The organism is Vibrio sp. A1-1 (assembly GCF_021728175.1).
GTDB classification, from domain to species: domain Bacteria; phylum Pseudomonadota; class Gammaproteobacteria; order Enterobacterales; family Vibrionaceae; genus Vibrio; species Vibrio diabolicus.
This window is the reverse complement of the sequence record NZ_JAKKCL010000014.1, coordinates 1-57,671: the sequence shown is the minus strand read 5'-3', so window position 1 is coordinate 57,671 and position 57,671 is coordinate 1. Positions and strand designations below refer to the sequence as shown.

The 57,671-nt window shown below is 45.1% G+C and carries 46 protein-coding genes, 1 tRNA gene and 3 pseudogenes (1 of these 50 running past the window's edge); 28 read left to right on the top strand and 22 right to left on the bottom strand.

Annotated elements, in window-relative coordinates; genetic code table 11:
- Window positions 1-90 carry the end of a PhzF family phenazine biosynthesis protein gene (locus L3V30_RS18300; protein WP_164665521.1) on the top strand. It extends 666 nt beyond the left edge of the window, so the window shows 90 of its 756 coding nt (coding positions 667-756); the start codon falls outside the window, past its left edge; its stop codon occupies window positions 88-90.
- Between the two features lie 70 nt (window positions 91-160).
- On the opposite strand, the gene L3V30_RS18295 is transcribed toward L3V30_RS18300, so the two are convergent.
- The 3 genes from L3V30_RS18295 to L3V30_RS18285 are packed head-to-tail and all read right to left on the bottom strand — an operon-like array spanning window position 161 to window position 2,710.
- Window positions 161-289, bottom strand: a complete 129-nt coding sequence (locus tag L3V30_RS18295) for a DUF2474 domain-containing protein (RefSeq protein WP_015313385.1) — start codon at window positions 287-289, stop codon at window positions 161-163.
- A gap of 20 nt (window positions 290-309) precedes the next feature.
- On the bottom strand, window positions 310-1,317 hold the full coding sequence (cydB, locus tag L3V30_RS18290; protein WP_237309472.1) for a cytochrome d ubiquinol oxidase subunit II: 1,008 nt from the start codon (window positions 1,315-1,317) through the stop codon (window positions 310-312).
- A 28-nt stretch (window positions 1,318-1,345) separates the two neighbouring features.
- Entirely contained in the window at window positions 1,346-2,710 is a 1,365-nt protein-coding gene (locus tag L3V30_RS18285; protein WP_053315074.1) for a cytochrome ubiquinol oxidase subunit I, read from the bottom strand.
- 136 nt (window positions 2,711-2,846) lie between these two features.
- Between L3V30_RS18285 and L3V30_RS18280 the strand changes: the two genes are divergently transcribed.
- Window positions 2,847-4,280: a PLP-dependent aminotransferase family protein gene (locus L3V30_RS18280; protein WP_267136956.1), complete on the top strand. Its 1,434-nt coding sequence runs from the start codon at window positions 2,847-2,849 to the stop codon at window positions 4,278-4,280.
- A gap of 9 nt (window positions 4,281-4,289) precedes the next feature.
- On the opposite strand, the gene L3V30_RS18275 is transcribed toward L3V30_RS18280, so the two are convergent.
- Together L3V30_RS18275 and L3V30_RS18270 are read right to left on the bottom strand one after the other, a co-directional pair.
- A complete protein-coding gene (locus L3V30_RS18275) occupies window positions 4,290-4,838 on the bottom strand; it encodes a sugar O-acetyltransferase (RefSeq protein WP_237309468.1) in 549 nt (182 codons plus the stop codon).
- A 248-nt stretch (window positions 4,839-5,086) separates the two neighbouring features.
- A complete protein-coding gene (locus L3V30_RS18270) occupies window positions 5,087-5,407 on the bottom strand; it encodes a DUF1840 domain-containing protein (protein WP_237309466.1) in 321 nt (106 codons plus the stop codon).
- A gap of 132 nt (window positions 5,408-5,539) precedes the next feature.
- Between L3V30_RS18270 and L3V30_RS18265 the strand changes: the two genes are divergently transcribed.
- A complete protein-coding gene (locus L3V30_RS18265) occupies window positions 5,540-6,376 on the top strand; it encodes a phosphate/phosphite/phosphonate ABC transporter substrate-binding protein (protein WP_167713190.1) in 837 nt (278 codons plus the stop codon).
- An 11-nt stretch (window positions 6,377-6,387) separates the two neighbouring features.
- Window positions 6,388-9,009 (top strand): ATP-binding protein, encoded by a 2,622-nt coding sequence (locus L3V30_RS18260; protein ID WP_237309464.1) that lies wholly within the window; start codon window positions 6,388-6,390, stop codon window positions 9,007-9,009.
- Window positions 9,010-9,095: 86 nt separating this feature from the next.
- Here L3V30_RS18260 and L3V30_RS18255 read toward each other — a convergent pair whose 3' ends face one another.
- The 6 genes from L3V30_RS18255 to L3V30_RS18230 all read right to left on the bottom strand — a co-directional run bounded on the left by L3V30_RS18255 (window position 9,096) and on the right by L3V30_RS18230 (window position 16,230).
- Complete coding sequence (locus tag L3V30_RS18255; RefSeq protein WP_237309463.1) at window positions 9,096-9,998, bottom strand: hydroxymethylglutaryl-CoA lyase; 903 nt, start codon at window positions 9,996-9,998, stop codon at window positions 9,096-9,098.
- Window positions 9,979-12,039, bottom strand: a complete 2,061-nt coding sequence (locus L3V30_RS18250) for an acetyl/propionyl/methylcrotonyl-CoA carboxylase subunit alpha (protein ID WP_237309462.1) — start codon at window positions 12,037-12,039, stop codon at window positions 9,979-9,981. Before L3V30_RS18250 ends, L3V30_RS18255 begins: the two co-directional genes overlap by 20 nt.
- Complete coding sequence (locus L3V30_RS18245) at window positions 12,032-12,814, bottom strand: enoyl-CoA hydratase-related protein (protein WP_237309461.1); 783 nt, start codon at window positions 12,812-12,814, stop codon at window positions 12,032-12,034. Before L3V30_RS18245 ends, L3V30_RS18250 begins: the two co-directional genes overlap by 8 nt.
- A gap of 108 nt (window positions 12,815-12,922) precedes the next feature.
- Window positions 12,923-14,530 (bottom strand): carboxyl transferase domain-containing protein, encoded by a 1,608-nt coding sequence (locus L3V30_RS18240; RefSeq protein WP_237309460.1) that lies wholly within the window; start codon window positions 14,528-14,530, stop codon window positions 12,923-12,925.
- Between the two features lie 98 nt (window positions 14,531-14,628).
- Window positions 14,629-15,798: an isovaleryl-CoA dehydrogenase gene (locus L3V30_RS18235; RefSeq protein ID WP_170901794.1), complete on the bottom strand. Its 1,170-nt coding sequence runs from the start codon at window positions 15,796-15,798 to the stop codon at window positions 14,629-14,631.
- Window positions 15,799-15,843: 45 nt separating this feature from the next.
- The gene (locus L3V30_RS18230) at window positions 15,844-16,230 is read right to left on the bottom strand and encodes a MerR family DNA-binding transcriptional regulator (protein ID WP_005373242.1); all 387 of its coding nucleotides are present in this window, start codon (window positions 16,228-16,230) and stop codon (window positions 15,844-15,846) included.
- A 209-nt stretch (window positions 16,231-16,439) separates the two neighbouring features.
- Between L3V30_RS18230 and L3V30_RS18225 the strand changes: the two genes are divergently transcribed.
- From L3V30_RS18225 to choV, 14 genes are all read left to right on the top strand, one after another.
- Entirely contained in the window at window positions 16,440-17,618 is a 1,179-nt protein-coding gene (locus L3V30_RS18225; RefSeq protein ID WP_005392566.1) for a thiolase family protein, read from the top strand.
- 70 nt (window positions 17,619-17,688) lie between these two features.
- The gene (locus L3V30_RS18220) at window positions 17,689-19,182 is read left to right on the top strand and encodes a CoA-acylating methylmalonate-semialdehyde dehydrogenase (protein WP_237309459.1); all 1,494 of its coding nucleotides are present in this window, start codon (window positions 17,689-17,691) and stop codon (window positions 19,180-19,182) included.
- A 95-nt stretch (window positions 19,183-19,277) separates the two neighbouring features.
- Window positions 19,278-20,432, top strand: coding sequence for an acyl-CoA dehydrogenase family protein (locus L3V30_RS18215; RefSeq protein ID WP_226420528.1), 1,155 nt, complete (start codon window positions 19,278-19,280; stop codon window positions 20,430-20,432).
- A 46-nt stretch (window positions 20,433-20,478) separates the two neighbouring features.
- On the top strand, window positions 20,479-21,255 hold the full coding sequence (locus L3V30_RS18210) for an enoyl-CoA hydratase (RefSeq protein WP_045545436.1): 777 nt from the start codon (window positions 20,479-20,481) through the stop codon (window positions 21,253-21,255).
- Between the two features lie 10 nt (window positions 21,256-21,265).
- Window positions 21,266-22,396: an enoyl-CoA hydratase/isomerase family protein gene (locus L3V30_RS18205; protein WP_237309457.1), complete on the top strand. Its 1,131-nt coding sequence runs from the start codon at window positions 21,266-21,268 to the stop codon at window positions 22,394-22,396.
- 18 nt (window positions 22,397-22,414) lie between these two features.
- Window positions 22,415-23,311 carry a 3-hydroxyisobutyrate dehydrogenase gene (gene mmsB / locus L3V30_RS18200; RefSeq protein WP_237309456.1) on the top strand — a complete coding sequence of 299 codons (897 nt, stop codon included), beginning with the start codon at window positions 22,415-22,417 and terminating at the stop codon, window positions 23,309-23,311.
- Window positions 23,312-23,320: 9 nt separating this feature from the next.
- Window positions 23,321-24,079, top strand: coding sequence for an SDR family oxidoreductase (locus tag L3V30_RS18195; protein ID WP_085344422.1), 759 nt, complete (start codon window positions 23,321-23,323; stop codon window positions 24,077-24,079).
- A 429-nt stretch (window positions 24,080-24,508) separates the two neighbouring features.
- On the top strand, window positions 24,509-26,557 hold the full coding sequence (locus tag L3V30_RS18190) for a tetratricopeptide repeat-containing diguanylate cyclase (protein ID WP_237309455.1): 2,049 nt from the start codon (window positions 24,509-24,511) through the stop codon (window positions 26,555-26,557).
- Between the two features lie 530 nt (window positions 26,558-27,087).
- Window positions 27,088-27,687 (top strand): transcriptional regulator BetI, encoded by a 600-nt coding sequence (betI, locus tag L3V30_RS18185; protein ID WP_005392557.1) that lies wholly within the window; start codon window positions 27,088-27,090, stop codon window positions 27,685-27,687.
- Window positions 27,688-27,705: 18 nt separating this feature from the next.
- Complete coding sequence (gene betB / locus L3V30_RS18180; protein WP_182036103.1) at window positions 27,706-29,166, top strand: betaine-aldehyde dehydrogenase; 1,461 nt, start codon at window positions 27,706-27,708, stop codon at window positions 29,164-29,166.
- A 180-nt stretch (window positions 29,167-29,346) separates the two neighbouring features.
- Window positions 29,347-31,062: a choline dehydrogenase gene (gene betA / locus L3V30_RS18175; RefSeq protein WP_237309454.1), complete on the top strand. Its 1,716-nt coding sequence runs from the start codon at window positions 29,347-29,349 to the stop codon at window positions 31,060-31,062.
- A 38-nt stretch (window positions 31,063-31,100) separates the two neighbouring features.
- On the top strand, window positions 31,101-32,039 hold the full coding sequence (locus tag L3V30_RS18170) for a choline ABC transporter substrate-binding protein (RefSeq protein ID WP_005392553.1): 939 nt from the start codon (window positions 31,101-31,103) through the stop codon (window positions 32,037-32,039).
- 78 nt (window positions 32,040-32,117) lie between these two features.
- A complete protein-coding gene (gene choW, locus L3V30_RS18165) occupies window positions 32,118-32,960 on the top strand; it encodes a choline ABC transporter permease subunit (RefSeq protein ID WP_005392552.1) in 843 nt (280 codons plus the stop codon).
- Between the two features lie 2 nt (window positions 32,961-32,962).
- Window positions 32,963-34,141, top strand: a complete 1,179-nt coding sequence (choV, locus tag L3V30_RS18160) for a choline ABC transporter ATP-binding protein (RefSeq protein ID WP_237309453.1) — start codon at window positions 32,963-32,965, stop codon at window positions 34,139-34,141.
- Window positions 34,142-34,244: 103 nt separating this feature from the next.
- Here choV and L3V30_RS18155 read toward each other — a convergent pair whose 3' ends face one another.
- Window positions 34,245-34,901: an NAD(P)H-dependent oxidoreductase gene (locus L3V30_RS18155; protein WP_031780265.1), complete on the bottom strand. Its 657-nt coding sequence runs from the start codon at window positions 34,899-34,901 to the stop codon at window positions 34,245-34,247.
- Window positions 34,902-35,139: 238 nt separating this feature from the next.
- On the opposite strand from L3V30_RS18155, the gene L3V30_RS18150 reads away from it, so the two are divergent.
- Window positions 35,140-35,544, top strand: a complete 405-nt coding sequence (locus tag L3V30_RS18150; protein WP_237309452.1) for a globin — start codon at window positions 35,140-35,142, stop codon at window positions 35,542-35,544.
- An 84-nt stretch (window positions 35,545-35,628) separates the two neighbouring features.
- Here L3V30_RS18150 and L3V30_RS18145 read toward each other — a convergent pair whose 3' ends face one another.
- From L3V30_RS18145 to L3V30_RS18135, 3 genes and pseudogenes are all read right to left on the bottom strand, one after another.
- On the bottom strand, window positions 35,629-36,411 hold the full coding sequence (locus tag L3V30_RS18145; protein ID WP_005373196.1) for a slipin family protein: 783 nt from the start codon (window positions 36,409-36,411) through the stop codon (window positions 35,629-35,631).
- A gap of 10 nt (window positions 36,412-36,421) precedes the next feature.
- Complete coding sequence (locus L3V30_RS18140) at window positions 36,422-37,798, bottom strand: nodulation protein NfeD (protein WP_074190562.1); 1,377 nt, start codon at window positions 37,796-37,798, stop codon at window positions 36,422-36,424.
- A 255-nt stretch (window positions 37,799-38,053) separates the two neighbouring features.
- A pseudogene (locus L3V30_RS18135) lies at window positions 38,054-40,702 on the bottom strand (EAL domain-containing protein).
- 709 nt (window positions 40,703-41,411) lie between these two features.
- Here L3V30_RS18135 and L3V30_RS18130 point away from each other — a divergent pair.
- The 3 genes from L3V30_RS18130 to L3V30_RS18120 all read left to right on the top strand — a co-directional run bounded on the left by L3V30_RS18130 (window position 41,412) and on the right by L3V30_RS18120 (window position 45,296).
- On the top strand, window positions 41,412-42,380 hold the full coding sequence (locus L3V30_RS18130) for a cytochrome c peroxidase (protein WP_167394253.1): 969 nt from the start codon (window positions 41,412-41,414) through the stop codon (window positions 42,378-42,380).
- The gene (locus tag L3V30_RS18125; protein WP_237309451.1) at window positions 42,373-44,730 is read left to right on the top strand and encodes an ATP-binding protein; all 2,358 of its coding nucleotides are present in this window, start codon (window positions 42,373-42,375) and stop codon (window positions 44,728-44,730) included. Before L3V30_RS18130 ends, L3V30_RS18125 begins: the two co-directional genes overlap by 8 nt.
- Before the next feature lie 98 nt (window positions 44,731-44,828).
- Window positions 44,829-45,296 (top strand): OsmC family protein, encoded by a 468-nt coding sequence (locus L3V30_RS18120; RefSeq protein WP_047008245.1) that lies wholly within the window; start codon window positions 44,829-44,831, stop codon window positions 45,294-45,296.
- Window positions 45,297-45,371: 75 nt separating this feature from the next.
- Here the strand turns inward: L3V30_RS18120 and gdhA are convergent, their stop codons facing one another.
- Window positions 45,372-46,724, bottom strand: a complete 1,353-nt coding sequence (gene gdhA / locus L3V30_RS18115; protein WP_237309450.1) for an NADP-specific glutamate dehydrogenase — start codon at window positions 46,722-46,724, stop codon at window positions 45,372-45,374.
- A 303-nt stretch (window positions 46,725-47,027) separates the two neighbouring features.
- On the opposite strand from gdhA, the gene L3V30_RS18110 reads away from it, so the two are divergent.
- On the top strand, window positions 47,028-48,038 hold the full coding sequence (locus tag L3V30_RS18110; RefSeq protein ID WP_237309448.1) for a DUF2804 domain-containing protein: 1,011 nt from the start codon (window positions 47,028-47,030) through the stop codon (window positions 48,036-48,038).
- Between the two features lie 7 nt (window positions 48,039-48,045).
- The gene (locus L3V30_RS18105) at window positions 48,046-48,903 is read left to right on the top strand and encodes a sterol desaturase family protein (protein WP_085344412.1); all 858 of its coding nucleotides are present in this window, start codon (window positions 48,046-48,048) and stop codon (window positions 48,901-48,903) included.
- A 17-nt stretch (window positions 48,904-48,920) separates the two neighbouring features.
- Here the strand turns inward: L3V30_RS18105 and L3V30_RS18100 are convergent.
- Window positions 48,921-48,995, bottom strand: a tRNA-Gly gene (locus L3V30_RS18100).
- A 371-nt stretch (window positions 48,996-49,366) separates the two neighbouring features.
- Between L3V30_RS18100 and L3V30_RS18095 the strand changes: the two genes are divergently transcribed.
- Window positions 49,367-49,885: a DUF4136 domain-containing protein gene (locus tag L3V30_RS18095; protein ID WP_237309447.1), complete on the top strand. Its 519-nt coding sequence runs from the start codon at window positions 49,367-49,369 to the stop codon at window positions 49,883-49,885.
- A 575-nt stretch (window positions 49,886-50,460) separates the two neighbouring features.
- A complete protein-coding gene (locus L3V30_RS18090) occupies window positions 50,461-51,141 on the top strand; it encodes a DedA family protein (protein WP_150916786.1) in 681 nt (226 codons plus the stop codon).
- Window positions 51,142-51,266: 125 nt separating this feature from the next.
- Here the strand turns inward: L3V30_RS18090 and L3V30_RS18085 are convergent, their stop codons facing one another.
- The 4 genes from L3V30_RS18085 to L3V30_RS18070 form a co-directional block, all read right to left on the bottom strand.
- Entirely contained in the window at window positions 51,267-51,590 is a 324-nt protein-coding gene (locus L3V30_RS18085; RefSeq protein WP_006741016.1) for a hypothetical protein, read from the bottom strand.
- Window positions 51,591-51,676: 86 nt separating this feature from the next.
- On the bottom strand, window positions 51,677-52,135 hold the full coding sequence (locus tag L3V30_RS18080; protein WP_237309446.1) for a hypothetical protein: 459 nt from the start codon (window positions 52,133-52,135) through the stop codon (window positions 51,677-51,679).
- Between the two features lie 335 nt (window positions 52,136-52,470).
- A complete protein-coding gene (locus L3V30_RS18075; protein WP_006741014.1) occupies window positions 52,471-53,112 on the bottom strand; it encodes a murein L,D-transpeptidase catalytic domain family protein in 642 nt (213 codons plus the stop codon).
- 843 nt (window positions 53,113-53,955) lie between these two features.
- Window positions 53,956-56,322: an EAL domain-containing protein gene (locus L3V30_RS18070; RefSeq protein WP_237309445.1), complete on the bottom strand. Its 2,367-nt coding sequence runs from the start codon at window positions 56,320-56,322 to the stop codon at window positions 53,956-53,958.
- 472 nt (window positions 56,323-56,794) lie between these two features.
- On the opposite strand from L3V30_RS18070, the gene rbsD reads away from it, so the two are divergent.
- Entirely contained in the window at window positions 56,795-57,214 is a 420-nt protein-coding gene (gene rbsD, locus L3V30_RS18065; protein WP_005397153.1) for a D-ribose pyranase, read from the top strand.
- A gap of 23 nt (window positions 57,215-57,237) precedes the next feature.
- Window positions 57,238-57,546: pseudogene (locus L3V30_RS18060) on the top strand (ATP-binding cassette domain-containing protein); the annotation flags it as partial.
- Between the two features lie 7 nt (window positions 57,547-57,553).
- Here L3V30_RS18060 and L3V30_RS18055 read toward each other — a convergent pair.
- A pseudogene (locus L3V30_RS18055) lies at window positions 57,554-57,671 on the bottom strand (IS630 family transposase); the annotation flags it as partial.

The following is a 57,671-nucleotide window of genomic DNA, read 5'->3' as shown; positions in this document are numbered from 1 at the left end:
CAGCTATCTCGTGCTGGTGGTTATTTTGAAGTGGCTCGTGGTTCAGAATCTACTATCGTATTGTCTGCACACGTAAAAAGTCGCACTTAACTTTAAACGCCTCTAGCTCTGACCAAGAACCGGAGGCGGTCGATTTTTTGATTGTCCTATAAGTGCAGAGCTAAGATTTTAACCCTGCAGCGGTCATCATGACGCGAAACAGCATTGATACGAACCCCAGAGCTAGCACACTGGCCGCCCAGATCCCAACCATCCACGCCCATTGGCGGCACCAATTTTTGATTTTCATACTCACTCCTTATCAACTCGTTAATGGTACGCTTCGTCTTCTTTCACTTTTCCAGAGAAGACGTAGTAACTCCAAAAGGTGTAAGCCAGAATTATCGGGATGATGATCACCGCTCCAACGAGCATAAAGCGCTGACTGCTTGCAGGAGCCGCTGCTTCCCATATTGATATGCTAGGAGGAATGATATTTGGCCAGATACTGATGCCAAGCCCTGCGAACCCGAGAATCACGATCACTAGCGCCATCACGAAAGGGCTGCGCTCTTTTCGCTTTTTAACGGAGTCGGCAATCTTCAAACATACCAGCCCAGTAATGACAGGTACGGGCAATAAGTAGAACAAATTAGGCAGAGAAAACCATCTTTCCGCAATGGCAGGGTAAGCAAGTGGGGTCCAAGCGCTCACAATGACTAATGCGGAGATCATCGCCAGTAGTGTTTTGTTAGTGAAGCGGTACATCGTGTTTTGCAGTGCACCTTCCGTTTTCATGATGAGCCATGTGCTACCAAGCAGTGCGTACGTTGCGACTAAACCCAAACCACAAAAGATGGGAAAAGGGGTGAGCCAGTCTAGTTGGCTACCTACGAAGACGCGGTTTTCCACCGCAAAGCCCTGAATTACCGCGCCAACAACGATGCCTTGGAAAAATGTGGTTAAAATCGAGCCGACCATAAAAGAGCGGTCCCAGAACTTTAAGTGGCTTTCCAATGCTTTAAAGCGAAACTCAAACGCTACGCCACGAAAGATCAAAGCAATCAACATCAACGTTAAAGGGATGGTTAGTGCTTCAATAATCACCGCGTAAGCCATGGGAAAAGCGCCAAATAGAGATGCGCCTCCAAGCACAATCCAAGTTTCGTTGCCGTCCCAAACTGGCGCGACACTGTTGACCATGACGTCTTTTTGTTTTTCATCCTTGATGAAGGGCATCAGTATTCCAATACCCAAATCGAAGCCGTCCATGATGATGTACATCAAAGTGGCAAAAACGATGATCGCGAACCAAATCACGGATAAATCAAAATGCATATCTTCTACCTTCACTTTGTGACAAATTCTAGATGCGGCCTGAAACGGTCGTCATGTCGTGCTCATCGTGCTCGATTGCATCGGGGCCTTTCTTGATTTGGTGGATCATGTAGTAATACCCAAAACCAAATACCAAGCTGTATACAACAAGGAAACACAGCAGGCTGATGCTCATTTGTAGGTCTCCATGTGCAGAAACCGCATCACGCGTTTTTTGTACGCCATACACGACCCAAGGTTGCCGACCAACCTCTGTCGTAAACCAGCCAGCGAGTATTGCGATAAGACCAGATGGCCCCATAAATAATGAAAACTTGAGGAACCAACGCGAGGTATAAAGCGTGTTCTTTTTTCGTAACCATATGCTGTAGAAGCTCTGAAAAATCATCAGAAGTCCTAGCCCGACCATGATTCGAAATGACCAAAAGACGATAGGTGAGTTCGGTCGTTCCTCTTTCGGGAAGTCTTTCAGCGCCGGGATTGGCTCAGTTAAACTGTGGCGTAGGATCAAACTTCCTAAAACAGGAATTTCTAAGGCATAGTCTGTGCGTTCTTGTTCCATGTTTGGCATGCCGAACAAAATCAATGGGGTTGGTTTGCCATCACTGTTATCCCAATGCCCTTCGATGGCAGCGATTTTGGCGGGCTGGTACTCTAAGGTGTTTAGCCCGTGCACATCGCCAATCACGGCCTGGAGTGGCGCAAGGAACACTAAGATCCCAAGCGACATCGAAAACATCGTTTTTACCGCAGTCGATTGATTGCCTCTCAATAAATGCCAAGCGGCTGACGCGCCTACAAAGAGTGCTGAACTGACGAAAGCCGCGACGCTCATGTGCGCCAAACGATAAGGAAATGAAGGATTGAAAACGATAGCAAACCAGTCGGTTGGCACCACGCGTCCGTCAACAATTTCATAACCTTGTGGCGTTTGCATCCAACTGTTGGAGGCGAGAATCCAGAAGGTCGAAATTATCGTGCCTAACGCCACCATCGAGGTTGCAAAAAAGTGCAGCTTTTCGCCGACGCGACGCCAACCAAACAGCATCACGCCAAGAAATCCGGCTTCGAGAAAGAAAGCCGTTAACACTTCATAAGTCAGTAATGGGCCAGTGATAGAACCAGCGAAGTCGGAGAAACCACTCCAGTTGGTGCCGAATTGATAGGCCATGACAAGGCCAGATACAACGCCCATCCCAAAGTTAACCGCAAAAATTTTCGACCAGAAGTGATAGAGCTTTTGGTAATCGGGATTACGTGTTTTTAGCCATAAGCCTTCTAGCACGGCGAGGTAGGTGGCCAAACCTATGGTGATAGCGGGGAAAATAATATGAAAGGATACCGTAAAGGCGAACTGTATCCGTGCAAGCATAAATGCGTCGAGGCCAAACATTAAACTTCCTTTGATCTTTTAAGTTTTATGAGAGAGCTATTTTAAAAGGAGCGGAATGAGGGAAGTAGGTACAGACAGTGACTATAAACCTATAACAGATTAAATATTGAAGTGTTATTATTTTGAATTCAGCTTTATGGAGGGGGATCCGCGTGTGGCGAAGTATCAAGAGTTAGTGGAACAGCTTAAAAGGCAGATAAAATCGGGGATATGGCACCCGGGTGACAAACTGCCTTCTCTGCGTCGCCAATCTGAACACTCGGGCTTAAGCTTGATGACGGTGTTGCATGCCTATCAAATTCTGGAATCTCAAGGCTGGGTAACGTCACAGCCGCGATCTGGTTATCGCGTTGCTCCCAATATTAAGAGTTCAAATGAACCCCAAGCGCCAGCAGCGGTTGCGTGGACAGAGCAGGTAGACATCAATGAGTTTATCTTTGATGTGCTGCAGGCGAGTAAAAATCCATCCATGATCAATTTTGGCTTTGCCTATCCAGATCCAAGCTTGTATCCACGCTATCACGTGAATCGGGCGATGAGCGCAGCCGCTCGCAATATGCCGATTTCCACCACCTTTGATAACTTACCGCCGGGAAACGAACAATTACGCACCATCATCGCGAAGCGTTATGCTGCGAAAGGCATTGAAATTTCACCCGATGAAATTGTCATTACGGCAGGCGCGCTGGAGGCGTTAACGCTCAGTTTGCAAGCCTGCACAAGACCGGGAGATTGGGTGGTTGTAGAGTCGCCTGCATTCTATGGCGCATTGCAATCCTTGGAGCGGTTAGGTTTGAAAGCGCTCTCAGTAAGAACAGACCCTGTCACGGGCATTGACCTAGACTCATTGGAACGAGCGCTGCAAACACACGATGTGAAAGCATGTTGGCTGATGTCGAACTTCCAAAATCCTCTGGGTTTTACGCTCTCCAACGAGAAAAAACAAAAGCTGATTGAACTGACACAGCGATATAACGTGCCAGTGATTGAAGATGATGTGTACAGCGAACTGCATGCCGGGAATGACTCGGTTTACCCACTAAGAATGTTTGATGACACGGGCAATACCATGTTGTGCTCCTCGTTTTCAAAATCATTAATCGCAGGACTACGTATTGGTTGGGTTGCGGCGGGAAAGCGGGCGCTAGAGGTACAAAAGTTACAGTTAATGAGTACATTAGCGACGAGCGCACCAGTGCAAATGACATTGGTGCATTATTTAACAAGCCGCAATTATGAATCGCATTTGAAGCAGTTACGGAAAAAGCTGTTTGAACGTAAAAGTAAGATGACGGATCGGCTTAATGAGCTGTTACCTGAAGAAGTCAAAGTGTTAAGCCAAAGCGGCGGGTACTTTATTTGGTTAGAGCTTCCCAAGCATATCGACGCCTTGCAGATATATCGAGAAGCGCTAAAAGATAATATCAGCATCGCACCGGGAAAGATGTTCAGCCTGACAGAACAATACGATCACTGTATTCGTCTTAACGCTTCTTTTGAGCTCAATGACAAATACGTCCATGCTCTCAATCTGCTTGCCAACATTATTCGCGAACATTTGGCAAAATAGCGACTTTCTTCAGTTTTTTGGTTTAATGGAGCGCGCCGGATTTCCAGCAACTCGATCGCCTGGCGCAACGTCTTTGGTTACGACAGAGCCAGCGCCGACGACGGCCTCATCGCCAATAGTCACGCCTGGCAGTATGATTGCGCCCCCACCAATCCAAACGTTATTGCCGATTTTGACCGGTTTGGCGATCTCATCTCCGGCTAAGCGTCTTTGTGTATCGAGTGAATGAGCGGCTGTGTAAATTTGCACTCTAGGCCCAATCATGACGTTCGCACCAATCTCAACCTGTCCATTGTCCAGAATATTGGCATCCCAGTTGATGTAGGTGTTTTCCCCGATGGACAAGTGACAACCGTAGGTAAGTTGAAGCGGTGGCTCTATACAGGCGCTGTTTTCTAATTGGACGCCCATTTCCGCCAATAGTTGTCTACGGATATCTGGGTTTGGCTCGTGGTTAAATTGGAAGACAAGCTGCGCAGTGTTGGCGCGCATTAGCTTTAGTTCTTCATCCAGGCAATTATAGGTTTCTCTAGAGCGCATCCGAGTCAGTTCTGACATAACAATCATTCCATTAATGGTTTGCAGTTGAGGCCACAATGATAAGTGAGTGTTTCAGTCAATAGGGGATTTTTATTATGAAATCAGAGGCTTATCACTGATTTATATTCAATAGGTTAGTTTTGAGTAAGCACTCGTTAAGAGTCATTCAAATAGAGAAGTGAAGTGAATTGGGTAAGTTCCTTTTAGCAGGGGAGGAAAGTATAGATTGGATGTTGCTTTCCTCTCCACAGCTTGATTTGGAGCATTTATTGGCTGTCCCACATCACTTCGCACTCTTCTTTAATAGCCGATTTTAAAAGCTCAATAAGTGGAAATGCTCTGCGTCCTAAACTGACCGTTTGTTCCTCTTGCTCCTCATCTTCTTCCATTGCTTGACTGTTGTTCTGCTCTATCGCTTCTTGTGCTGCGAGAGCGGAGGTCAATCTAGATAGAGCATCAGGGGTGTCTTGAGCGGAAATTGACCCTGGTACTGAGCCACTATGGCCCATCATTTTGATCATCTTTATCGCAATATCGCCAAACATAGTGACGTTCGAGTGGCTATGGCAACGAAATGTAATAAGCATTTACCTGCTCCTGTTTTAGGTGTTCATTTGAGTATAAATGGTATCTGAGACACGAGGCAATTTAATCCGATAATTCGCAATCTTTCAGATAGCTATCTATCTTTAACGAGAGACAAACAGAAGGAGATGATTTTGTTGAACTCCCAATTAAAGACGTTGATTTGGCGGCTTCACAAGCGAATATTTACGTTGCTTATGGTGTTATGCATATGGTCACCTTCTGTCGTTGCTCAACCTTCCATTGTTTTTGGTGTCGTACCGCAACAGTCGGCGACCAAACTAGTGCAACAATGGCAGCCATTACTGCAACGCTGGGGAGATCTTGCTGGCGTTGAGATTAAGTTTGCCACGGCACGTGATATTCCCACATTCGAAGCTCGCTTGATGGCTGGAGCCTACGACATTGCATACATGAACCCATATCACTTTACCTTGGTGAATCAAAACCCAGGTTATACGGCTTTAGCAAGAGCGAAGAATAAGCGCATCACAGGCATTATTGTAGCAAGGCGAGGGAAGTCGGTTTCCCTTGATGAGCTGCAAGACAAGACCATCGCTTTTCCTGCCCCACGAGCATTTGCTGCTTCTATCATCACACAATCAGAGTTGGCGCAGAAAGGCATCAAGTTTACGCCTAAATACGTCGGTTCGCACGACTCAGTCTATTTGGGGGTACTTAAAGGTTTGTACATTGCTGGTGGTGGCGTGAAGCGTACCTTTGAGAGCTTACCGAGTGAAATAAAAGACCAACTTAGCATCATTTATACAACTGCTGGTTATACGCCTCATGCTATTGCGGTTTCAAATAATGTCGATGAAGAGATTACTCTTGCCTTACGAAAGGCAATTTCGCAACTTAATGACGATCCAAAAGCACAGGAGAGTTTTACTTTACTCAACATTGACGGGTTACAGCTTGCACAAGACCAAGATTGGCAAGATGTTGTTCAATTGGGAATCTCAAGATAAATGGTTGTCCTATGACGCTGCGTTCGAAAACGATACTTGGCATTGCTCTTATTGAGGCCCTTGCGCTCGGTGTACTCATCATTAGTGGGCTTAATTGGTTGGAAAGTTCCAACGAGACTAGCCTCGAGGTTGGGAGCCAACACTTGGTGAGTGTATTTGCTCAGGCGTCGAGAGATGCGGTGATTGCGACGGACTTAGCCTATCTAGACAGTTTTGCTCGTTCTGTCGTGAGTGAGCACGAGCTGGCTTATATTCGTATTGTTAATCAAGATGGCGTCGAGCTGACGCTACAGGGGGATTACAGCGGTGTTGATACTGGTGTGAGACCGTTTGATGTGACCGATGGAGTTTACGATGTTGCGCAAGAGATTACTCTTGGAGAGCAGGCTTTCGGTAAGGTTGAAATGGGTGTGAATGTTGAACATGTACATCAAGTTCTTTCATTTGCGACTCATGCAAGTTTGGTTATCGCCTTTATTGAAATGTCGCTGGTGGCCATGTTTTCGTATGCTCTCGGTAGCTATTTGATGAAGCGGCTCGATCTTCTTCGTACTGGGGTAATCAAGGTTTCACAGCAAGGTCCGGGTTCGCAAATTTCGATTTCAGGCAATGACGAAGTTACACGTGTTGGCGAAGCGTTTAACCAAATGTCACGCTCTTTAGCGCAAGCGCAAACTAAACTTCAGCAAGAGCATCAAACCCAGCAACAGTTATCGGCCAAAATATCGCAGCTTGCTGAGGTTGCTGAGCATGCGCGTGATACCATCATCATTACTCACCCTGACGGCACTATTGCATGGGTAAACCCTGCGTTTGAACAGCTAACCGAATATACGTTGGAAGAAGTCATTGGCAAATCGCCGGGCGAGTTACTCCAAGGGCCAGACACAGACCCAAATACGGTGGCATTGCTCTCAAACAGTGTCCGTAAGCACTCTCCTATTAGGGTTGAAATACTCAACTATACCAAGTCGAAGCACCCGTATTGGGTCGAGTTGGAGCTCTCTCCTGTGTTTGATGAAGATGGCGGGCTGTTACGTTTTATTGCGGTAGAGCGTGACATCACCGACAGGCGCAGGATGGAGAGGCGTCTGTCGTCTGCTTTAGATAAATCGAAAAAGGCGATGCAAGCCAAATCGGAATTTTTGGCGAACATGAGCCATGAGATTCGTACCCCAATGAACGCGATCATGGGGATCAGCGAGATATTGCTTGAGAACGAAAACCGTCGAGAGCCAAGGGAGTTATTACTCTTGCTGCACAAATCTGCCAACAACCTTGTGACCATCATTAATGACATCCTCGACTACAGCAAAGTAGAAGCGGGCAAGTTGACGTTAGTTGAAGAGGAGTTTGACTTGCGTTCACTCGTCGAGAGCTGCACCGCTTTGTGTGCCTATCAGGCGGATAAAAAGAACCTCAAGTTGTTGGTTGATATGCCATTGGCCATGAATACGGTCGTGGTCGGTGATAAAGGTCGGATTAATCAAATCTTGCTTAACTTGATCGGTAATGCGGTGAAATTCACAGATGAAGGCCATGTGCTACTCAAAGTCAGAGAAAGTGAGCACGGTTTTGATTTTTCCGTGAGTGATACGGGCATTGGTATTCCCGAAGATCGATTGGCTCATATTATGGATAAGTTTGAGCAGGTCGATACCTCCGCGACAAGACGCCATGAAGGTACAGGCTTGGGGTTGGCAATCTCAAAACGTTTGATCAGCATGTACAACGGCGAGCTTTGTGTGCATTCGGATTTTGGCAAAGGGTCGTGTTTTAGCTTTAGTTTGCAGTTGCCTAAGCAAAGTCAGCTTCTTTCCGAACCGATAGAGCTGAGTGCAAATCGACTATTGTTGATTGATGATTATCAACCGCGCGTGCAACACTTGATAAATTTAGCTCAAGAGATTGGCATTGAAGTTACTCATGCCAACGATTGGTCAACTGCGCAGTCTTTGGGTAAAAAATTGGATGGTTTTGATCGTATCCTCGCGAGTGTAAACAATGCTCAAGATAGAGATGAGCTCTATGAGCTTGATGCGACAGAATCCGCTGCCAAACGGGTACTGTTCCTTGCACCTTGCGTGATGGAGGAAGGGCAGGCATGGTCGTGCGAGCGGGATCGTTTATTGCCGCAACCGGTCACGCAGCATAAACTGCAAGCTCTGTTTTCTACTAAGACACAAAAGCGTCGAGAACTTGCCTCAGATGAGAATCCTGACTTTTCTAGCCTGCACCTATTAGTCGCAGAAGACAGCCATATCAATCGAATATTGATTGAAAAAATGTTGCAAGACACAGGTGTTAAACTGACGTTGGCGGAAGATGGTGTTGAAGCCGTTGAACTTTATAAACAGCTTTCTCCGGACTTGGTGATTACCGATATTTCTATGCCAAACAAAGATGGTTTTGGCGTGACAAAAGACATTCGTGAGTTACAGGAAAGTGGTGCGTTTCCTTGGTGTCCAATCGTCGCGTTTTCCGCACATGCGATGCAAGAGCAGCAACAAAAAAGTATCGCATTAGGTATGGATGATTACCTGACAAAACCAGTTCAGAAAAGTGATTTGCTTAATATGATCGCGAAGTGGGGATGCCATACCCTTACAGAGGAAAAGCACGCCTCTGTTTAGTGTTTCGGTTCGATTAAATCGGCTCAAAAAAACGAGCATGTTATTAAACATGCTCGTTTGTAATTGTGTATCGTGGGTTGAGCAATTTACAAGCTGTTTGGATCGCCCAATGCTAACGCCACTTTCGACATCGGCCGTTTACCTAAGGCTCGGCAAATTTGCCAACCTGCTTGGTTGATTATTTTAAGATCAATGCCTGTTTCAATCCCAAGTTGCTCACAAAGATAAAGCACATCTTCCGTTGCAACATTGCCACTGGCACCTTTCGCGTAAGGGCAGCCGCCCAGTCCTGCAACGGCACTATCAATGGTATTGATCCCCATCAGCAAGGCTTGGTAGATATTGGCTAACGCTTGTCCATAGGTGTCATGAAAATGTACCGCGAGCGCGTCTTTTGGCAGTTGCGTTAACAGCGAATCCAGCATGGCGATAACGCGATTAGGCGTTGCTTTGCCGACCGTGTCACCAAGCGAAATTTCATAACATCCCATATCAAACAGCGTATTCGCTACCGCGGTGGTTTGCTCTGGTTTTATTTCTCCCACGTAGGGGCAAACCATGGTGCAGGATAAATACCCACGCACAGGAATGTTGTGTTGCTTTGCGAGCTCGATCACGGGCTCAAAGCGAGAGAGGCTTTCCGCAATGCTGCAGTTGATGTTCTTCTGGCTGAACGCTTCTGAAGCGGAGCCAAATACCGCAATTTGCTTTACACCGCTTGCCAGCGCACGTTCTAACCCGGCGATATTTGGTGTGAGCGCGCTATAAACCACGTCAGGCTTTTGCGTGATACCAGCAAACACCTGATCGGAATCGGCCATTTGAGGTACCCACTTTGGAGAGACAAAAGAGCCTGCTTCAATGTGTTTTAAGCCACTGGTGCTTAGTTGGTTAATCAAACGGATTTTATCAACCAGCGTCACTGCTGTTTCGTTTTGCAGACCATCGCGTGCGCCGACTTCGACGATGTTAACCTTCGCTGGTAGCATATTCGTGCTCCTTATCTTTACAGACATTATCGGGTGTAGAAATTAAATGCAGCAGGATGGAACCGTGCTGTACCTGCTCTCCATGCTGATAAAACACTTCATCAACGGTCGCTGCTACCGGAGTGGTAATGGTGTATTCCATCTTCATCGCTTCGAGCACTAACAACGGATCACCAGCCGCTACTTTGTCTCCCTTATTCACCATGACCGCCGAGATCACACCGTTCAGTGGTGCGGTTGGGCTAAGTTCATCGTCTTGACCTTTTGCGGATTCAAAACTTGGTTGATGAGCGAAAGTGCGTTGCTGACCAAGATAAAACAGCGTTGTCTTTTGTTCGTCGCTAAGCGCATTAAAGGTGTAACGCTCATTATCAATATCGACGATAAACTGGTTGCCACTTTCAAGCAGGATGACCTGATGCAACTCCTCGCCGCATCGGACAGTTAAGTGGTTCAGATGCTGAGCCCCTGTTTCTTGCGATGCTTGTCGCAAACGTACTTGATGATTGGCATTGGCATCCGTGAAGTTAAATCGATAAACATTGTTAACCGATAGCCTAAAACCTTGTTTGGTCGGGGATGGTAATGCCGAATCGCTAGATTTCAACGTGAGTTTGTTCCAGCGAGCAACCGCCGCCAACGTTAGCCAGATAGAATCTGACACACTTTGCTGAGCGCTAATGCCTTGCTGATGTTTAACCAGGAAGTCGGTATCAAGTTCTATATTGGCAAAGGCTGGCTGCGAAATAATGCTGTGCAGATAACCAATGTTTGTCGTGACTCCACGTACGTGATATTGAGTTAACGCCTGCTTAAGCTGCTTGAGCGCGATATCACGTGTTTGGCCCCAGACGATCAGTTTGCTGATCATCGGATCGTAGTATTCGCTGATGGTATCGCCTTGAGTAACACCACTATCAACACGTACACAAGCTAGGCGCACATTACTGTCTGATACGGGTTCTTTTAAGTAATCAATGCGTCCAGTCGACGGCATAAAGTCATTGTCTGCATCTTCGGCGTAAATTCTCAGCTCGATTGAGTGACCGTTATGAGTGATTTCGGATTGCGAGATCGGTAAATGCTCGCCAGCCGCAACTTTGAATTGCCATTCAACCAAATCAACGCCGGTGATCAATTCAGTGACAGGATGTTCAACTTGCAGACGGGTATTCATTTCCATGAAGTAGAAATGACCTCGGCTATCGAGCAAGAATTCAACCGTACCAGCGCCAACGTAGTCTATTGCTTGCGCGGCCTGAACCGCGGCTTCACCCATTTGTTTACGCAGTTCATCACTAAGACCGGGTGCAGGTGCTTCTTCGACTACTTTTTGGTGACGACGCTGAATGGAACAGTCGCGGTCAGACAGGTAAACACAGTTGCCATGCTGGTCAGCAAACACCTGAACTTCAACGTGGCGCGGCTGCAAAATACATTTTTCGATAAGAAGCTGCTTGTCGCCAAAACTTGAAAGCGCTTCACGCTGCGCACCGTCGATGGCCAACGGCATTTCGGCTGCACTGTTGACCACTCGCATGCCTTTACCGCCACCACCTTGTGTTGCTTTAAGCATCACTGGGTAACCGATTTTTTCTGCTTCAGCCAATAAGTGCTCAACGCTGTTGTCTGTGCCGTGATAGCCCGGAACCAAGGGCACGTTCGCCTCTGACATGATGGCTTTGGCTTGCGACTTCGAACCCATTGCTTCAATTGCGCTGGTGGAAGGGCCAATAAATACAATGCCATTTTCGCTGCACGCTTTGGCTAGTTTTGGGTTCTCGGAAAGAAAACCATACCCGGGGTGGATAGCATCAGCTTGCCATTTTTTCGCAGCGCCAATAATCGCATCGATATCAAGATACGATTCACTCGCCGGAGCAGGGCCAATAAATTCAGCAAAATCCGCCTGTTTTACATGTAAGCTGCTTCGATCCGCTTCGGAATAGACGGCAACCGTCTCTATAGCCATGCTTTTTGCGGTTTTAATAATTCGGCATGCAATTTCACCGCGGTTTGCGATCAGTATTCTTTTAAACATGATTCCTCCAATTGGCGGCGCGCTTTTCAAAAAATGCACTCAGTCCTTCCTGTCCTTCGCTGGACACGCGGGCGGTTGCAATCGCTTGGCTGGTGTATTCAATTAATGAGTGATCGATAGGTTGGCTATCACAACGTAAGCAGAGCGTTTTTGCTGCCTGCATGGCTTGTGGACTGTTGTTAAGCAGGTGATCAATGGTGCGATTGACGGCTTCACGTGGTTGAGAGTCTATCTGATGAAGAATACTCATCGATAGTGCGGTTTCGGCATCAATCAGTTCCGCGGTTAAAAAGTAGCGTCGGCTCTGTCTTTGTCCAATCGCTCGGATTACGTAAGGTCCGATGGTGGCGGGTAACAAACCGAGCTTCACTTCACTCAAACAGAAGCGGCTTTCAGGTGTACCAATAGCGATATCACAGCAACAGATCAGCCCAAGCGCGCCACCAAATGCTGCGCCGTGCACCATGGCAATCGTTGGTTTACTGAAGGTATCCAGCGTATGCAACAGTTTTGCTAGTTGCTGTGCATCTTGCAGGTTTTCACTTTCGGTTTTGGTTGCCATTGATTGCATCCAGCCCAGATCTGCTCCCGCAGAAAAGTGTTTTCCCTGTGCACTTAACACCAGTGCACGGAGAGAATCGTCCTTTTCGAGCTGTTCTAGTGTCTCAATTAGTGAGGCAATCAATGCGTCATTAAACGCGTTGTGTTTTTCTGGCCGATTCAGGCTCAACCAGGCAACGCCATTGCTGTCTTTTTCAAGCAGTAGTCCGGTCATGTGACTTCCTTTGTCTGACATTTCAGTCTGATATTCCAATACTCGCTAATCAGCACTTTATTCATCATTGATGGATAGCGAGGAGTTAGGGTTTTGCTTTGTATCCGACTACATACGGAAGATGCCAAATTTGCTGTCTGGTATTGGTGCATTAAGCGCAGCAGATAGAGCAATACCCACAACATCACGGGTTTTTGCAGGATCAATAATCCCATCGTCCCACAGGCGAGCACTGGCGTAATAAGCATGGCTTTGAGTCTGGTACTGCTGCGCGATAGGACGTTTGAACGCTTCCTCTTCTTCAGTGCTCCAGCTTTCTCCTTTACGCGTTTTAATATCGCGGGTCACTTGTGCCATCACGCCAGCCGCTTGCTCACCACCCATTACGGAAATACGTGCATTTGGCCACATCCACATCATGGTTGGATCATAAGCGCGACCACACATACCGTAGTTACCTGCACCATACGATCCACCTATAACCACGGTAAACTTCGGTACGTCTGCACACGCAACAGCGGTCACCATTTTCGCGCCATGCTTGGCGATGCCTTCGGCTTCGTACTTCTGGCCGACCATAAAGCCAGTGATGTTCTGCAAAAATAGCAGAGGAATTTTGCGCTGTGCGCACAGCTCAATAAAATGCGCACCTTTCTGCGCCGATTCCGAAAATAGAATGCCGTTGTTAGCGACAATGCCAATCGGCATTCCGTGAATATGAGCAAAGCCACAGACCAAGGTTTCACCGAACAAGGCTTTAAATTCATCAAATTGTGAATCATCAACAATTCGGGCAATGACCTCTTTGACATCAAACGGCTTTTTAAGATCGGTTCCGACGATGCCGTACAGCTCTTGCGCAGTAAAGCGTGGTTCCTGTGGCGCTTTTTGCTTGAGTTGGACGGGTTTCAAGTGGTTGATTTGAGAGACAGCTTGTCTTGCCAGTTCTAACGCGTGGTGATCATTTTCAGCATAGTAATCGGCTACGCCAGACGTACGGCAGTGAACGTCTGCGCCACCAAGATCTTCCGCGCTGACTTCTTCACCTGTCGCTGCTTTTACCAGAGGTGGACCTGCCAAAAAAATCGTGCCTTGTTCTTTGACTATGATGGATACGTCGCACATCGCAGGAACATAAGCGCCGCCAGCGGTACATAGCCCCATGACCACCGCAATTTGTGGAATGCCTTTGGCCGACATACGGGCTTGGTTGTAGAAAATACGACCAAAATGGTCTTTATCAGGGAAGACTTCATCTTGACGGGGTAGGTTAGCACCGCCAGAGTCGACTAAGTAAACACACGGCAACTGACACTTCTCTGCGATTTCCTGTGCGCGTAAGTGCTTTTTAACCGTGAGCGGGTAGTAACTGCCGCCTTTTACCGTTACGTCGTTGGCGACGATCATGCATTCGGTGCCGTCAATCACACCAACACCCGCTACTACGCCCGCACATGGAACGTAATCTGGATACACATCCCAACCTGCAAACTGACCGATTTCTAAAAAAGATGAACCGGGGTCGAGTAGGGCAAGAATGCGCTCACGAACCGGAAGTTTACCTTTCTTCTGCTGATGCTCGCGGGCTTTCTCACCGCCGCCATCTTCGATTTGTTCAGTCACGGTATAGAGTTGATCTACAAGCGACGCCATAGAGCGGTAGTTTTCCTGATACTGCTCTGAATGGGTATTAATTTTGGTCGTCAAACAAGCCATAAATAGCCGATCTCCATTCGGTAGACGGGTGACAACCCCCGTCTTTATTTAGGTTGAATAAGGAAGTTGTTTCGAGTTAGAACGCCTAGGTATGATGATTAGGCGCTTTCGTTAAACAATTCGCGACCAATAAGCATGCGGCGAATTTCTGAAGTGCCGGCCCCAATTTCATACAGCTTGGCATCGCGTAGTAAACGACCAGTATCAAACTCATTGATATAGCCATTACCGCCAAGTAACTGAATGGCATCTAATGCCATTTTGGTTGCCAGTTCCGCGCTGTAGAGAATCGCACCAGCGGAGTCTTTACGTGTGGTTTCACCGCGATCACAAGCGGCTGCCACAGCATATACGTAGGCTTTAGCAGCATTCATTTGTGTGTACATATCCGCGATTTTCGCTTGCACAAGCTGGAATTCGCCAATGGATTTGCCGAACTGTTTACGGTCGTGGATATATGGCACAACGATATCCATACATGCCTGCATAATGCCAAGCGGGCCGCCGGCAAGCACAACGCGTTCGTAGTCCAAACCGCTCATCAACACTTTCACGCCTTGGTTTTCTTCACCAAGAATGTTTTCAGCAGGGACTTCGCAGTTTTGGAATACCAATTCACAAGTGTTCGAACCGCGCATGCCTAGTTTGTCGAGCTTTTGCGCTTGAGTGAATCCCGGGTATCCACGTTCTACAATAAAGGCCGTGATGCCTTTAGAATGCTGGCTTGGATCGGTTTTGGCGTAGACAACATAGGTATGTGCATCCGGACCGTTAGTGATCCACATTTTGTTGCCATTTAGCAGGAAGATATCGCCTTTACGTTCGGCTTTGAGCTGCATGGATACCACATCGGAACCTGCGCCGGGCTCACTCATCGCTAGTGCGCCAATATGTTCGCCAGAGATGAGCTTTGGTAGGTATTTCTCTTTTTGTGCTTGTGTGCCGTTGCGGTGGATTTGATTGACACAAAGATTGGAGTGAGCGCCGTAACTTAATGCAACCGAAGCGGAAGCTCGGCTGATCTCTTCCATAGCGACAACGTGGGCGAGATAGCCCATGTCTGCACCACCAAACTCTTCGCTGGTGGTCACGCCTAAAAGACCCATGTCACCCAGTTTGGACCAAAGATGGTTTGGAAAGTCGTTAGATTGGTCGATAGATTGCGCTAGCGGCGCAATTTCTCTTGCAGCAAAACTATTGATTTGCTCGCGAAGCAAATCGGTATTTTCGTCATAAACAAAGTTCAGGGAAGAGTAGGTAGATTTCATTGCGTGTCCTTGCCTTTACGTCACCTACATCCCAGAGTTGAGGTGTTAGGTGACTTTTTCGCCTTTCATGGATCTCAGTGTGTTTTGGCATCGCAACTGTGCCGCGTTTAACTCCATCATTACCGCTTGAATGTCGTTTGCTTGCTGTTGCAATGCTGCCTTCTTCTCTTCGATCAACCGAATCATATAGTTCAACTGCTCAGTACTTTGATCGGTATCGTAGAGTTCAAATAACTCTTTGATATCTGCAAGAGAAAAGCCCAATCGCTTACCTCGCAAAATCAGTTTTAGTCGAATTCGATCGCGACCATTGTAGATTCGTGTGTTGCCTTTACGTTCCGGAGTTAGGAGACCTAAATCTTCGTAGAAGCGAATACTTCGGGTAGTAATGTCGAACTCTTTCGCGAGCTCGCTGATCTTAAATGTGTTCATTCCTTAACCTTACGACTTTCGTATAACATTCATACGAATATACAATTCGTTAACGTTAAAGTAAACAAACAACATCCACTCTTGAGCCTTGATATCACTCGCATTTACTCGAAATAAAATAATCACTCGAACAAACAACAACCTCAAACTTGACGTTAACGTAAATGTTAGTATAGTTATGACGTAAACGTCAATAAAAGGTTAATGGAATGAAAAATGAAACATGGATTGTTGCCGCCAAGCGAACGCCTATCGGCTCTTTTCAAGGTGCATTAGCTTCAACAGATGTCACGGAACTCGGTGCGAAAGCCATCCAAGGGGCACTAGCCGAAAGCCAACTCGATGTGCAAAAAATAGACGAAGTGTTGATGGGATGCGTTTTACCCGCCGGAGTGGGACAAGCGCCTGCAAGACAAGCAAGCCTAAAAGCAGAAATGCCACAATCGATTGGTTGTACGACACTGAACAAAGTCTGTGGCTCGGGCATGAAAACCGTCATGATGGCACATGATCTTATTCAATCTGGTAATGCGCACGCGGTTATCGCTGGCGGTATGGAAAACATGTCCTCTTCTCCTTATCTACTTAAGAAAGCGCGAGATGGTTTCCGTTTAGGTCACGAGCAAGTGCTTGATCACATGTTTTATGACGGTTTGCAGGATGCCTACCAAGGCGAATTGATGGGTGTCTTTGCCGAACAAACCGCGCAAAAGTATCAGTTCAGCCGTGAAAGTATGGATATCTGGGCGCAACAGTCGGTGACTCGTGCGCAGCAAGCGATTGAGCAAGGTTTGTTCAAAGAAGAGATCGTGCCTGTTAACGTAAAAAGTCGACGCGACGAAACCTTGGTGGTAGACGATGAGCAACCGAGCAAACTCGACGTCAATAAAATTCCCACCTTACGACCTGCGTTTGCCAAAGATGGCGGCGTAACGGCGGCAAATTCCAGTTCTATTTCTGATGGTGCATCGGCAATGGTATTGGTTGATAGTGAATTTGGCCGTCAGGAAAACCTTCAGCCTCTAGCCAAAATTGTCGCGTACAGCACGCATGCAAGACAGCCTGATGAGTTCACCATCGCACCCGTATTCGCGATTGAAACGCTGCTGGAAAAAACGGGCTGGGACAAATCAGACGTGGACCTTTGGGAAATCAATGAAGCCTTTGCCGTTGTCGCTCAATACGCGGTGAAAGCACTCGAATTGGACGAGAGCAAAGTGAACCCTCGCGGCGGCGCTTGTGCGTTGGGGCATCCAATTGGTGCGAGTGGTAACCGAATCCTCGTGACTTTGATTCACGCTCTTAAACAAACAGGCGGTAAACGTGGCGTTGCATCGCTTTGTATTGGTGGCGGCGAGGCTACCGCCATCGCGATTGAAATCTGCTAATTCATTCTCAACAAAGTTTCACTTACATAACAGTAGTCAGTAACAAGCTGAAAAATACAAGGATGTCATCATGACAGAACAAGTAAAGCAGTATATCGGTGGTGAATTTGCCATCTCCGACTCAAAACAATGGCTAGATGTAACTAACCCGGCAACCAACGAAGTGATTGCGCAAGTACCTTGTGCCACGGAATCGGAAATGAATGCGGCGATTGCTAGCGCAACGGAAACGTTCAAGCGTTGGAAAGAAGTTGCCGCTCCGGAGCGTGCGAGATTGATGCTGCGCTACCAACACTTGCTAAAAGAGCAACACGATGAGTTGGCGATACTGCTTTCAAGTGAGACAGGCAAAACTCTTGCGGATGCAAAGGGTGACATTTGGCGCGGGATTGAAGTCGTAGAACAAGCGGCGAACATTTGTAGCTCAATGATGGGTGAAACGGTGGAAAACGTCGCAACCAATATTGATGGTTACTCTTACATTCAACCGCTCGGTGTTTGTGCGGGTATTACTCCGTTTAACTTCCCTGCGATGATTCCATTGTGGATGTTCCCAATGGCGATCGCTTGTGGCAACACCTTTATTTTGAAGCCGTCAGAGCAAGTGCCACTAACGGCAATGAAACTGGCGGAGCTGTTTGAACAAGCAGGTGCACCAAAAGGTGTTTTGCAAATTGTTCACGGCACCAAAGAGCAAGTCGATCGCATTCTGACTGATCCAGTCGTTCGTGCGATCTCTTTTGTCGGCTCAGTGCCCGTTGGTGAGTACATCTACAAAACAGGTACAGACAACCTGAAACGCGTGCAGTCATTTGCAGGTGCTAAGAACCACATGGTCATCATGCCAGATGCAAACAAGCAGCAAGTCATCAATAACCTAGTTGGCGCGTCAGTCGGTGCCGCAGGCCAACGCTGTATGGCGATTTCGGTGGCGGTATTTGTCGGCGAAACCAAAGAATGGATTCCAGAGCTTAAAGAGGCGTTAGCTCAGGTTCAACCTGGCGCGTGGGATGATGAAACCGCCGGTTATGGTCCGCTGATTAGCCCGCAAGCGAAACAACGTGTGGTGAACTTAATTAATGAAGGCAAAAAATCTGGTGCGAACTGTGTTCTGGACGGTACCGACTGTCAAGTACCTGGCTTCCCGAACGGTAACTGGGTGGGACCAACACTGTTTACCAACGTGACCACAGACATGTCGATTTATAAGGAAGAAATTTTCGGGCCTGTACTGTTAACTATGGAAGTGGATGACCTAGATGAAGCGATTGAACTGATCAATGCAAACCGCTTTGGTAATGGTACGTCTATTTTCACGGCGAACGGCGCTGCCGCGAGAAAGTATCAACACAATATCGAAGTAGGTAACGTAGGCATCAACGTGCCGATTCCGGTGCCATTGCCATTCTTCTCATTTACGGGGTGGAAAGGCAGTTTCTACGGTGACCTGCATGCTTACGGTAAACAAGCGGTTCGCTTCTACACCGAGACGAAAACTGTCACCGCGCGTTGGTTTGAAGATGACATTCCAAGCGGTCCAAACATGACTATTCAACTTAGCTAATTAATGGATTAGCGACACCTCTAGCCAAGCCCTTCTTCCTTTTAGAGGGCTTGGCTCGGATAAAAATGCAACGAATTAGACCTTAGGACTTCAAGATGGATTTTGAATTAAACGAAGATCAACTCGCGTTCGCCGAAGTAGCAAAGCAGTTTGCAGACCAAATGTTAGCGCCGCACGCGGCCGAGTGGGATGAAAACCATCATTTCCCTAAAGATGTACTGCGTCAAGCTGGTGAACTTGGCTTTCTGAGCATCTATACGCCGCCAGAGCATGGTGGTTTGGGATTGTCTCGTTTGGATGCGGCGATCATTTTCGAGCAGTTGGCTATGGGTTGTACCGCGACTACTGCGTTTATGACCATTCACAATATGGCGACGTGGATGATCACCAGCTTTGCCAAAGCCGAAGTGGCGCAGCAATTTAGCGCGGATCTAATTTCGGGTGAAAAGCTCGCTTCCTACTGTTTAACCGAACCTAATGCCGGATCTGATGCCGCTTCACTGACGACCAGTGCAGTGCGTGACGGCGATGAGTTTGTCCTGAATGGCGCAAAAGTGTTTATCTCTGGCGCGGGTGATACAGATGTTCTCGTCGTGATGGCGCGTTCGTGCGGCGAAGGAGCGGGAGGCGTTTCTGCGTTCGTCGTTCCTGCTGATTGCGAAGGCATTAGCTACGGTAAGAAAGAAGCCAAAATGGGTTGGAACTGCCAACCAACGCGCATGATCACCTTCGAAAATGTCCGCATTCCGGCTGACTATCTGTTGGGTGAAGAGGGAGAAGGCTTTAAGTTCGCCATGCTTGGCCTTGATGGTGGTCGAATCAATATCGCCACTTGTTCCGTCGGTACTGCGCAACAAGCACTGAACGAAGCCAAGCAATACATGACCGAACGCAAACAGTTCGGCCGTTCACTGGCGCAATTTCAAGCGTTGCAGTTCAAGCTTGCTGATATGGCAACTGAGCTGGTTGCTGCGCGTCAAATGGTGCGACTCGCTGCCGCCAAACTCGATGCGCAACATACAGAAAAGAGTGCGTACTGTGCCATGGCAAAACGCTTTGCCACTGATGTGGGCTTTAAGGTCTGTGACCAGGCGCTGCAAATTCACGGTGGGTATGGCTACATCAAAGAATATCCAGTCGAGCGCCATTTCCGAGACGTTCGTGTTCACCAAATTCTTGAAGGCACCAACGAAATCATGCGTCTGATCGTCGCAAGACGATTACTAACGGAAGGCGTTGAGCTGCTTTAGGAGAGACGCAGCCTAACCTAAAGACATTAAAAAGGACTGAAAGATTATGACGGCACAAATCAAATTGGAGCGCGAAGCGCATATCGCCAAACTCACGATTAGTAATCCGCCGGCGAACACTTGGACGCTTGAATCCCTAAATCAGCTCAAAGAGTTGGCGATTGAACTCAGTAATGATCGCTCTATTTATGCGTTGGTACTGACGGGCGAAGGCGAGAAATTCTTTTCTGCTGGAGCGGATCTCAACAACTTTGCATCGGGTGATAAATCACAAGCAGCAGATATGGCGTTCGCATTTGGTGAAGCCTTTGAAGCGCTGTCAGCGTTCGATGGGGTTTCTATCGCAGCGGTTAATGGCTATGCGATGGGTGGTGGTCTGGAAGTGGCGATGGCGTGTGACATTCGCATCGCAGAAGAACAAGTACAAATGGCACTTCCTGAAGCATCGGTCGGCTTGTTGCCTTGCGCGGGTGGAACGCAAAACCTGACCGCGTTGGTAGGTGAAGGTTGGGCGAAGCGTATGATTCTATGTGGCGAACGAGTGACGGCCGAGCGAGCGGAAAAAATTGGTTTAGTCGAAGAAGTGGTGGCGAAAGGCCAAGCACTAGAAGCGGCGATAGTACTTGCACAGCGTGTTGCTGGCCAATCGCCGAAATCCGTGTCTGCGTGCAAAACGCTCATTCAAGGTCGACGCAGCCAAACTCACGCTTCTGGATTGGTTTTGGAGCGTGAACTGTTTTTACAGCTGTTCAATACACAAGATCAGACTGAGGGTGTAAACGCCTTCTTGCAAAAGCGTAAGCCACAATGGACAAACAGCTAGCGGAGGCCAAATGACAGGTACAGTAAATGTTTCAAAACTTGAGTGCGCTGATGGTTCTGTTATTGGTGTGCTGGAACTTGATAATCCAGCTGCTCTCAACGCGTTGAGTTACGTGATGATTGAGAAGTTGTACAAACAGCTTAATGAATGGCAAACGGACGACAGCATCGTCGCGGTATTCTTGCATGCTCAAGGTGAAAAAGCGTTTTGTGCTGGTGGTGACATTCAAGCGATTTACCGTGCACTTGAAAACAAAGAGCAAGACTTTGATTCCGCGTTTTTAGCGATGGAAACCTTCTTTGACCTCGAATATCGCTGTGATCATCTTATTCACACTTATCCAAAACCGATCATCGCGTGGGGGCATGGTTATCTGATGGGCGGCGGTGTGGGCTTATTTATGGGCGCAAGTCATCGCGTAGCAGAAACCACCACACGCTTTGCGATGCCAGAGATTAAAATCGGCCTTTACCCAGACGTAGGCGCGACGTACTTCCTAAATCAGTTGCCAAAACATTTGGCACTTTTCTTAAGTTTGACGGCTTGCCAAATCAACGCGACAGACATGAAAGCGTTGGGATTAAGCCAATGGATTGCACAGCCAGAAAGCAAACAAGCACTGTTGGATCTACTCGCATCGGTAAGTTGGAAAGGTGAAGCGAACATCAACGAAAAAATCGCTACTACGCTACGTTCGGTACAAGTGGACGAGCCAAGCGAAGGGATGTTGATGCCATATGCGGGATTGATTGAGCAGCTTTGTTCGGGTGATTTAGATTCGATTGTTCGCACAATCAGCAGTGCCGACGTTGATGATAAGTGGTTCATCAATGCGCAAAAAGCATTGAATTATGGCAGTCCGTTGTCGCTCAATATCACTTATCAGCAGCTAACGCAGTATCAAAACCTCTCTTTGAAAGCGTGTTTTGATATGGAATTTAATCTGACGTTACGTTGCGGCTTAGAAGGTGATTTTAGAGAAGGGGTTCGTGCGCTGATTATCGATAAAACCAATCAACCGACTTGGCAACATCGCACGGTTTCTGACGTAACGCCACAAGTTTTGGAACGCTTCTTCGCGCCAATTGATTCAGCAGAATACCCACTGACCGCATCCTCGGTTGCCACTGTGGCACTTTAGACAAGGAAGAAATACGACATGGATAAAATTGCATTTATTGGCCTTGGCAACATGGGCGCGCCTATGGCTAAGAACCTACTCACAGCGGGCTTGAACGTCGAAGTGTTTGATTTGAATCCAAACGCTGTGGCAGAACTTACCGCACTTGGTGCGTCGAGTGCAGATTCGGTAAAACAAGCCGTTCAAGGTGCGAGCGTGGTGGTCACCATGCTACCTGCTAGCCAACACGTTCAAAGTGTTTATCTTGGTCAAGACGGGATCTTAGATAGCGTAGATTCTGGAACGCTGCTAATCGACTCTTCGACTATCGATCCAGCGACCGCTCGTTTGGTTGGCGAAAAGGCGCTGCAGCTTGGCATCAGCTTTGTTGATGCACCGGTATCTGGTGGCGTTGCGGGCGCAGCGGCAGGTACGTTGACTTTCATTGTTGGCGGCTCACAAGAGAACTTTGTTCAAGCCAAGGTGGTGCTTAGCCGCATGGGCAAAAACATTTTCCATGCAGGTGATGCCGGAGCCGGTCAGGTGGCGAAGATCTGCAATAACATGATGTTGGGCATTTTGATGAGCGGCACTTGTGAAGCACTCAATTTAGGCATGGAAAACGGACTCGATCCCAAAGTGCTGTCTGACATCATGCTGCAAAGTTCAGGCCGTAACTGGGCGCTAGAGCTTTACAACCCGTGCCCAGGTGTGATGGAAAACACGCCTGCAAGCAATGGTTATCAGGGCGGCTTTATGAGTCAGTTAATGGCGAAAGATCTCGGTCTTGCGATGGAAGCGGCGGTTGCCAGTCAAACATCAACGCCAATGGGCAGCTTGGCTCGTAACCTGTTTAATTTTCACAACGGTCAGGGCAACGGACAAAAAGATTTTTCAAGCTTGTTTGAGTTCTACCAAAAGCAAAATCAGGCCTAAGGAGTGCTTATGGATCTAGCAAATAAGGTTATTGCGATCACGGGGGCCGGGCAGGGGCTTGGTAAACAAATGGCGCTGTCGCTAGCGGAAAGCGGTGTTCACCTTGCGCTTATCGACCTCAATTCAGATCAACTGGCTGAAACGAAAGCGGAGTGTGAATCTTTCGGCGTCACCACTCGTTTTTATGTAGCGAACGTGACGGAAGAACAAGAAGTGTGCGCTGCTTTTGAGCAAATTGAAGCGGATTTCAAACAGCTCAATGGCGTGATCAATAACGCAGGCATTATGCGCGATGGCATGTTCATCAAAGTTAAAGATGGTCAGGTTAACGCGATGTCGCTGGAACAATTTCGGTCTGTTATGGATGTGAATGTGACAGGCACTTTTCTGTGTGGCCGCGAAGCGAGCAAGGTAATGCTGAACACCGATAGCAAAGGCGTTCTGATCAACATATCTAGCGTCGCGCGTGCGGGGAATATTGGTCAAACTAACTATTCTGCATCCAAAGCGGCGGTAGCCACCATGGCGACGGTGTGGGCGAAAGAGTTAGGGCGTTTCGGAATTCGCTCAGTAGCGATTGCTCCGGGTGTCATCAAGACTGCCATGACGGACCAAATAAAACCTGAAGCGATGGAGCGTTTAGTTAAAATGATTCCTGTCGGACGCTTAGGTCTTGCTGATGAAATTTCTTCGACCATCAAATACGTGTTAACCAATGAGTTCGTGACTGGAAGAGTATTCGAAGTCGATGGCGGAATGCGAATGTAGCCCCTCCTCATATTAAAAAGGGGAGCGAGCTTGATTGTCCGCTTCCTTCCTCCTTTCTTATATTGTTTCTATCGATAATTTTTAATGGATGTTTTAGCAACGGCTGCTGTACCGATTACATTTACAACTCTTTTGTATTTTTGGTATGAATAAGTGCTCTCGTGTTAATTTTTATGTAAATACATTAATTCACAATCAAGACAATTATTTGTCTCATTGATGAGATTTTGCTTCTTGGGGTATGAAAAACACTCTTATTGATTATATTGTGACCGAAAACCATTTCGACATCTAAAGATGGTGATTTATTATTCAGCGCAAAATACATGGGAATATGAGGCTGGCTGAATAACCTTCAGCTACCTTAATAATAAAATAACCAGAATTCTCTATTACACTGAAGTAACTACCCATTAGGGAAGAGCAATAATGTCACTATTTCATTCGCTTAGGACGGTGCCACTACTATTGGGGTGTCTGTGTCTTTCTATTCAGGCATCCGCAGAAAAGGTTGAACAAGAAGGTAAGTTTTTACAGTCGCTAGAAGGCATTGAAAATCAAATTTACGCATTACCTCAGAGCTCTTTGGCTTTGATTGAGGCGTTAGAAGAAGACTCTCTACTACAAAATCAACCAACAGAGCTACTGGTACGTTATTGGCTTGCAAAGTCCACGGTTCTAGAGCTACTTGGGCGCGCGGAAGAGAGCCAAAACGTCGCACAAAAAGGGTTGGAACTTGTGCGTCCACAAAGCCATGAGTATCTCTTATTTAAGTTGATTCAGATGCGAACTATGGTCGGAAAGAGCGATATCGATACCGCGCTGTCTTCGTTGGATAGTTTGTTGGAAACATCGCGTGAAAATGGCGATAAGCAGCTCGAGTCGGAGATCCTGTTGCTAAAAGGACGTTACTACGATGAGCAGGGCGAGTTTAAAAAATCCTATGCCGCAATTATGTCGTCAATGGATGCGGCTGAGTCCTCTGGCGTTCAAGGATTGGTCGAACGGGCGGCGCTAGAGCTTGGTGACGTACTGGTCAAAATTCAGGGCTATGACCGTTCAGAAGCATTGTTGGAGCAAGCGTACCGTTATTTTAGGGATAGACGCATGTCGTTCAATGAGCTGCTGAGCGTCTTAACGATAGCAAAGCTTCATAAGGCACAGTTCCAATACGAAGAGGCGATTGTATCGTATCAGAGAGCGCTAAAGCTCGCGCAAATCATTGGTGACGGGCGCTTTAGGTTTCGAGTTAACCTCGAGCTTGCTGCGTTATACCGTGAGACGAACCAAGAAAGTAAGATGGTTCGCCACTTAAAGTTGGCGGAGAACTTACAATATAGAGAAACTTCTAGCGCCTACTTAGCTACATTTAAGCTGTTGCAAGCCGAATATATGCTAGAACAGAAGCAGTTTGAGACACTTCTAGCGATGATCGCGCCTATGTTGCCGGAAATTATCGAGAGCCGATATGTTAAGCAACAGCAAATGGAACTATTAAAAGTGGCAGCCATGGCCTACGCGGGAAGCAATGACTTTAAACTAGCGTATAAAACTTACGGCAACTATCACGATAAATTCATCCAATTTAGCAACCAAAGAGAAGTTGAAAATCTTGAGCGTCAGCAGACGCTATTTGAGCTAGAAAGACTTGAATATGAGAACGAAGATCTCAACTGGAACAACGTGTTGCAGCGTATGGAACTGGAAAATAACCGTCGTACCTTTTATCTATTGGGTGAAGCGCTACTAGCACTCATTGGTGTTCTCTTTTTGATGGCAGTGGTATTCCTTGTTGTGAATCGATCACGTTTAAGAATGCGCCGCCTAGCAAAGACAGATACATTGACAGGGTTATTTAATCGCCGTTTTTTAGAAGATTGGTTCACTAAACCCGTAGAGACGAAACGTGAACGCAAAGAAAAGCCGACGCCTCAATCTAAGCAAGAAAAGGTGCAGCATTTTGTGTCTGAGCAAGTCGAGCAAGTTAAGTACGGCTACCTAGCTTTAAACAAATGGGTGGATAGCAAACTCGATAAACAGAAAATGGTGCCAAAGAAGCCGCAGTCGGGGCCGGTAAGTTTAGCGCTAATCGATGTAGATTATTTTAAACAGGTAAATGATACCTATGGGCATGTGTTCGGTGATGCCGTACTAACAGGCGTTGCCAAAGTGCTAGAAGAGACGGTGCGTGAAAATGACATTGTTGCACGCTTTGGTGGTGAGGAGTTTGTTGTTGTGATGCCCAATACCGATCATGAATACTCTCTCATTACCGCTGAACGATTACGTAGCGCTTTATCCTTACATGGGTTCGTCACGGAACAGAATGAAGAAGTGAGAGTGACCTGTAGTTTTGGTGTTGTGACGACTGAAGATAGTGAGATGAATTTTAAATCACTCTGTGATCAGGCAGATAAATTACTTTATCAAGCTAAAGCGGATGGACGTAACTGCGTGAAAGGGCGCAAGCTGACCTAATAAAATCAAGAATGCAGGCTCATCAAACGGTGAGCCTGAACTCATCCTTCCTACTGATTACTTCAAAATCGCTTAGCTTAAGAGTATCGAATTACATACTCATAGCGTTCAGTATTTTCTACTCGTTTTATCTCCCCCATTTTCAAAGTACTAATGTCACTTGTTTATACGAAGCTATAACACACGAGTATGTCTGTTTTTTATACAAACAAAGCCGATACAGGTGAAATGATTAGTGGTCGATGTAAAATTTTTCTGGTGTGGATTTTTGTGGCACGAAAAACAATTCTCTGAAAGGTGTGTTAAAAATTGATACTTCAATAAATTATTGGTTTATTTGTGTTTTTATTTGGATTTTTAAACACATCTTTGACTTTTACGACAAGTTATCGCATAGAAATTTTGCGTACACCATCAACTTTCCTTCCTTTGTTAATAACCCTTTTCTTAAAAAATGATTTGAGTTCGAACTAATTTTCAGGCATTTTATATTTAACTAACCGTTCAATTAAAAATAACAAGGACGCAAAATGCCAAAGGTGGGGATGCCTGAAATCAGAAAACCACAGCTGGTGAAAGCGACAATGTCAGTGATTGATAGAGTCGGTTTACACGCTGCGAGTATTTCGTTGATCAGTAAAGAAGCCGGAGTATCAACGGGGATTATCAACCACTATTTCGGTGGTAAGCACGGATTGCTGGAGGAAACGATGCGCGAAATCTTGCGTCAGCTTTCGTCCACCATCACGCAGAAGTTGCGTGAGCTGCCAAGCGATGCTCATCATCAGAGAATTAATGCCATCATTGACGGTAACTTTGTCGGCTATCAGGCAGAAAACCAAGTTGCTAAGACTTGGCTAGCGTTCTGGTCGTACTCAATGCATGACGAACAGCTTAAGCGTTTGCAGCGTGTCAATGAACGACGTTTATTGTCCCACCTAAGAAAAGAACTCAAAGCATTATTAAATGCAGAGCAGGCCGAACTGGTTGCTCATGGTATTGCGTCACTTATCGATGGTATTTGGCTGCGCGGAACGCTCAACCCGCAAGGCATTGATGCAGAAAGAGCGAGAATCATCATCAACGACTATCTCGACAAACAACTTACGTTTTATTCTGAAAAAATATAAAAGTCACAGGTCTTCAAAATGGAAATGAAAGCACACTATATCAATGGTGCGATGTACAACGGGTGTTCAGATGAGCACTTCACCACTTACAATCCGGCGAATGGTGAGCCATTGGCCAACATTAAACAAGCGAACCAAGACGATCTCGAAGCGGCGATTGAGTCGGCAAAGAAAGGTTTTGCTGCATGGTCAGCAATGACTGCGATCGAGCGTAGCCGTATTTTACACAAAGCCGTTGCCATTTTACGTGAGCGTAATGACGAGCTGGCTGCATTAGAAGTGGCAGATACTGGTAAGCCAATTCAAGAAGCTATCGCGGTTGATATAACAACAGGTGCCGATGTTCTTGAGTACTATGCGGGTCTTGCTCCAAGCTTGCAAGGTGAACAGCAGCCACTCAGCGAAGACCAGTTTTTCTACACACGTCGCGAGCCATTGGGCATTTGCGCAGGTATTGGCGCTTGGAATTATCCAATCCAAATAGCGATGTGGAAATCGGCGCCGGCACTGGCTGCGGGCAACGCTATGATCTTCAAACCATCAGAAGAAACACCATTAACAGCGCTTAAGCTAGCAGAAATTTATTCAGAAGCGGGCATGCCAGATGGCGTATTTAATGTCGTACAAGGGGATTACCGAGTAGGGCAGATGCTAACGGCGCATCCTGACATCGCAAAAGTATCGTTCACGGGCGAATCAGGCACCGGTAAAGTCGTCATGAGTGACAGCGCTAAGACACTAAAACAAGTAACGATGGAGCTGGGTGGTAAGTCTCCACTGATTATTTTTGATGATGCAAAGTTAAACGATGCCGTTTCTGCGGCCATGGTGGCGAACTTCTACACGCAAGGTGAAGTTTGTACGCACGGTACACGCGTGTTTGTTCATGAAGGTATTTATGATGACTTTATCGCACAACTTAAAGCTCGAACTGAGTTGTTAGTTGTCGGCGATCCGCTTGATGAGAACACGCAAATTGGCGCGCTGATCTCTAAAGATCATGAATCGAAAGTACTAGGAGCGATTGAAGCCGCGAAAGCGAGTGGCGCGACGTTACTAACTGGCGGCTACAAAGTAACAGACAATGGCCTAGCTAATGGTAACTTTGTTGCTCCAACCGTATTTGTCGATTGCGATGATGACATGAGCCACGTTCAGCAAGAAATCTTTGGTCCGGTAATGTCAGTGCTGAAATTCCGCGATGAGTCGGAAGTGATTGCGCGTGCAAATGGCACCGATTATGGCTTGGCTGCAGGCGTATTTACTCAAAACCTATCTCGTGCTCACCGCGTGATTCATCAAATTCAAGCTGGTATTTGTTGGGTGAACACATGGGGTGACTCACCTGCGGAAATGCCAGTTGGTGGCTACAAACAATCAGGTGTTGGCCGTGAAAACGGTGTCGAAACCCTTAAACATTACACGCAAACGAAGAGTGTTCTGGTTCAGCTAAGCGACTTCGAAAGCCCTTACAAATGATACCAATCGTAGTAGATAACTGACCACTTTAGCTTGTTAAAATGCTCGATAACTGCGTTGTCAATTTTGATTGTAGGCTAACTACTTATCGAAAATTTCCGCCTTGTTCTCAAGCATTTTTCCTACGCTAATTTCGTTCACTTATCTACTGTGATTGGTATTAACTCCTAGGAGAATCAAATGCAACAACACTACGATTATATCATCGTCGGTGCGGGTTCGGCCGGCTGTGTGTTAGCGGATCGCTTAAGTGAAAGTGGTCAATATTCGGTCCTATTACTCGAAGCGGGTGGGTCGGATAAAAGTATTTTTATCCAAATGCCGACGGCGCTTTCTTACCCGATGAACACTGAAAAATACGCGTGGCAGTTTGAGACGGTTGAAGAGCAAGGGTTGGATGGTCGCCAACTTCATTGTCCTCGCGGGAAAGTTCTTGGCGGTAGTTCGTCTATCAACGGCATGGTTTACGTTCGTGGACACGCTTGTGACTTTGACCAGTGGGAAGAGGAAGGCGCGAAAGGCTGGAATTATCAATCGTGTTTGCCTTATTTCCGTAAAGCAGAGTCTTGGGTCGGTGGCGCAGATGAATACCGAGGCGATAATGGCCCAGTCGGCACATGTAACGGCAACGATATGAAGCTCAATCCGCTGTATCAAGCTTTTATTGATGCAGGCAAAGAAGCGGGCTACCCAGAAACAAAAGATTACAACGGTTATCAGCAAGAGGGCTTTGGTCCAATGCATATGACCGTTGACAAAGGCGTACGCGCTTCAACCTCTAATGCATACTTAAGCCGTACTAAAAAACGCAAAAACTTCACCCTAATGAAGCGAGTGACAGTTCATCGCGTATTACTAGAAGAAACAGGCGCAGAAGGCAAGAAAGCGGTTGGTGTTGAATTCGAAAAGTCAGGTTCAGTTCAGCAATGTTTTGCGAACCATGAAGTGGTTTCGAGTGCCGGCTCGGTAGGCTCTGTGCAGCTACTACAGCTTTCAGGCATTGGCCCTAAAGCAGTATTAGAAAAAGCGGGCATTGAGGTGAAACATCCGTTGGAAGGGGTAGGTAAAAACCTGCAAGATCACTTAGAAGTGTACTTCCAATATCACTGTAAGCAACCTATCACGCTCAACAGCAAATTAGGTTTGGTGAGCAAGGGCTTGATTGGCACTGAGTGGATATTAACTCGCAAAGGCCTTGGGGCTACTAACCACTTTGAATCATGTGCGTTTATCCGTTCTCGTGAGGGACTAAAGTGGCCAAATATTCAATATCACTTTTTGCCAGCGGCAATGCGTTATGACGGACAAGCTGCTTTTGACGGTCATGGTTTCCAAGTGCATGTTGGACCTAACAAGCCCGAAAGTCGCGGCTCGGTCGAAGTTGTATCTGCGAATCCGAATGATAAGCCGAAGATTGAGTTTAACTACATTTCCACTGAACAAGATAAGCAGGATTGGCGTGATTGTATTCGCCTTACTCGCGAGATCCTCAATCAGCCAGCCATGGATGAGTTTCGTGGTGATGAGATCCAGCCGGGTCTGAATATCACAACGGATGAGCAAATTGATGAATGGGTGAAGCAGAATGTCGAGAGTGCTTACCATCCATCTTGTACCTGCAAAATGGGCGCAGACAATGACCCATTAGCGGTTTTGAATGAGCGATGCCAAGTACGTGGTATTCAAGGCTTGCGTGTGGTGGACTCTTCTATTTTCCCAACCATTCCGAACGGTAATTTAAATGCGCCAACTATTATGGTGGCAGAACGCGCCGCGGACATGATTTTGGATAACGCCCTGGAAACGTCGAACAACGCACCAGTTTGGATTGCACCGAACTGGCAAGAGATGCAACGAATGCATCCGCCAAAAAGAGATCTCGATTCGATCTCATAAAAACGAAAAAAGTCAGTAATCATTACAAGGAATTCAATATGTCTAAGATGACAAAAATCTTCTCAACAATCGCACTAAGTACTTTAGCAACAGGCGCTTATGCCAACCAATGTGAAACGGTACGTTTTGCAGATGTAGGTTGGACCGACATTACGGCGACCACCGCCGTGACATCTGAGCTGCTAAAAGGGTTGGGGTACAAAACGAAGACCGATCTTCTGTCAGTGCCTGTAACTTACTCCTCTATGGCCAATGGCGATATCGACATTTTCCTAGGTAACTGGATGCCAACAATGGAAGGTGACATCGCGAAATACCGTGATGCAGGTACCGTTGAAACCGTACGAGCGAACCTCGTCGGCGCAAAATACACGCTAGCGGTTCCAAAATACGTTTATGACGCAGGCGTGACCAACTTCGCTGACCTAGTAAAACATGCCGACAAATTTAAAGACCGCATTTACGGCATTGAACCAGGTAACGATGGTAACCGCTTAATTCAGTCAATGATTGATAGCAACGCATTCGGCCTAAAAGACTTCAGCCTAGTTGAATCCAGCGAAGCTGGCATGGTGTCTCAAGTATCACGTGCTGCGCGCCGCAACCAATGGATTGTGTACCTAGGTTGGGCCCCGCACCCAATGAATAGCAACGTTGAAATGGAATACCTAGCGGGTGGTGACGACTTCTTCGGCCCTAACTACGGCGGCGCGAATGTGTACACAAACGTACGTAAAAACTACCTTGCTGAGTGTCCAAATGTAGGTCAGCTAGTGAAAAACCTAGAATTCAACCTAGAAATGGAAAACGAATTGATGGAAGCGATTCTCAACCAGAAGCAGAAACCGTCGAAAGCAGCGCAAGCATGGTTGAACGCCAACCAAGAACAAATTGAAGCGTGGCTAGAAGGCGTTAAGACGGTGGATGGTCAAGACGCAGTAACAGCAATTACAAACTATTTAAAAACTAACGCTTAATTAAGCAGTTTTTAAGCGCGTTTTTTTGAAAAAGAAAGTGGGCAGTCATGCCCGCTTCATTAACACAAAGGTTTTATTTTGAATTTTATTACGGACAACAAACTACCGTTGGGCCAATGGATGGAAACTGGCGTCGATTGGTTAACCATCAATGCATCGGGTTTCTTCGATGCAATCTCTATTACACTTGAAACGATCATTCTTTTCGTGGTGGACATTTTTAAATGGATGCCACCTGCAGCGCCAATCATTATGACGGCGGCAATTGCTTGGTTCTTACACCGCAGCATTCCGCTTGTTGTATTCATCGTGTTGGCCTTGCTCGCCATTCTCAACCTTGGTTACTGGCAAGAAATGCTGGAAACCTTTGTCCTTGTGTTTGCAGCGACAACGATTTCCGTATTAATTGGCGTGCCGTTGGGCATTATGGCGGCACACCGTCCTTGGTTATACACCTTGTTGCGACCAATCCTCGATTTGATGCAGACCGTACCGACATTCGTTTACCTAATTCCAACTTTGGTTCTGTTTGGCTTAGGTATTGTCCCTGGCCTAATCTCGACCATCATTTTCGCTATCGCTGCGCCAATTCGATTGACGTACCTCGGTATTATTAAAGTGCCGGAGGAGCTACTGGAAGCGGGCAAAGCATTTGGTGCAAGCCGCATGAAGTTGCTGTTTAAGGTGGAATTACCTGCGGCATTACCAAGTATTATGGCCGGTGTTACGCAATGTATTATGTTGTCTCTCTCTATGGTGGTCATTGCGGCACTTGTTGGTGCTGATGGACTTGGTAAGCCAGTCGTACGCGCACTGAATACCGTAAACATCTCGCAAGGTTTTGAAGCGGGTTTAGCGATTGTACTCGTCGCCATCATTCTTGACCGCTTGTGTAAAGCACCAAACCAGAAGGAGGCTTAATCATGGACGCTATTACTATTCAAAATCTTGATGTGGTTTTTGGTCAGCAGCAGTCACAAGCGTTAGCACTACTAGACCAAGGCAAGTCTCGACAAGAAATCATCGACGAAACTGGCCAAGTGGTTGGGGTTGATAATGTTTCGCTGAACGTGAAACAGGGGGAGATCTGTGTTTTGATGGGGCTTTCAGGCTCGGGTAAATCAAGTTTGCTGCGAACAGTTAACGGGTTGAACGAAATTTCTCGTGGCTCTCTGAAAATTAAAGACGGCGACGACATGGTTGAGCTCTCTAACTGTGACGAACAGAAGTTGCGCCACCTTCGTACTCACCGCGTATCCATGGTGTTTCAGAAGTTTGCATTGATGCCATGGTTAACGGTATTAGATAACGTTGCGTTTGGTCTAGAAATGCAAGGCATTGGCAAAACAGAGCGCCGTAAAAAAGCGCGTGAACAGCTCGAAATGGTCGGTTTGTCTGAGTGGGAAACGAAATTCCCGCACGAGCTCTCTGGTGGTATGCAGCAGCGTGTTGGCCTAGCGCGAGCGTTCGCGATGGACACAGATATCTTGTTAATGGATGAGCCGTTTTCAGCGCTTGACCCATTGATTCGTGCTCAGCTTCAAGATGAATTGATTCTGCTTCAAGAAAAGCTAAACAAAACCATTCTTTTTGTGAGTCACGATTTGGATGAAGCGCTAAAAATCGGTAACAACATCGCCATTATGGAATCAGGAAAGTTGATTCAACACGGCAAGCCCGAGCAGATCATTCTTGCTCCAGAAAACGATTATGTGGCTGACTTTGTAGCCCACACTAATCCATTGAACGTACTTAAGGGACGCTCTTTGATGCGTGACGACTTAGTTCGTGAAGATGAGCGTGTTCTGATTTGCCCTGACAAAGGTATTTGGGTGACCCAAGAGAGCAAAGGCTTAAGCTTAGCGGATACAGATAAGTCGTTGGTTCAATGGAAGAGCGATTCTTCGAACCTTGATGAGGTAAACGAAAATTCTCTGGTTCAGGTTAGCCCGGAAATCAGTATGCGAGAAGCGATTGAGCTTAAGCAGCGCAGCAATCAGCCTCTGCTTATGGTGGAGGACAACCAGTTAGTTGGTGTGTTAAGCGACAACGAGCTTTACGATGCATTGCTTGGTAACTTTAAGTCTGAGCAAGTGGCATAAAGTTAGAGTAGAGTTGAAGCCTAGCTAAAAAAGAGCCGCACATTAGTGCGGCTCTTTTGGTTTTAAACAATGAGTTAAGTAGTTAAGCTAAGGAAACGGTCGACTATAGAGTCGTAATTACATCATCCATCGCAAGGCGAGCTTTTGGTAGGCCATGATTATAATCTTCCCCGTCTTTGTGGTAGCCAATCGCCAGTGCAACTTCACAGACATGGCCTTCTAATTCTTCTTTGAATACTTCTCCAATCAGTGTTGGATCTACACCTTCCATCGGCGTTGAGTCAATACCCAGACGAGCCAAGGTGTGTAGTAGATTGCCTAGCGCTAAATAGACTTGTGCTTTTGTCCAGTTTCCGTTAAAGCCATTTTCATCCGTATTTGCATCGGCAAAAGCGTAGGCGCCCATAAAGTTGTTGTACATTTCCGCCGGTAGGTGGCCAGACGTTACTTCGGCATCCACACGTTTCGCGAACTTCTCTTTGGTGAAGTTTGGATCGTACGCAAACAGAATCGTATGTGACGCGGCTTTAGCATGTGGCTGGTTAAATTGGTGCATATTTGCAAATGTATCGTGGAAACGTTGCTTGGCCTCATCACTTTCAATCACGATGAATTTCCAAGGTTGCGAGTTAATCGAAGACGCTGAAAGACGGAGTGCTTCTTTGATGATTGCCATATCTTCTTGAGAAACGCGTTTAGTTTCGTCGTATTTTTTAGCAGTGTAGCGGCTGTTTAGATCAGTAATGATTTGATGAGACACGTTTGTATCCTTTTTATTTTTGTGACAAATGAGGATGCGCTTAGCATCGACAACCATGCGTACCTCGAATATGGATTCATAATACGGGATATTTTTTCATTGATAAGAGGGCGTTTATTTGAATCACTTTTTACTTTTTATTGAAAATTGGTGTGCTTCATAGGGTTAGGCATCATCATTTAGATGCTTTTGATGATTATTAAATTACACTCGTATTAAGAGAGTAATGGAGAGCAACATGAGCGTGATTCAAGTTTTCAACGATAGTTATGAACGTTGTATCGCGAACCAAGGCTTTTTCGACTTGTTTTACAGGAATTTATGGTCAAAAAGTACAAGCTTCAGACAAAAGTTTGATGGTGTCGACATGCACCAACAGGTGCGAATGCTTAGAGGATCTATCGTGTTTTTTATGATGGCCGATACCTCTAACGAGGCGCACAAGATGGTGGAGAAATATGGTAAGAAGCATGCGAGTTCCGATATTGGCATTGAACCACAGGATATTGATGTTTGGTTTGAAAGCCTTATCGAAACGGTTCAAGAGTGTGATTTTGAATACGACGATGATGTCGAAACAGCGTGGAGAGCTTGTTTTAACACAGGTTTGTCGGTAATGAAGCGGGAGTGCTCCAAACACTAAAAGAGAAACTAAATGCTCTTCGAAAACAAGCAAGTTAAAGCAAGGAAGTAACGTGTAAACAGCTTACTTCCTTGAGTATGGCTTTTATTTGTCTTGTGTCTCTTTATTCTTTTTTACCGCTTCGGCGATATCACTGACGGCTTCGACAAGGTTGATCGGCATAGGGAAGATAATAGTCGATGTTTTGTCTGTCGTGATTTCCGTGAGTGTCTGCATGTAACGCAATTGCAGCGCATTCGGCGCTTCGTTGAGCATTTGAGCTGCCTCTTTTAATTTATTAGAAGCTTCTAACTCACCGGTAGCGTGAATGATTTTCGCACGACGGTTACGTTCTGCCTCAGCCTGACGCGCTAGCGCTCTGACCATGCTGTCATTTAAATCAACATGTTTGACTTCAACCGTGGCAATCTTGATGCCCCAGTCATCAGTCTGTTGATCGAGGATGGATTGTAAATCCTTATTGAGACGCTCGCGCTCTGATAGTAATTCATCCAGTTCATGTTGACCTAATACTGATCGCAGCGTGGTTTGCGCTAACTGACTGGTGGCATCGCTGTAACTTTCAATGTTGTTAATTGCCATTTGAGGATCGACTACGCGGAAATAAACAACCGCATTGACGCGTACAGACACGTTATCTTTGGTTATCAAGTCTTGTGTCGGCACATCCAAAACGACAGTACGTAAATCCACCCGTACCATTTGTTGGATAAATGGGATAAGAATGATTAAGCCAGGGCCTTTTACTTCTTGAAAGCGACCAAGAAAGAATACAACCCCACGTTCATACTCTCTCAAAACCTTAAACATTTGGGTCGCAAGTGCGAACAACAGCACCACGATCACCGCAACAGTATAGAGCATCATAAAGCGCCTCCTATTTATTTTGGCGGTCATCAGGCATCACGGTTAAGGTCAGCCCTTTCACATTCACAATGGTGACATGATCACCTTGTTTGAGTTGTTGATGGTCTTTGGTTTTGGCTCTCCATAGCGCACCGTCAAGTTGAACGCGCCCTTCGCCATCGATAAAGTCATCGCTCACAACAGCGATTTTCCCTGGGTAAGTTTCTAAACCTGTTGTCACACGTCGTCGTCGTATTTTGAGCAGCAGGCCGACCGTCAACACGATCAGCGCGACAGAAAAGATAGAAATACCGAAAATTAAAGGAAGGGCGATCTGAAACCCTGGCAACTCACTGTCCATGAGGAATATGGAACCGAGCACAAAGGCGACAACGCCACCTAAGCCCAAAATGCCAAAGCTCGGACTGAATGCTTCTGCGATCATCAGTGCAATTCCGAGTAACAGCAGACCAAGCCCAGCGTAGTTCACAGGCATCATTTGTAATGCATACATGGCGAGGAGCAAACAAATACCACCCAACACGCCGGGTAAGCCAATGCCTGGGTTGTAAAACTCAAGAAGCAAACCGTAGATACCAATGAGCATCAGGATGTAGGCGACGTTTGGGTTTGTGATAACGGCTAGCATTTCTGCTCGCCAATCGGGTGTTCTTTCAATCCATACGGGATTTTTCAGTGACAATGTCACATCGCGATTGTTAACTTTAACAGTTTGTCCATCAATGGCTTTGACTAAATCCTCTGGTGAGTTGGCTATATAATCAATAACGTTTAACTCCAATGCCTCTGTGGCGTCCAAACTCGCTGCTTCGCTCACTGCTTTCTCTGCCCAATCTGCATTTCGGCCATGAAGCTTTGCTAAGCCTTTAATATAGGCTCTAGCATCATTAATCACCTTTTTCTCCATCGCGGTTTTCGCGGGAACTTTCTCTGAACTTTCGTTGGTTCCTTCTGACGTTTCTTCCGCGTTTTGATCTTTGCCATCATCCGATGAAGGGGGCTGAGGAGCACCACCTAACGCGACGGGTGTTGCCGCGCCAAGGTTGGTGGCTTCAGCCATGGCAGCAACGTGGCTGGCGAGTAAAATGTATGTCCCTGCGCTAGCCGCTCTTGAGCCTGACGGGCCAACCCAAGTCGCAACTGGAGTGGAGGAGGTGGTAATCGCGTGAATAATATCTCTCATTGCGCTGTCTAAGCCGCCAGGAGTGTCCATCTCTAAGATCACTAAACTGACACCGTTGAGTTGTGCCTCTTCTATCTCACGAGACAAGTAGTCGCTGGTAGCAGGACCGATAGCGCCTTTGACGGGAACAATCCAGACAGTATTGGCCAGTGCTTGACTAGCAAACAAAAGTAAAGGTAAGACCCATATCCATAGTCGTTTCATGCAGTCCTCCTTGTGCGGTCACAGGGACTTTTTGAAAACCTAATTCAAGTATATACGCAGTAATACTAGTGCAAATAAGTAATTGATCACTCGAATTAGTCATATCAGCATTTATCATGGCATATCTGAGGCTACGGGCCTTAATATGAATATCGGTAGTCACGAATCGTGGGGCGTCTGGTGTGAAAAGGTTCAACAAAAAGGCAAAGTGACGGTAATCACTTTGCCTTCCTAATGTGTCTTAGAGGAGAGAGACTAACTGTTTACGTGGCGAGAAAATTGAACGAGCGCTTGCTCGGCAGGCATCGGTTTGTGGAAGTAAAACCCTTGCAACTCATCAATATTCCAAACTTTAAGCTTGCGTACTTGGCTCGCGGTTTCAACACCTTCGGCGACAATAGTTAACCCTAATTCTTGAGACATGTTGGCAATGTTTCTTACCAGTGTTTTCGCTCTGTCATTGGTTTCAATCTCGTCGATATAAGATTTATCCAGCTTCACAATATCCAATGGAAAATTACATACGCTACTGAATGATGCGTATCCAGTACCAAAATCGTCCAAAGCGAGTCCAACACCAAGTCGCTTGATGTCTTGAATGCTTTGGATAGATTCTACTTCTCCGCCCATCAACATACTTTCAGTAATTTCAAGCACAAGCTGGCCCGCAGAGAGGTTGTATTGAGCCATCACTTTTTTTAGGTAGGGCATCAGTCCTGCATGATAAAAGTGCTGCGCGCTTAAGTTCACATGCACGCTTAACATCGACAGACCTTGCGCATGACGAACTCCGTTGAGCCGACTGATAAATTCGCACGATTGTTTGAGAATGGACTCTCCCAATTCGACGATAAGTTTTCCTTGTTCTGCCATCGGAATAAATACTTCTGGTGAAATCATCCCTAATGTTGGATGTTGCCAACGGGCAAGTGCTTCGAAGCTAATGACTTCAGTGGTTTTAGCATCCACGATAGGCTGGAAAAAAGGTTTAATCGCATCTTGTCTAATGGCATTTTCTAAATCGCGATTGATCACCATAGAGGTTTCCGCTTGCTCTGATAGTTCTTCATCAATGACTAATACTTCGTGAGAGTGACGACCCTTAGCGGATTGCGATGAGAAACGTGCTGCAAGCAGCAAATGCTCGACAGACTGGTGAGTAATGTTTAGATCCATCATCACCGCTTTGCTGTCTAATGACATCATGATCCCGGAGAGCTGGACCTTATGTGACAAATGATTCAATAATCGATTGGTAGCATCTATCGCTTTTTGGTGGTGCTCGATATCTGGAATCAAAACGATAAATTCATGCTCACTAATTCGGCCTATTTGGAATGCCCCTAATTGCTCGCGTATAGCGGATGCGATGTATTGAATCACTTCATCAAAAATGAGGTGACCGTATACCCCTGCAATTTGTTTGAGAGTCTTACTGTTAATGTACACAAACGAAAAATGGTTTGGCCGTGTCTCTACGAGTTCGTGCAGAGCATTGAGAATGACAGGACGGTTACAGAAACCGGATACCGGATCAAAGTCGGTGAGTTTTTGGATCATTTCTGCTTGCTGTTTTGTCTCTCTCATATCCTGAAGCAATAACATCAGTGCACTTTGACCATGATGTTGAATGAGCGTGGCTTCTATCAAACAGTCGATTTCTTCTGTATTGCTATCGAGCACCTGCGCTTCGAATTGTGTTTTACCGTTTTTCAGCTCTCTGAACATTGCGTCAACTCGACATTCATCGTCCTCCGATGGGCACAAGGTGTCTAGAGGACGATCTATCAATTGCGATTTGCTGTAGCTCAACAGATCTAACGCTCGTTGGTTGACATCGACAATTTTACGATCGATAACAATTAGCATGCCCAGTGAGGAGCTATGGTACAGAGCACCAAACTTTTCCATCGAGTCTTTCAATTGCAGTTGGGTTAACGATGTATTTTCAGAGAGCTTTTGTACCAGTTTTGTCGCTAACTCTAATTCGTCTACTTTTACAGAGTGCAAGCCTTCAAGCTGGTATTGAGAGGCGATTTCGCTTATTCCTTCAGCAAAATGATTAAAGCGAGTGGCGACCTTATTTTTAAACGTGATGTAGGTACCCGCAGCGATGATTGATGCCACAACGCCAACCGTTGCAAACAGGTACATGAATAGCGTATTACCTTTCGCATAATGCTCTCGCTGTGTTTTCGTTTTTAGCCATGCGATTGGTTCACCAGATAAATCAGAGAGTGAGGCCCATTTTGTTATTGACCGCGAGGTCTTCTCTATATCCCGCATCTCACCACTGTCTGATCCACTTACCATCTGCGTCTCTAATGAGTTTTCCGCAGTTAAAATGGATTTAAAGTCTCCAGGAAAGCGCAAAGATAGGTTTCTTCCCCAAAGCATCCATCCGTTAGAAGGGCGGTCGCCTTCACTATTTCTAACTGGGCTGAGGCTAAGACCCCAAATAGTATCGTTGATTTTAAACAACCCTGAGATGCTCTCTCTATGGATATCAAGCTTGTGATTCATGGACTTGATGTAATCTTGAAGAGTAGGTTGATTCGCCATTTTAGCGGTGAGTTCTGAAGAAGTGTCGGGGTTATCCTCACGAGTTAAGGAGAGCAGAGTTTGCCCATTAGTCGTGATAAACGCCATCATATCGAGGTTTAACGCATCAATGCTCTCTGTGTAAAGGTTTCGCTCGGTATATTTCGCAATATCACGATCAACAAACAGATCGTACGTTTCGTCCCAGTACGCCCAGTCGTATGAGGCGCTTTCTTGCTGGCTCACCATCATGTCGATGACAGCGAGTGCTTGCTGATTCGCATGGTTAATTTCCATGTCTTCGAGCTAATCTAAGCTATACAGGAAAAAATAACGGCTAATAAAAAGGAAGCTGATGACCATGCCCAGCAGTCCTAATGAAAAGTATAGGGCGGTTTTATAGCGAAGATTCAAGTTAAACAAGCGAAGTGTTTTCATTAAAAAATAGTTATAGATGTTAATTCACTGAAAGTGTACGACATGTTCTAACAGAAATTGTTGATATAGATTCAAATTATAGAGATAAAATGAAGGATTTGCTGAGCTGATATGGTAAGTGAAACGTTTGCCCTAATTACTAGATTTTCGTGTTTGCAATTAAAATGCTCAATAACGTACCGCGCATTCAAATTACGGTTTAATCGTGCAGCTAGTAAAGGTATAAATCTTTTTATAAAACAGTCTATTAGTGTAACTAGTGCTTTTCTTCTGTATCTAAACTTCTTTTGTAATAGTAAACTGCGAAAAAATGATGGGTAATTATGATGTTTATTGTTCAACGCTTGGTCAAACTGGCCATTATCTGTGCCATTTTCTTTACTATCTTCGATCTCATCTCCTATGGTGAGATTACTTGGGTTCAAAGGTTGCTGGCTTCTATAAGCTAAAATATGCACACATAACTCCACGAAGCGAGTCAATTCTTCGTTACTCGCCTTCGTCATTTGCTCCTTATGTGAGCTTTAAATAAAAGTCCCTCCGCGTGCAGCTCTGGTAACCGTTTTCCATTAATGGAAAAAACCTAAAAATGCAACTAACTTCATACTAATGGCAAGTGTAAGGTATGCAGTTGATGAGGCAATTCAGCATAATCACATTAGTTGTTGTGGCACTCATTTTGAGCCAAGCAACAATCGCAAGAAATGCTAAGGTGCTAGGTGATATTTCGTTAGTTCAGCCGATAGAAGGTGACCCTGTCGTAGATATTAAGCTGGCGAGAATTGGCTGGCATCTCTTTCGTGATCCTCAGCTATCTTCAAACGGTAGCATCAGTTGTGCGACGTGCCACAACTTGCAAACCAATGGCGCTGAAAATACCCCCGTCTCTACAGGAGTGAAAGGTGATGGAACTCGAAATTCCATCACAGTGTTTAATGCAGCGTTAAATTATCGTTTTTTATGGGATGGTACCGAAAACACCTTGATGGCTCAGATTGATGGGCCAATCCACAATCCAATAGAAATGGACTCAAACTGGCAAACAATAGAGCAGTACGTGAAAGGAAGCGAACGTTATCAAGCGCTATTTAGTCGTGATGGTGAGCTACCGATTAATATTAACAATATTAAGTCCGCCATTGTGGAGTTTGTCGAAGGGCTCCAAACTCCAGGTGCACCATTCGATGCCTACTTACTGGGTTACACCCATGTCCTCAGTGAGCAGCAAATTAGGGGGTGGAAAACATTTCAGTCTTCAGGTTGCGTACAGTGTCATCAGGGCAAAAATATTGGCGGAGCGATGATACAAAGGTTCGCCTATTTCAAAGATAAGCCAGTAGTAGAGGATTCGGGACGGCACCTGATTACGACGGAAAGTGAAGAACAATTCTATTTTAGAGTCGCCAGTTTACGTAATGTCGCCCTAACAAGCCCTTATTTTCATAACGGACGAGTTGACCAGTTATCTGAGGCGATACAGATTATGGCGAAAACGCAGCTCGGAATTACGATGAGCGATGAAAGTGTCGCTGATATTGAAGCGTTCTTACAGTCCTTGACAGCACCCAGACCCGTGATTTTAGAGGTGTTGGAAAATGAGTAAATTCAAACTGGTTAATCTCTGCTTTTTTATTGCCATGCTGACGTGTTGTGTATTGGCGTATATGTCACATGTGAATTCAAAAAGTGCACAAGAATTCCACGCGGAGTTGACGGATATTGGGCACAAGTTGATTGAAGAGCGCGATGTTATCGTGAATCGATATGCGGTTGAAGATAGGAAGAATTATGAACTGACGACATCTTTAGTAGATATAGAAGTCGCAGCTGAGAACTTGCTAAATTCATCAAGGGAGTCAGTTTGGTTCCCTGTGACGCCCAATCATAAAAAAGTTGAGGATACGCTCAATCTATTCAAAAACCGTGTGCTTGATACAACGCTGAAGCTCGATATGTTGATTGGCGTTCAGGTAGAGAATCAATACGCGTTATTAATGCTATTCAACTTATATCAGCAAGATATTTCTACCGATACCGGAAAGACGTTGAGTGGGCATCACTATTTTGAGTTTCTCAACCAACTGCTTTTGACACAAAACGTAGTTGAGAGTGAAAGTGAAGCCAATTTCTTAGATCGGCTTCAAGCGAGCGATAAAAGGATAGAACTACTCACGAATGAACTGCTTGATCATGGATACTTTGTTTTTATCGAGGATGCGGAGCATCGGCTACTCAATATTGCCCAAAGTGAAGCGCGTTTCACTTGGTTGTTTGTTTTTATTGCCGTGATGTTGTTAGTCAGTGCATTTTTGTATCAGTCGCAATATCGAATGTACAACTTGAAACAATTGAACCTCGAAATCGAGGAGGCTCGAAATAAAGCCGAGCGAGCAGCAAAAGCCAAATCAAGTTTTCTCGCCGCAATGAGTCACGAATTAAGAACGCCGATGAATGGTGTATTAGGCCTTTCTCAAATGATTGCAGAGGAAACCAAAGAGCCGACGACTAAAGAGTACGTGAAAGTCATTCTTGATTCTGGCCAACACTTGATGACGATTCTTAACGATATTTTGGATTTCTCTAAAGTTGAAGAAAACAAACTGGAATTTGAGCAGGCTAAGTTCAATTTAGACCAAGTCATTTCTCCTGTGTGTAGCGCAATAAAACCGCTCATCGATGAAAAAAATATCGAATTGATCGTGGAAAATGAAGTGCCTGAATACATTGAATTTACCGGAGACTGCGCACGTTTACGACAGATCTTGTTTAATCTTGCTGGCAACGCGGTGAAGTTTACCAGTGAAGGGCATGTGTTAATCAGAACAGAACTTGATAAGGTAAATCATTGCTTGGTGATGATTGTGAGTGATACTGGTATTGGTATCGCGCTAGACAAGCAAGAACATGTTTTCAACTCGTTTGAGCAAGCCGATTCTTCAACTACCCGAAAATTTGGAGGCACAGGGCTTGGTTTGGCAATAGTTAAAAAATTAACTGGCTTGATGGATGGCAAGATTACATTGAAAAGTGTGGAGGGCGTCGGAAGTCAATTCATCGTCGAACTGCCCATTCCTTGGGTTGAATGCGAACTTCCAAAGGCACAAGAGCCACCAAAAACGCGCAAGAAAACACACAATTTGCAGATATTGCTTGCTGAAGATAACCGAGTGAACGCCATTGTGGCGAAAGGGTTTTGCGAAAAGTTGGGACATGAAGTGGATGTTGCTGAAAACGGATTGGTGGCGGTTAAAAAGGCGAGAGATAACGAATATGACCTGATTCTAATGGACAATCACATGCCTGAGATGAATGGTGTTGAAGCGACGCGTGTGATTCGACAAGAGTTAGGTATCAAAACATTACTCTTTGCGTATACGGCAGATGTCTTTCGTGAGGCGCATGATAGCTTTATTGAAGCCGGAGCGGATCATGTGCTTACAAAACCGCTACAGCAAGAGAGCTTTTCGGACGCTCTTAAACAGTTTGCTGCGAGGCTCGAACCAAAAGAGAATTTACCATTAACGAATGACAACAACGTTCTCCAGTTGCAGCGCAAGCCAATAGAGAAGTTACGGCTGACAGAAGAAGAGTTATCCAGTTCAGAGATGCTCATTTCTTTGCAAGAAGCGCCGGAAGCGATAGATGAGCTACTAAAAAGTATTATTGTCGATTTTGAATCATCGGTTGATGAACTTATTGATTATTTTATGGCTGAAGATTTCGCGTCTCTAGAAGACACGTTGCATAAAACAAAAGGTATGGCATTGAACCTTGGTTTGCCGATTTTAGCTGGACAAACGGAGGCGCTAGAAAACACGCTCAAAGCGAAGCAAACTCCTGAAATTGAGCGGTTACAGATGCTAATCAACCGATTACAAGTTAACATCCATCAGGCTAATCGACTTCTGGATGACATACAGAAAAAAAACGTCGATCCTCAACAAATTTTGTAACCTCTCTGAGTTCATACGTTCCTTACCTTGTTTCGTTATGGTTTACTATGACGTGAATGGATGTGTTGATTCGTCAATGAGAAAATCAGGGAGTTAGAATGAGTAAGCATTCCGCTTTAATCGAATGGCATCGCGAAGCTGACGAAGTATTCAGTGATAACCAGTATAGTCGGGCGCACATTTGGAAGTTTGATGGCGGGTTGCAAGTCCCTGCGTCACCATCTCCACACGTAGTGCCGTTGCCACTATCTGTAGAAGAAAACGTTGATCCGGAAGAAGCATTTGTTGCGGCACTTTCCAGTTGTCACATGCTTGTTTTTCTTTCTATTGCGGCGAAACGACGTTACGTTGTGGATCGCTACCTAGATGAAGCAGTAGGAGAGCTGACAAAAGGTGAAAATGGAAAAGAATGGGTGTCTAAGGTAACACTAAACCCTAAGATAACATTTGCTGGTGATGATCAACCGACACGATCTCAATTAGAAAAAATGCACCACATGGCTCATGAGAATTGTTTTATCGCCAATTCGGTTAAAACTGAAGTGACGACGCTTATTGCGGATTAAATGAAGCTCTGTGTCAAAGCGCAGTGTACCACCGAATAGTGTTAAGCCAGCAGTCCGGCTGCTGGCTATTGTGCACTAAACGATGCCTTGCTCGATCATCGCATCAGCGACTCTTCTAAAGCCGGCAATGTTTGCGCCTAAAACTAAATTACCAGGTTGACCAAACTCTCGACTGGTTTCATTTGCATTAATAAAGATGTTTTTCATGATGGTCTGCAACTGGCTATCGACTTGCTCGAAGGTCCAGTTTTGCATGCTGGCATTTTGTGCCATTTCAAGCTGACTGGTTGCAACGCCGCCTGCATTGGCTGCTTTCGCTGGCCCATAAGCCATTTCGGAATCCACGATGATATTGGCCGCATCACGAGTGGTTGGCATGTTTGCGCCTTCACTAATCAAAACACACCCATTATCGATAAGAGCAAGAGCATCGTTTGACGTCAGTTCATTTTGAGTCGCGCAAGGAAATGCGGTGTCAGCTTGATATCGCCATACAGCATGCCCTTCATTAGGATAGTCACCCAACGGCGTATACTCTGCTTCAGGGTAAGTATCTAAATACTCTTCTAAACTTGCTCTTTTCACTTCTTTAAGTTGCTTGAGGAGCTGCAGATCAATACCGTGCTCATGATAAATCGTGCCTCTAGAATCGCTGCATGTTACTGGGGTTGCTCCCATGTGGTATAGCTTTTCAATTGCATAGATAGCGACGTTACCTGCGCCTGAAACGAGGCAAGTTTTGCCTTTTAGTGAATCATTACGGTCATTGAGCATGCATTCCGCAAAATATACGGTTCCGTATCCCGTTGCTTCTTTTCTAACAAGTGAGCCCCCCCAAAGAAGGCTCTTGCCTGTAAGTACTCCTTCGTAGCGTCCCGTCAATCGCTTATATTGACCAAACATATAACCAATTTCACGCGCACCGACGCCGATATCGCCAGCAGGAACATCGGTAGCAGGGCCAATGTGGCGGTATAACTCGTTCATAAATGATTGGCAAAATCGCATGATTTCACCGTCAGATTTTCCTTTAGGATCGAAGTTTGAACCGCCTTTTCCGCCACCAATTGGAAGGCCAGTAAGCGCGTTTTTAAAAATCTGTTCAAAGCCGAGGAACTTTATGATGCTCGCGTTCACTGAATGATGGAACCTCAGTCCGCCTTTGTATGGACCTAACGCGGAGTTAAACTCGACGCGGTAGCCTTTGTTTACTTGCACATTCCCTGCGTCATCGACCCAAGGAACTCGAAACATGATTTGACGTTCTGGTTCTACGATTCTTTGGATAATCGCTTGTTCTTTATATTTATTATTGCTTTCTATGACTGGAGCGAGAGAAGTTAATACTTCTTCTACGGCTTGGTAAAACTCTTTTTGAGCCGGGCTACTGTGTTGCAACGCAACAATAGTATCGTGTATGTGTGACATAGATCTCTTCCTTGATGTGAATAAGCAATCAGTTTATATGAATTTATTCCCATTAAATAGTGATTTTGACCAATTCTCAATGGCTATAATGGTCTTTCCTGCGGATGAGAACGCTCAATTTCCAACTTCTGTTCGTATTGATTGAGCAAGATTAAGTGCGTGACATGAGTGGATAGTTGAGTGATCGGTTTCACATATAGCGAGCAGAAGCCAAATTAGTCGATATTGTTGTGCTGTCACGCAAACTGTTTTTGTTAACGTAGTGTTAACATCTGAGCGTGTTGACTCGAAAAAGATAAAAATATGCATGAGCTTAAGACTCTGGACTCGTTTATTCAGCAAAACGGTCTACCAGTGTTTGGCCATCTTGATGGGATTCCCACATCTCTACAGTTAGATAAGTTTACCTACCTTGATGAGATGGATAAGCCGGCGTCTATGTGGCGCCGTTACTGTGACTATAAGCAGTTTCAGTTCGTTAATTTGGTCACACCTAACTACGTGATTGGGGTTGCGATTGCGGATATTAGGTATTTAGCATCTGGTTTTTGCTATCTGTTTGACATTCAAAATAATCAGTTAGTGGAGCAGCAGTGGTTAAAGCCTTTTAATATTGATTATCAAACTCAGCCTTCCAGTTGGTCTAGTCATGCCCATCTTGCTGACAAAAGTATTCAATTTTCTATTCAGAATGGTATTTGGCACGTCCACTTTGTGACGAAATCTGTCAATGCTGATCTCTACTTACGTCCAGAAAGTATGAGTTTGCCATTAATGTTGTGTACACCAACCGGTTATGCGGGTTGGACTTATACGCAGAAGCATAATGCGTTAAAGGTAGATGGCAATTTATTCATATTAGGAAAGGAACAAGATCTCTCAGAAGTGGCTGCTGGTTACGACTTTTCCGCTGGGTACATGCGACGGGAGACAAGCTGGCGCTGGGCGAGTATTAATTGCTTTGAAAGCGGCAGACGGTTGGGGCTGAACTTAGCTGCAGGCGTCAATGAAACGGGCTACTGTGAAAATGTATTCTGGATTAATGGTGAACGGCATTTTTTACAGTCTGTTCATTTTCAATTTTCACGAAATGATGAAGGACAAAGATGGCATATAACGTCGGAAGATAAACGGGTTGACCTAGTGTTCACGCCTTTAAACCGACGTTCAGAAAAGAAGAACTTTTGGTTTCTCAAAAGCAATTTTCGTCAATATATCGGCTATTTCTCTGGCTACATCGTTGATGGGAATGGTATCAAACATCAGTTAGAAGAAGTCATAGGTCTGACTGAAGATCACTATGCAAAATGGTAGAAACACAATGGATTGGACACAGTTGATGGAACGCCCTGAATTACTTCTGATGATTTTGGCGCCTGTTTTCTTTTTATGTATGGTTGCAGAGTACTGGTTTGGACAACGAAGGGGACGTTTGCCTGAAAGCGCGATGTATTATATTCCGGAAGTTGTATGTAATTTTGTGCTTGCGGGCTTACACCAAGCGACAGACATACTCACAGGTTTACTGATTGCTCAGTTATATTTGTGGTGGTTTGATTGGCGATTGTTTGATATCGAAATGAGCGTTTCAGCGTTTTTGTTACTTGTCGTCCTGCAAGATTTTTTTTATTACTGGTTTCATCGAGCTAGCCACCGTATTCGTTGGATGTGGGCTGCGCACGTGGTCCATCACAGCTCGGAGAGAATGAATTTCAGCACCGCGTTTCGTCAAAGCTTGATGTATCCGTTAGCGGGAATGTGGATTTTCTGGTTGCCTTTGGTGATTATTGGCTTTGATCCCAAGTGGGTCGTCTTCGTTGTGCTGTTTAATCTGGGCTTACAGTTTTTTGTTCATACTCAATCAATTCGCTCGCTTGGACCGCTAGAGTGGGTATTTAATACGCCATCTCATCATCGTGTTCATCATGGTATAAACCGTCAGTACATCGACAAAAATTACGCGGGAGTGTTGATTATCTGGGATCGGATGTTTGGAACGTTTGAACCAGAAGTGGAAACCGTTAGGTATGGAATTTCTAAACCTGTAAACAGCTTTAATCCCATTCGTGTGACGTTTGCAGAATGGAAAGATATGTTTTATGACGTAACACGACCAAATTTAACGTGGAAACAACGTTGGCGCTGTCTATTTGCTCCGCCATCGGATTCTTTTGAGTAGATTGAGATAAAAGAGATTGGAGCGGGCAGCGGGAATCGAACCCGCATCATCAGCTTGGAAGGCTGAGGTAATAGCCATTATACGATGCCCGCGCATCGATAGGACTCAGCTAATATGCCACACTGAACGAAAAAGAAAAGTCTTTTCTCATCAATTGTTTGTCAGATGCCTAAAAAAGTAGCGTCTTGGTGTTAAAGTGTTCATTGTCTCTGTTTTTCAGGAGGGTCAGAGATTCCGCTTCTAAAATCGATGGCTGCTAATTAGGGGCAAACACACTGTCTACTAGCGTTTAGGCATTGATGATATTCAAGATTGTCAGTGTAAAGGTTAATCGCGTTTATTGAACAGTCAGGTTTCATGGTCAAGACTAGATATTGAAATGATTACTTTTTACTGCTGAAGCGTATGTATAGCACTAGCGTAATTCCGCTGAAACAGTCAGCTTAACCAAAGGAGATTTAACATGTGGAAAGGTTTGATATTAGGGGCGGTGATGATGCTCGTGTCTGCTTGTACAACCGTAACAACGGATGTTGATAAGCAAGCCGATTTTTCAGCTTACAGAACGTTTGATTTCGGTGCCCAAGCAGAAGCCCCTACGAGTATTGATGGTCGACGTATTGAACAAGGATTGGCTGAACAGCTTGAAGACAAGGGCCTAATTAAAGTGAATAGTGGTGGGGACCTTTACGTTCATCATGATATCGTCGAAGAGTCCGAGCTTGTCTCTTCTGGGTCTTCGGTGAGTTTCGGTTATGGTTGGAATAGCTTTGGCGTGATCACTTCAAGGCCGGAACGATACAAAGAACGTAAGTATGGCAAACTGGTGGTAGAGCTTGTTGATGCAAAGGCTAATCAGATTGTGTGGAAAGGTGTTTCAAGTAGGAAACTATCTGAGTCTATGAGCTCTGAGAAAAGAGAATCTCTGATTGAAGAAGAAATTGCGAAAATGTTTGAAAACTACCCTTACGGTGAAAAATAATTAGTATTCTTAACGATTAAGAATACTAATTGCCAATCGTTACGCACAGGGTTAAAAGAACTTATTATTTTGGTTTTGGTTACCTTTGTGCGTACGACTCTGATTGCTTTACTCGGACTACTTTTCTGCTTGTTGGCTCCGAGCATGAGTCTGGCGCACTCATACCCAAATATTCTTTCCTTTCATAACCAGAATATTGCTGTTGACGCTAAGTCGAAGCACTTTTCAGAATACCCTGTCTCTCCAATACAACAAGACTATCCGAGTTTAAACAGCCGGAATATATTGAGGGTTAGCCATTCTAAGGAAACGAGCTCGAACGACGATGTAGAGCTCGAATGCTTTGAAACGCTTGCTGTAGTATGGTGGACATATCGTTCGGCATTTCACTCGATGGGGCTGCTAAAACGCATCGGCAATGAAGCTTTAGGTCGTTGTGTTGAAAGTATTTTTACTCATTCTAAATACAGAATCGGTGCGAGGAAAGAATCGAATCTTATATACCGCTTTATACATGCTCGCTAACACATTCCATGTTTTTACAATTTTTGGTTAGTTATGCTTAGGAGCGGTTTATGTTTGATTCGGTAATTCAGGTCTTGAGTGCCTTTTGGCATCAAGATTTCACGGCGTTAATGGCACCAGGCGGTGCAGGATTGGTTTATTTTGTTGTTGCTGCGCTTATCTTTTTGGAAAGTGGTTTTATTCCTGCTGCGCCATTCCCATGCGACAGTGTCGTCGTATTATCCGGTACGCTGGCGGCGGTTGGCGTCCTTGATCCAATTATGATTATGTTGGTGATAGCTGTTAGTGCGGGGCTGGGAAGTTGGTCGGCTTACTTACAAGGCAAGTGGCTAAATCGCTTACCTAAGGTTCAAGGCTGGGTAAGCGCGGTTCCTCAAAAGCGTTTGGAACAGGTCGACGTATTACTCAGTAAACATGGATTGATTGCGCTTTTTTGTGCGCGGTTTATTCCGGTTGTTCGTTCCCTATTGCCATTAATGATGGGGTTGCGAGTGAAAGGTATTAGTAAATTCCATTACTTTGCATGGCTGAGTGCGATTTTATGGACGCTGATATTATGCGGTTTTGGTTTATTGCTTCCCTTGTTACCAGAGAATATGAGCAAAACGATCACAATGCTATTAATGGCGGCCCCAATAATTACTCTTGTGATTGGGGTGCTTAGTTTCTTGTTTGTTAAAGCACGTCGAGCGTTCTGTAAATCCAAGGATGTGTCAGAGTTTTCTCAGTAAGTTTACTTTGATTTGCACTTTTAAGCTTGTATACAGATTAGACATCTAATCGGCTGGTTTTTATCAGTAAAAAGAAAGGCGCAATGTATGCGCCTTTCTTTATGAGTGTCGTTAGGGTTTCGAGTTTAATAGCCAATGCTATATAGGTACTCGCCAACCTCTTTACACTGAGACTTGTAGATATTTTCTACTTCGGATTCATTCTTATCTGCTGCTTTAAATTCAAGCTCAGCAGAAGATAACTGGCTGAAACTATAGTTTCTTTCAGACATTAGGTAGTGTCTGAACATCGCTCTGTGTTCAGGAACCGCAATACGTGCATTAGAAACATTGGCACATTCTAGCAGAGTCTCATTGCTCATTTCTTCTGGCTTTGCTTCCGTGTTAGCGAAGGCAGAGCTCGTTGCAAATAGTAATGCTAGTGCGATAGTCGTAGCGAATTTTGTCATTATATGGACCTCAAATTGGTTCTAGTAACAATGAGCGTATTGGTTCTCATCGTTACATTTCCGTGTTCTCTGTATGTCATAAAAAGTTAAACAACAGGGAAGGCGTTGCGACCATGAGTAAAGACGTACATCAAATTGGCTTCTTTTCTTCCTGAGAGTCGATAGAGAGAGCGTTTACTCATCAGCCCGCCATAACCATCAAGAGGTAAGCGAGATGCTTGTTTTGCCAATTCCAATAGTGGTGGGGAAGAGAAAGCAACAAGTAAAAAATAATCAGGAGTAAAATCTGATGATAAAACACCATCAGTGGCGGATGTTCGGCGGCAGGAAACCAGCGCTAACAACTCGCGCTTTATGTGCAGATAATAACCTTCTGAGCCCCAAGAACTTGGAGAGGCAAATGTATGGAATTCGCTGCGTGCTAGTTCAAAGTCGTCTTGTTGCACGAGTTTAAGCAAGCGTTCAGAGGTGTAATGTTTAGCGTGGTGATACGTATGCGCATATGAGGCAGCGATGAACCCTGAAAATAGGGACAATGAAAGCATCAATAATATACGGTGTAGATAACGCAAGAAGTAACCCTAAACATATAACGTCATAGACTATCACTATGACTACGGAATCTTAGTGACACTATGATAACAATGAAAATCGGTGTCTGACCAACTCAGCGTATACTAACGAGATGGAAGAGGGATGAACAGAGTTTTCTGATGTTATTTAGGTATAAGCTAATACCTAAATAATTTTAGCGTTGAAGCAAGCGAAAACTGGAGAAACAGGTAAAGAAAGAGAGTCATGAGGCCTGGAAGCTTGAGTCAATCCGATTATTTGTTGGGGAAGAAATAGAGCATTCTTCCCCACATGAGTTGCACCCGTGTTATGCGCTTGCATAAATAACACTGCCGCCTTTTATGGTGTCAATGATCTCACGAGACAACTTCTTTGGCAGTGCAGGGCAACCCCAACTGCGCCCAAGGTAACCATTCTTCTTGATAAAAGAAGGGTTAGCATAGTCGGCACCGTGCACAACGATATAACGCTCGCGAGCTTTATCGTTCAACCCTGAGCTTAGACCATCTAGTCGAAGTGAATAGCCATTTGAGCCGTAGTAGGTGGTGTCAGTCAAAAACGTACCCAGTGATGTTTTACGCGAGTTCACCACATTTGAAAACTGCGTCGCTGTTTTCTTTCCACTGTTCACACCGTGAGAAACATAAGTATTGTAGATAAGCTTCTTTTTATCTAAATCAACCACATAAAAGCGTTTTTCAGTCGATGGTTTACTATAGTCGATGATGGTTAGTACTGATTTCTTTCTATCTGGTGTTTTTTGGTACGCGATATAAGCGTCACGAAACAATTTAAAGTCTACTACGCCATCTAACTTTGCTTGTTTGAACACTTGTTCAATTTGATTCTGTGGTATGTGACTTTTGACTTCGTTATCTGCTTGTTTTGCAAAGGCAAAAGGAGAGGCAGACAGAAATGTCCATATAAATAATAAAATTAACTTTTTCATCTTGGCTAAATAAAACTCTATGGTGTTACAAATTTACCGATTGCTTCATGCATTCGTTAAAACAACATGCACATCAATATAATTCTATTCCCAATGTTTCTTATTGTACGCTTAGGTACTTAATATTGGGTTAACGATAAGTTTTCAAGTTAAAAACTAACTGTTTGAAACTCAAATAAATTATGAAGTTAATCGATTGTTTCGATAAACTTCGGCATAAATAATATCTGATATGCGTAATTAATAAAACTGTGTTTAAGGATATTTGTGAGATGGCGAATTTATAAAAACGACGTTTTATTTTTTCTAGATTAGAAACTCTTTTTATTTCAATGTGTTTGTCTTTTGTACGTCTATTCAGCCTGCGTTTAGATTTGTGATTTGACTCGTAACAAATCGTAACGTCAACTCGTTATGTGTGTTAGTGCATTTTAAGTGAGTGGGTAAACAACAAGATGGATAAGAAAGGTAGAGAAATACCGAGAAGAAGGGCATTTCCTGTTCACAAGTGATAAAGCTAAGTCTAAGTGGAGCCGACAAATGAGCTTCTACACGAATCATTTAAGTCGGTGATCAGCAATACAAAAGTAAAGTTTGTCAGCTTTTACTTATTTCCTTATGTCTTCAATTAAAGAAGTAAAAACAGAACTAAACTTACCAAAAAGTAATTCTATCGTTTTGATTAAATATTTAAATAACTGAGAGATTTCATCGAAAAATAATAATACCAAAAATTAACGTACGAACTTATGTGGTTGCTTATATTATTGAAACTAAGGGTAAAGTCTTGTTTCTATATTATATAAGTACAGCAGCTACATACATGGCTTCTGTACTTAATCTTTAATAAGATGCCCCTTGAACAGTAATTGAACCTACTATGGAACCATCGAAGCGGCTATCGTCATTTGCGGATTGCCACCACAAATTCAGTTGTTCCTTACTCATTGGCTTACCAAATAAATAGCCTTGCATATAGTCACAGCGGTAGGACGATAACCATTCATGCATCACATTGTGCTCAATACCTTCTGCGGTGACCGTTTTATTTTGAGCGTGGCATAGATCGATGATGGGTTTGATCACATGACCGTTGTTGGTTTTCATCAATGTAACGAGGAACTCTCGGTCAAACTTGATCTTTTGAACCGGATATTGAACAAGTTGAGTCAGCGATGTATAGCCAGAGCCAAAGTCATCAATGGCGAGACGATAGCCACGCTTCGACAGCTCATCAAGTAATGCTGTACCTTGTTGTTCTGCGGCAAAGGTTTCTGTTATTTCTAACTCAATACATTCTGGCTTCACGCCGTTTTTGCTTGCTTGGTCATGAATATAATTCGCCATTTCGATGGAGTTAAGTTCTGCTGAAGAGAGGTTGATCGAAAGGACAATGTCTTTGCCAAAAATATTTCTTAGCTGGTGATATTCTGCAGTTGCATTGGCGAAAACCCAGCGATCAATTTTATCAAATAAGCCCGCCTGTTCCGCGATTGGGATAAACTCTTTCGGAGGCACGGGACCAATGCCTTCCGCTTCCCAGCGCAATAATACCTCTAGTCCTTCAATCTCGTTGTCCCGATTATTCATATAGGGTTGAAAAACGAGATGGAACTCTTCTTCTACGTTGCTTTTTCTGAGCGCTCGCTCAAGCTGACTGCGTCTTTGAGACTCAACATTGAGAGCTGCTGAGTAATAAGCGTACTGGTTTTTCCCGGCTCGTTTGGCTTGATACATTGCCGCATCGGCACTGGAGAGTAATTTCGCGACGTCTGTACCGTCTTGAGGGTACTGAGCGATACCTACGCTTGCAGTCACGGGGAATGAATTACTCCAAGATGGACTGAGATTGCTAATCGGTTTTAGCAACTCTGAGGCCAGCAAGTCGGGTAGGCGTTGTGCATCCTGATTTGAGCTCAATAAAATAGCAAATTCGTCACCAGACAATCTTGCTGCAAAACAGGGACTATCGTAGTCGTACGAGAATTTTTGACAGACATTTTTGATGTGTGATGAAAACACCTTTAATAAGTTGTCTCCCAGTTCATGCCCGTATTTGTCATTAACGTACTTAAAGTTATCGAGATCGACATAAATGACCCACAAATGCTGCGAAGGGGAGACGAGTTCACGAGTTGCAAGTTCATGGAAACGATGGCGATTAGCGAGTTGCGTTAGGTGATCCGTTTCAGCCAGGCGTTTTGTTTTCTTATATATGACGTTGAGCTCTTCATACATATCAAAAAAGCGTGAGGATAAGCGTCCTATTTCATCGTTTGTTTCTAGCTTTTCAATGTTGCCGCGTTGATTTGTTTCCAGCTCTTGTAGCTGTTTATCGAGGCGAGAAACGGGGTGTAATACATAACGATACAAAACCAAAACAATTAAGGTGATGGTGCAAAACGCTGCCACACCAAAGGAAAGGGCCAGTTCTAGCCACACTTTATCGACTTTATTCCACATCAAATATTCAGCGGGGGAGAGTACCGCATAAAAGTGTGGCAATAGTTCAATCGTCTGAGCGAGAGGAATATCGAGATAAATAGGCTTGTCGGCAAAAGTTATCACGCTATGCGTGTCGAACTCGATTTCGTGCTTGATCTCATTGAAGGCTTCGAGCGATACCGATACCACCACGAAAAAGACATTTTGCGGATCAAAACTTAGAGGTTGTGTCCCTGTTCGTTTGTCGATCAGTTCGTATTGCAGAAGAATACTTTGCCCGCTGGAATTGTAAATAAAGCCAGTATGGTTAAACGCTTCTCTCGTACTAAAGCTTCGCGAGATGTAATCCAATACCTTAGGGTCGACTACACCTGAAGATTCGTAGTATTTATTTTCTGTGTAATAAAGAAGGTTTTGTTTCCCGTCGAGAATCGCCATGCTTGCATCGCCTGTATAGCCATGGCTTAACACATCTGCGGTTTCATCGAGTCGGTTAAATAACACGCGCTCACGATACGGATTGCTATGATTCACCAAGTAGTCTTGCAATACATCACTTTTGCTTAATGTGTATGCATAACTATTGAGGAATATGTTGGCTTGTCGGAACTGCCCTGCGAGCTTTTCCATTTGCAATTGGATATAGCTGTCTTCTCGCTTGATGAGCGTTACTTTTTGAATGCTGTAAATAATATAACTTGATACCAGCGCGCTTAATAAGATCACTGGCGCGACAAGCAAGATGACTCGATTGCTTAACTTCATTATGGCTTTTAGTTTCCGTTTGTGTCCCTACAAACGTCGCATACCATATAAGGTACTGAACGGATGATGTGTTTTGCAAATTGTAACCAGATTGTAAGGTGAGCGTTCTCCAAAATCAGACAACCATCCAAGAACTGTGATGATGTGTAAGGTTTCCATCTCATTAACTAGAGTGTTTCTCAGTAATGGGACGTATCTCTTTTTCAACTGTCTTTAAAAACCTCACTTCAAGTGTAGATTAAGCCAGTCATCGAAACGTTTCGATGATAAAGTGTGACTCATGTACCTTTTTACTATTCGATGACCCGTTAATTACGGATCATTCTCACACCTTATCGATCTCACTCTGGTCAAATTACCACAACGAATTATTATTTCATCGAAACGTTTCGATGAGTTTTCTGTTAATAACGAAAACACTTTAAAACAGGCGCTCATGGTTGTATGAACGTGTAACCGAAAGGTCGATGAGATGAAAAAAAGTACCCTAATTAACTCAGATATTTCTTACTTGGTGGCGACGCTAGGCCACACCGATGAGATCACGATATGTGACGCTGGCCTGCCAATCCCTGAGCATGTACAGCGAATTGATTTGGCGCTAACGCATGGCGTACCAAGTTTTCTTGATACTGTTCGCGTGATTCTATCTGAGTCGCAAATCGAAGGGGTCATCATTGCGGAAGAGTTTTCTGATGTAAGCCCTGTTTTGCATCAAGCATTGCTTAACGAACTGAGCAAAGAGAGCGAAGAAACGGGTAAATCTATCGAGATCAGCTACGTGTCACATGAAGCATTTAAAGCACGCACGGCACAAAGCCGCGCTGTCGTTCGAACTGGCGAATGCTCGCCATACGCGAACGTTATCTTTCAAGCGGGCGTGGTTTTTTAAGCCAGAGATATTGAGGACAGATTATGACTCAAGCCATTCTACAACTGAGCGACATTGAGAAAGCGTTCCCGGGCGTGAAAGCACTGGACAAAGCGAGCCTGAATGTTTACCCAGGCCGTGTCATGGCGCTCATGGGAGAAAATGGAGCAGGCAAGTCAACATTGATGAAGGTGCTGACTGGCATCTATCACATGGATGCGGGTAGCATCCAATATCAAGGCCAACCTGCCGCGTTTAAAGGGCCGCGTGACTCACAGGAAGCGGGCATCAGCATCATTCACCAAGAATTGAACTTGATCCCTGAACTAACGATTGCTGAAAACATCTATCTATACCGAATCAACTTGAAGATGCAGGCTTGAGAACCTGAAAATTATCATTAATTCGAGATGCCAAAGAGCCTGCGATCTCTGGAAGAGTCACAGTAAAAAATTGGTCTATTGCCGCCTTGAAGTCC

Coding starts and splice junctions, on each gene's coding strand:
- L3V30_RS18295 (WP_015313385.1), bottom strand. CDS start 289: ATGAAAATCAAAAATTGGTGCCGCCAATGGGCGTGGATGGTTGGGATC.
- cydB (WP_237309472.1), bottom strand. CDS start 1,317: ATGCATTTTGATTTATCCGTGATTTGGTTCGCGATCATCGTTTTTGCC.
- L3V30_RS18285 (WP_053315074.1), bottom strand. CDS start 2,710: ATGTTTGGCCTCGACGCATTTATGCTTGCACGGATACAGTTCGCCTTT.
- L3V30_RS18280 (WP_267136956.1), top strand. CDS start 2,847: ATGGAGGGGGATCCGCGTGTGGCGAAGTATCAAGAGTTAGTGGAACAG.
- L3V30_RS18275 (WP_237309468.1), bottom strand. CDS start 4,838: ATGTCAGAACTGACTCGGATGCGCTCTAGAGAAACCTATAATTGCCTG.
- L3V30_RS18270 (WP_237309466.1), bottom strand. CDS start 5,407: ATGCTTATTACATTTCGTTGCCATAGCCACTCGAACGTCACTATGTTT.
- L3V30_RS18260 (WP_237309464.1), top strand. CDS start 6,388: ATGACGCTGCGTTCGAAAACGATACTTGGCATTGCTCTTATTGAGGCC.
- L3V30_RS18255 (WP_237309463.1), bottom strand. CDS start 9,998: ATGCTACCAGCGAAGGTTAACATCGTCGAAGTCGGCGCACGCGATGGT.
- L3V30_RS18250 (WP_237309462.1), bottom strand. CDS start 12,039: ATGTTTAAAAGAATACTGATCGCAAACCGCGGTGAAATTGCATGCCGA.
- L3V30_RS18245 (WP_237309461.1), bottom strand. CDS start 12,814: ATGACCGGACTACTGCTTGAAAAAGACAGCAATGGCGTTGCCTGGTTG.
- L3V30_RS18240 (WP_237309460.1), bottom strand. CDS start 14,530: ATGGCTTGTTTGACGACCAAAATTAATACCCATTCAGAGCAGTATCAG.
- L3V30_RS18235 (WP_170901794.1), bottom strand. CDS start 15,798: ATGAAATCTACCTACTCTTCCCTGAACTTTGTTTATGACGAAAATACC.
- L3V30_RS18230 (WP_005373242.1), bottom strand. CDS start 16,230: ATGAACACATTTAAGATCAGCGAGCTCGCGAAAGAGTTCGACATTACT.
- L3V30_RS18225 (WP_005392566.1), top strand. CDS start 16,440: ATGAAAAATGAAACATGGATTGTTGCCGCCAAGCGAACGCCTATCGGC.
- L3V30_RS18220 (WP_237309459.1), top strand. CDS start 17,689: ATGACAGAACAAGTAAAGCAGTATATCGGTGGTGAATTTGCCATCTCC.
- L3V30_RS18215 (WP_226420528.1), top strand. CDS start 19,278: ATGGATTTTGAATTAAACGAAGATCAACTCGCGTTCGCCGAAGTAGCA.
- L3V30_RS18210 (WP_045545436.1), top strand. CDS start 20,479: ATGACGGCACAAATCAAATTGGAGCGCGAAGCGCATATCGCCAAACTC.
- L3V30_RS18205 (WP_237309457.1), top strand. CDS start 21,266: ATGACAGGTACAGTAAATGTTTCAAAACTTGAGTGCGCTGATGGTTCT.
- mmsB (WP_237309456.1), top strand. CDS start 22,415: ATGGATAAAATTGCATTTATTGGCCTTGGCAACATGGGCGCGCCTATG.
- L3V30_RS18195 (WP_085344422.1), top strand. CDS start 23,321: ATGGATCTAGCAAATAAGGTTATTGCGATCACGGGGGCCGGGCAGGGG.
- L3V30_RS18190 (WP_237309455.1), top strand. CDS start 24,509: ATGTCACTATTTCATTCGCTTAGGACGGTGCCACTACTATTGGGGTGT.
- betI (WP_005392557.1), top strand. CDS start 27,088: ATGCCAAAGGTGGGGATGCCTGAAATCAGAAAACCACAGCTGGTGAAA.
- betB (WP_182036103.1), top strand. CDS start 27,706: ATGGAAATGAAAGCACACTATATCAATGGTGCGATGTACAACGGGTGT.
- betA (WP_237309454.1), top strand. CDS start 29,347: ATGCAACAACACTACGATTATATCATCGTCGGTGCGGGTTCGGCCGGC.
- L3V30_RS18170 (WP_005392553.1), top strand. CDS start 31,101: ATGTCTAAGATGACAAAAATCTTCTCAACAATCGCACTAAGTACTTTA.
- choV (WP_237309453.1), top strand. CDS start 32,963: ATGGACGCTATTACTATTCAAAATCTTGATGTGGTTTTTGGTCAGCAG.
- L3V30_RS18150 (WP_237309452.1), top strand. CDS start 35,140: ATGAGCGTGATTCAAGTTTTCAACGATAGTTATGAACGTTGTATCGCG.
- L3V30_RS18145 (WP_005373196.1), bottom strand. CDS start 36,411: ATGATGCTCTATACTGTTGCGGTGATCGTGGTGCTGTTGTTCGCACTT.
- L3V30_RS18140 (WP_074190562.1), bottom strand. CDS start 37,798: ATGAAACGACTATGGATATGGGTCTTACCTTTACTTTTGTTTGCTAGT.
- L3V30_RS18130 (WP_167394253.1), top strand. CDS start 41,412: ATGAGGCAATTCAGCATAATCACATTAGTTGTTGTGGCACTCATTTTG.
- L3V30_RS18125 (WP_237309451.1), top strand. CDS start 42,373: ATGAGTAAATTCAAACTGGTTAATCTCTGCTTTTTTATTGCCATGCTG.
- L3V30_RS18120 (WP_047008245.1), top strand. CDS start 44,829: ATGAGTAAGCATTCCGCTTTAATCGAATGGCATCGCGAAGCTGACGAA.
- gdhA (WP_237309450.1), bottom strand. CDS start 46,724: ATGTCACACATACACGATACTATTGTTGCGTTGCAACACAGTAGCCCG.
- L3V30_RS18110 (WP_237309448.1), top strand. CDS start 47,028: ATGCATGAGCTTAAGACTCTGGACTCGTTTATTCAGCAAAACGGTCTA.
- L3V30_RS18105 (WP_085344412.1), top strand. CDS start 48,046: ATGGATTGGACACAGTTGATGGAACGCCCTGAATTACTTCTGATGATT.
- L3V30_RS18095 (WP_237309447.1), top strand. CDS start 49,367: ATGTGGAAAGGTTTGATATTAGGGGCGGTGATGATGCTCGTGTCTGCT.
- L3V30_RS18090 (WP_150916786.1), top strand. CDS start 50,461: ATGTTTGATTCGGTAATTCAGGTCTTGAGTGCCTTTTGGCATCAAGAT.
- L3V30_RS18085 (WP_006741016.1), bottom strand. CDS start 51,590: ATGACAAAATTCGCTACGACTATCGCACTAGCATTACTATTTGCAACG.
- L3V30_RS18080 (WP_237309446.1), bottom strand. CDS start 52,135: ATGCTTTCATTGTCCCTATTTTCAGGGTTCATCGCTGCCTCATATGCG.
- L3V30_RS18075 (WP_006741014.1), bottom strand. CDS start 53,112: ATGAAAAAGTTAATTTTATTATTTATATGGACATTTCTGTCTGCCTCT.
- L3V30_RS18070 (WP_237309445.1), bottom strand. CDS start 56,322: ATGAAGTTAAGCAATCGAGTCATCTTGCTTGTCGCGCCAGTGATCTTA.
- rbsD (WP_005397153.1), top strand. CDS start 56,795: ATGAAAAAAAGTACCCTAATTAACTCAGATATTTCTTACTTGGTGGCG.